This is a genomic window from Pseudomonas fluorescens, assembly GCF_002022275.1.
Classification (GTDB): domain Bacteria; phylum Pseudomonadota; class Gammaproteobacteria; order Pseudomonadales; family Pseudomonadaceae; genus Aquipseudomonas; species Aquipseudomonas fluorescens_AJ.
In genome coordinates, this window is record NZ_MSDF01000021.1 from 177201 (window position 1) to 234101 (window position 56901).

The window sequence follows — 56901 nt, forward strand, 5'->3', positions numbered from 1 at the left end:
AGAAAAGGGCGTGCCGGTGCGTTTTGTCGGCCATACGCTGGCTGACACCATTCCTCTGCAAGCGGACCGCGCCGCCGCCCGAGCCGAGCTGGGCTTGCCCGACGGCCCGCTGGTGGCGTTGATGCCGGGCAGTCGAGGCGGTGAAGTGGGCCGTCTGGGTGCTCTGTTCTTTGATGCTGCCAAGCGCCTGCAAGCCTTGAAGCCGGGAGTGCGCTTCGTACTGCCGTGCGCCAGCCCACAGCGCCGTGCGCAAATTGAAACGTTGCTGGAAGGGCGTGATCTGCCGCTGACCTTGCTCGACGGTCAGTCGCACCTGGCTTTGGCCGCCTGTGATGCGGTGTTGATCGCGTCTGGCACCGCGACTCTGGAAGCCCTGTTGTACAAGCGCCCAATGGTCGTGGCCTATCGCCTGGCGCCGCTGACCTTCTGGATTCTCAAGCGCATGGTCAAAAGTCCCTACATCTCCTTGCCCAACCTACTGGCCCAGCGCCTGTTGGTGCCGGAATTGTTGCAGGACGATGCAACGCCCGAAGCACTGGCGCAAACCCTCCTCCCTCTGATCGACGGCGGCGAAGAGCAGACCCGTGGTTTTGACGACATTCATCGCACCTTGCGTCGTGATGCGTCGAACCAAGCGGCGGATGCCGTGCTGACCTTGATCGGTCAAAAACAGGACACGCTATGACGACGCAAATGGGCCTGGATTTCAGCCTGGTTGCCGAAGCCCACGAACTGGTGGCCGGCGTTGACGAAGTCGGGCGTGGCCCGTTGTGTGGCGCGGTGGTCACGGCAGCGGTGATTCTCGACCCGAGCCGCCCGATTCTCGGCCTCAACGACTCGAAAAAACTCACCGAAGCACGCCGTGAAAAGCTGTATGACGAGATCTGCGAAAAAGCCCTGAGCTGGCATATTGCGCGGGCTGAAGTTGAAGAAATCGATGAGCTGAACATCCTGCACGCCACCATGCTCGCCATGCAGCGCGCGGTAGAAGGCCTGCACATTACGCCGAAAATGGCGATGATCGACGGCAACCGTTGCCCCAAACTGGCGATGCCGTCCGAGGCGGTGGTCAAGGGTGACAGCAAGGTTCCGGCCATCGCTGCCGCCTCGATTCTGGCCAAAGTCAGCCGCGACCGTGAAATGGCTGCATTCGAATTGATTTACCCCGGTTACGGCATCGGCGGCCATAAGGGCTACCCGACGCCCGTTCATCTGGAAGCTCTGGCACGCTTGGGCCCAACGCCGATCCACCGTCGCTCGTTCGCCCCGGTTCGTCAGGCTTACGAGGCGCGGGAGAGTCTCAGCGAGGTTTAGTTGCGAGGCTGATGTTTTTGCCAAGGCCCGGTACAATCCGGGCCTTGTTGTCTCCACGTATTAGAACAGGATCACTATGCCGGCTTCATTCGTTCACCTGCGCCTGCACACTGAATACTCCCTGGTCGACGGCCTGGTACGGATCAAACCGCTGGTCAAAACCCTGGTGGGCATGAACATGCCTGCAGTGGCGGTGACCGATCAGAACAACATGTGTTCTTTGGTCAAGTTCTACAAGAACGCCATGGGCGCCGGTATCAAGCCGATCTGCGGCGCCGACCTGTGGCTGTCGAATAAAGACCCGGATAACCCCCTGAGCCGTATCAGCCTGCTGGCGATGAATGGCGTGGGTTATCGCAACCTCACCGAACTGATTTCTCGCGGTTTTATCGACGGCCAGCGCAACGGCTCGATCATCATCGAGCGTGAGTGGGTGGCCGAAGCCAGCGAGGGCGTGATCATGCTCTCGGCGGCCAAAGAGGGCGAAATCGGCATCGCGCTGCTGGGAGGCAACCCCCAGGAAGCCGAAGTGCTGGCCCGCGAATGGATGGACGTCTTCCCTGACCGCTTCTACGTGGAAGTTCAGCGCACCAACCGTCCCAATGATGAAGAGCACCTGCACGCGGCCGTGGCCCTGGCCGACAAGCTGGGCGCGCCGTTGGTGGCAACCAACGATGTGCGCTTCATCAAGAAGGAAGACTTCGAGGCCCACGAAACCCGTGTATGCATCGGTGAAGGCCGGGCACTCGATGACCCGCGTCGGTCGAAGAACTACAGCGAAGAGCAATACCTTAAAAGCGCCGACGAGATGGCCGAGCTGTTCAGCGACCTGCCTGAGGCCCTGGAAAACTCCGTCGAGATTGCCAAGCGTTGCAATATTGAAGTGAAGCTGGGCAAGCACTTTTTGCCCAACTTCCCGATCCCCGATGGTATGACCATCGATGAGTATTTCCGCAAGGTGTCGTTTGATGGCCTGGAAGATCGCCTGAGCGTTCTGCTGCCCAAAGACACGACCGAAGACTATGACGCCAAGCGTCAGGTGTATGTCGACCGGCTGAATTTCGAGCTGGATATCATTATCCAGATGGGGTTCCCCGGTTACTTCCTGATCGTGATGGACTTTATCCAGTGGGCCAAAAGCAACGGCGTGCCGGTAGGGCCGGGCCGGGGGTCGGGTGCCGGGTCGCTGGTGGCTTATGTGCAGAAGATTACCGACCTCGACCCGCTGGAATATGACCTGCTGTTCGAACGGTTCCTGAACCCGGAACGGGTGTCCATGCCCGACTTCGACGTCGACTTCTGCATGGACGGCCGTGACCGCGTGATCGAATACGTGGCCGAGAAATATGGCCGCAACGCGGTCAGCCAGATCATCACCTTCGGTTCCATGGCGGCCAAGGCTGTAATCCGCGACGTGGCGCGGGTGCAGGGCAAGTCCTACGGCCTGGCGGATCGCCTGTCGAAGATGATCCCGTTTGAAGTCGGCATGACCCTGGAAAAGGCCTACGAGCAGGAAGAAATCCTGCGCGACTTCATCAAGATCGATGAAGAAGCCGCCGAAATCTGGGACATGGCGCGCAAGCTCGAAGGCGTTGTGCGTAACGTCGGTAAACACGCCGGTGGTGTGGTGATCGCCCCGACCAAGCTCACCGACTTCTCGCCGATCTATTGCGATGAAGAAGGCGATGGCCTGGTCACCCAGTTCGACAAGGATGACGTGGAGGCGGCCGGCCTGGTGAAGTTCGACTTCCTCGGCCTGCGAACCCTGACAATCATCGACTGGGCGCTCAAAACCATTAACCGCGAGCGCGCCAAGGTCGATGAGGCGCCGCTGGATATTGCGTTTATCCCGCTGGACGACAAACCGACTTACCAGTTGCTGCAAAAAGCCGAAACCACGGCGGTGTTCCAGCTTGAGTCGCGCGGCATGAAAGAGCTGATCAAAAAGCTCAAGCCCGACTGCCTGGAAGACTTGATCGCACTGGTGGCCCTGTTCCGTCCGGGCCCGCTGCAATCGGGCATGGTTGACGACTTTATCAACCGTAAGCACGGCCGTGCCGAGCTGGCGTATCCGCATTCCGACTACCAGTACGAAGGCCTCAAGCCCGTATTGGCGCCGACTTACGGCATTATCCTGTATCAGGAACAGGTGATGCAGATCGCCCAGGTCATGGCCGGTTACACCCTGGGTGGTGCGGACATGCTGCGGCGCGCCATGGGTAAGAAAAAACCCGAGGAAATGGCCAAGCAACGGGGCGGTTTCATTGAGGGTTGCGCAACCAACAATATCGACGCGGACCTTGCCGGTAACATTTTCGACCTGGTGGAAAAATTCGCCGGTTATGGCTTCAACAAATCCCACTCCGCCGCCTACGGGCTGGTGTCGTACCAGACCGCCTGGCTGAAAGCCCACTACCCGGCACCGTTCATGGCCGCGGTACTCTCGGCGGACATGCACAACACCGACAAGGTCGTGACCTTGATCGAGGAAGTGCGCACCATGAAGCTGCGCCTCGACGCGCCGGACGTGAACGCCTCGGAGTTCAAGTTCACGGTGAACGACGAAGGCCGCATCATTTATGGTTTGGGCGCGATCAAGGGCGTGGGTGAAAGCCCGGTGGAAGCTATCGTCGAAGCGCGTCAGGACGGGCCGTTCGCCGACCTGTTCGACTTCTGCGCACGGGTTGACCTCAAGCGCATCAACAAGCGCACCCTCGATGGCCTGATTCGCAGCGGCGCACTTGATCGTCTCGGCCCGTATTTCCATGACGAGCCGAAGGCTTATCAGGCCAATATCGACCGCAACCGTGCAGTATTGCTGACCGCCATGGAAGAAGCGATCAAGGCCGCCGAGCAGACCGCCCGCACCCACGACAGCGGCCACGCTGACTTGTTTGGCGGTTTGTTCGTCGAAGAAGACGCCGATGTGTACGCTAACCACCGCAAGGCCAAGGAGCTGACCCTCAAGGAACGTCTCAAGGGTGAAAAAGACACCTTGGGTCTGTACCTCACCGGTCACCCGATTGACGAATACGAAGGTGAAATCCGTCGTTTCGCCCGTCAGCGCATTATCGACCTGAAACCGGCGCGCGACACCCAGACCGTCGCCGGCATGATCATCGCCCTGCGGGTGATGAAAAATAAAAAGGGCGACAAGATGGGCTTTATCACCCTCGACGATCGTTCGGGCCGCATCGAAGCGTCGCTGTTTGCCGACGCATTCCACTCCGCCCAGTCGCTGTTGCAGACCGACGCCATGGTGGTGGTGGAAGGCGAGGTCAGCAACGATGACTTCTCCGGCGGCCTGCGCCTGCGGATCAAACGGGTGATGAGCATGGAGGATGCGCGCACCAATTTGGCCGAAAGCCTGCGTTTGAAGGTCAAGACCGAGGCGCTCAAGGGTGATCAGCTACGCTGGTTGGGGGATTTGCTCAAACGCCACCGTGGCGCGTGCCCGGTGACCATGGAGTACACCGGCAATGACGCCAAGGCGATGCTGCAGTTTGGTGAGACGTGGCGAATTGATCCGGCGGATGGCTTGATTCAAGCTTTGCGTGACCAGTTCGGGCGAGACAACGTCTTCCTCCAATACCGCTGACGGCCAGATAAGTCTGACCTCGGCTGAACATTTAATCTCGACCTAAACGCGCCTCTCCCTTAAGGTAGGGCGCGAATAGACAACCGGCTGGCCAGGCATGCCCTGGCCGTCGACCCAAGACGGACGCTTATGAACCCGAATTTTCTTGATTTCGAACAGCCGATCGCTGACCTGCAAGCCAAGATTGAAGAACTGCGCCTGGTCGGCAATGACAATTCGCTGAATATCGGCGATGAGATCGCTCGCCTGCAAGACAAGAGCAGCACGCTCACCGAAGACATTTTCGGCAAGCTGACCAGCTGGCAGATCGCGCGCCTGGCTCGCCACCCGCGCCGTCCGTACACCCTGGACTACATTCAACACATCTTCACCGAGTTCGACGAGCTGCATGGCGACCGCCACTTCTCCGACGACGCGGCCATCGTGGGCGGTATCGCTCGCCTGGACGACCAGCCGGTGATGGTGATCGGTCACCAGAAAGGCCGTGAAGTGCGCGAGAAAGTTCGCCGCAACTTCGGCATGCCGCGCCCTGAGGGCTACCGCAAGGCGTGCCGCCTGATGGAAATGGCCGAACGCTTCAAGATGCCAATCCTGACCTTCATCGACACGCCGGGTGCTTACCCGGGTATCGACGCCGAAGAACGCAACCAGAGCGAAGCGATTGCCTGGAACTTGCGCGTCATGGCTCGCCTGAAAACCCCGATCATTGCCACAGTGATTGGCGAAGGCGGTTCCGGCGGTGCACTGGCCATTGGCGTGTGCGATCAACTGAACATGCTGCAATATTCGACCTACGCGGTGATTTCGCCGGAAGGTTGTGCGTCGATTCTGTGGAAAACCGCCGAAAAGGCCCCGGATGCTGCTGAAGCCATGGGCATCACTGCCGATCGTCTCAAGGGCCTGGGCATTGTCGACAAAGTCATCGCCGAGCCCCTGGGCGGCGCGCACCGTGACCCGGCTGCCGCTGCTGCGAGCATCCGCGCTGAACTGGGCTCGCAACTGGCGATGCTCAAGAAGTTTGATAACGAAGCGCTGCTGGCCCGTCGTTATGAGCGCCTGATGAGCTACGGTCTCTAAGCACGACGCAATAACCCAATGTGGGAGCTGGCTTGTGTGGGAGCTGGCTTGCCTGCGATAGCATCACCTCGGTGCAACTGATAGACCGAGTTGACTGCATCGCTGGCAAGCCAAGCTCCCACACAAGCCCGCTCCCACATTTGCTTTGTGTATGCTGGGTTATCGCATTCCAGATTGATGGCGGTACTTTGTTATGAAGCCGGCTCTATCCGCCAAACTCCTGCAAACCCTGGCCCCCTGGCGCAATGCCCCGGCCTGGCATATCGCGTTCTCCGGCGGGCTTGATTCCACCGTCCTGCTGCATCTCCTGGCCAGTCTGGCCAAAACCAACATTCTGCCGCCGCTCAGCGCTGTCCATGTTCATCATGGCCTGCAAGCTGTTGCTGATGCGTGGCCACAGCATTGTCAGTCGGTATGCGACAGCCTGAACGTGCCCCTGCGCGTCATGCGCGTGCAGGTCCAGCCGGGCGCGAGTCTTGAGCGTGCCGCGCGTGACGCGCGCTATCACGCGTTCACCGAGGTGACCGGGGCAGGGGAGGTGTTGCTCACGGGCCAGCATCGCGACGATCAGGCTGAAACCCTGTTGTTTCGCCTGCTGCGCGGGGCGGGGGTGCGAGGCTTGGCGGCAATGCCGGCACAGCGTCCAATGGCGGGCGGTTATCTGGTGCGCCCGTTACTGGATGTATCGAGGGCCGAGTTGGAGGCCTATGCCCACGAATATCAGCTCAAGTGGATCGAAGACCCCTCCAACGCCGATCCACGGTTCTCGCGTAATTACCTTCGCCACCGCGTTTTCCCAACACTGACTGAGCGCTGGCCTCAGACTGTCTCAAGTCTGGCGCGTACCGCCGAGCACCTGAGTGAAGCGCAAGCGTTGCTGGATGAACTGGCGCAAATGGACCTGCAAGCCGCCCATCAGCCTTCGCCGTTTCCGTGGTTACCCTTGCCGTCCTTGGCGCTGACTTCACTGCGCGAACTCTCTGACGCCCGCCAGCGCAACGCCCTGCGTCACTGGCTGATGCCTCTTACCCGGTTACCCGACAGCGACCACTGGGCCAGTTGGCATTCCCTGCGCGATGCGAAAGGCGACGCACAGCCCCTCTGGCGCCTTGCTGACGGTGATTTGCACCGTTGTGGCGAGCGCATCTGGTGGTTACCCACCTTGTGGTCGGAATTTTCCGACGTGTCAGTGAGCTGGCAGCACCCGCAAAACCCACTAGAGTTACCCGGCAATGGCCAGCTGAACTTTATTGGCACGGCCCCTGAAGGCCCCCTGCAGATCTGTTATCGCCAGGGCGGCGAAACCATCGAAGTGCCAGGTCGTGGCCGGCGTGACTTGAAGCGCCTGCTTAACGAAAGTGCGCTGCCGAGGTTCATCCGTGGCAGATTGCCGCTGCTGTATCGGGGCGAGCAATTGCTGGCTGTGCCAACCCTTGCGGGGCTATGGGCCGGTTCGTCGGATGGCTGGCAATTACATTGGATGCCACAGACGTGCGATCAAGGTTTGAGCTGATAGAGCCTTTCCGGTAGACTACGCTCCCTTCTTGATACAACTTCTGTGGATTCGCCTGAATCGCAGTCGTTGCCGATTACCAAGCAGTCTTTGCTGGGCGATTCCAAAAAATGTGTAGCGATCAACGTACCGGTGTTTCATTGCTGGTCTGTCACCACGCGGCGGTTTTTTTGAAAGGTGCACTGTGATTAATGCAGGTGATCGGGGGCTTCGGCCTTCCTTCGCTTTCCCCGGCGGCTCGGACCGCTTTAACGCAGACTTCTAGGGTTTTTCATGACGCGCTACATATTCGTCACGGGCGGTGTTGTTTCTTCATTGGGGAAAGGCATTGCCTCCGCTTCATTGGCGGCCATCCTGGAGGCGCGGGGACTTAAGGTCACCATGCTCAAGCTGGACCCGTACATCAACGTTGACCCGGGCACCATGAGCCCGTTCCAGCACGGTGAAGTGTTCGTCACACACGACGGCGCCGAGACCGACCTGGACCTGGGCCACTACGAGCGGTTCATCCGCACGACCATGACCCAGAACAACAACTTCACCACCGGCCGTGTCTACGAGCACGTGCTGCGCAAAGAGCGCCGTGGTGACTACCTGGGTGCAACCATCCAGGTGATTCCGCACATCACCGACGAAATCAAGCGCCGCATCATCAAGGGTGCAGGCGATGCCGACGTGGCGATGGTCGAGATTGGTGGCACCGTGGGTGACATCGAGTCCCAACCGTTCCTCGAAGCCATCCGCCAGCTGCGTTTCGAAGTCGGCGCCAAGCGCGCGATGCTGATGCACCTCACTTTGGTGCCGTACATCGCCACTGCCGGCGAAACCAAAACCAAGCCTACCCAGCACTCGGTCAAGGAACTGCGTTCCATCGGCCTGCAGCCGGACGTGCTGGTGTGCCGCTCCGATCATCCAATCGACATTTCCTCGCGTCGCAAGATCGCGCAATTCACCAACGTTGAAGAACGTGCGGTGATCGCGCTCGAAGACGCCGACACCATCTACAAAATCCCGGGCATCCTGCACTCGCAAGGCCTGGACGATTTTGTGGTCGAGCGTTTCGGCCTGCAATGCAACGGCGCGGACCTGTCCGAGTGGGAAGCGGTGGTTGACGCCAAGCTCAACCCTGAGCACGAAGTCACCATCGCCATGGTCGGCAAGTACATGGAGCTGCTGGACGCGTACAAGTCGCTGATCGAAGCGATGAGCCACGCCGGTATCAGCAACCGCACCAAGGTCAACCTGCGCTACATCGATTCCGAAGACATCGAGAACCAGGGCACAGCCTTGCTCGAAGGCGTTGATGCGATCCTCGTCCCAGGCGGTTTCGGCCTGCGCGGCGTGGAAGGCAAGATCACTGCTGTGCAATACGCCCGTGAAAACAAGGTGCCGTACCTGGGTATCTGCCTGGGCATGCAGGTGGCCGTTATCGAGTTCGCCCGTAACGTGCTGGGCTGGAAAGACGCCAACTCCACCGAGTTCGATCACACCAGCGGCCACCCGGTCGTGGGCCTGATCACCGAGTGGGAAGATGCCACCGGCGCCGTCGAAACCCGTACCGAAACCTCCGACCTGGGCGGCACCATGCGCCTTGGTGCGCAAGACTGCCTGCTGGAGCCGGGTTCGCTGGTTCACGATTGCTACGGCAAGGACGTGATCGTCGAGCGTCACCGTCACCGCTATGAAGTGAACAACAACCTGCTGCCGCAGATCAAAGAAGCCGGCCTGAAAATCTCCGGTCGCTCCGGTGACGGCAAGCTGGTTGAAGTGGTCGAGGCGCCGGATCATCCGTGGTTCGTGGCCTGCCAGTTCCACCCTGAGTTCACCTCGACCCCGCGCGACGGTCACCCGTTGTTCAGCGGTTTCGTTAAAGCTGCACTGACGCAACATCAGAAGAAGGCGTAAACCTGATGGCCCAGAAGATCATTCGCGTAGGCGACATCGAGATTGCCAACGACAAGCCCATGGTGCTGTTTGGCGGCATGAACGTGCTGGAAAGCCGCGACATGGCGATGCAGGTCTGTGAAGAGTACGTCAAGGTCACCGAGAAACTCGGTATTCCTTACGTATTCAAGGCCAGCTTCGACAAGGCCAACCGTTCGTCCGTGACCTCCTATCGCGGCCCGGGCCTTGAAGAAGGCATGCGGATCTTCCAGGACATCAAGCAAGCCTTCGGCGTGCCAATCATCACCGACGTCCACGAGCCTGAGCAGGCTGCCGTGGTCGCCGAGGTGTGCGACATCATCCAGTTGCCGGCCTTCCTGTCGCGCCAGACCGACCTCGTCGTCGCCATGGCCAAGACCGGCGCGGTGATCAATATCAAGAAAGCCCAGTTCCTCGCGCCCCAGGAAATGAAACACATCCTGAACAAATGCGTGGAAGCGGGTAACGACCAGTTGATCCTCTGCGAGCGCGGCTCGAGCTTCGGCTACAACAACCTCGTGGTGGACATGCTCGGTTTCGGCATCATGAAACAGTTCGAATACCCGGTGTTCTTCGACGTGACCCACGCGCTGCAAATGCCCGGTGGTCGCGCCGATTCGGCGGGCGGGCGGCGTGCCCAGGTACTGGACCTGGCCAAGGCCGGCCTCAGCCAGTCGCTGGCGGGCCTGTTCCTGGAAGCCCACCCGGACCCGGACAACGCCAAATGCGACGGCCCATGCGCCCTGCGCCTGGACAAGCTGGAGCCATTCCTGGCCCAGTTGAAGCAGTTGGACGAACTGGTCAAGAGTTTTCCGACGGTAGAGACCGCGTAAGCCGCGTTTCTCCGGTAGACTTTCCCTCGTTTTACGCTCAGGCCTGCGGGCCTGAGCCTTGTCGCCTGCAAGCCTGCCCCGTTGTTCCACCCTTGCGGTCGGTCAAAAGATTTCCTTCAGCTGCGTCGTTTTCGTCAACTTTGGAGTGTTTACAACAATGGCAAAAATCGTCGACATCAAAGGTCGTGAAGTTCTCGACTCCCGTGGCAACCCCACCGTCGAAGCCGACGTGCTTCTCGATAACGGCATCATCGGCAGCGCCTGCGCGCCGTCCGGTGCTTCTACCGGTTCGCGCGAAGCGCTGGAACTGCGTGATGGCGACAAGAGCCGTTACCTGGGCAAAGGTGTACTCAAGGCCGTAGCCAACATCAACGGCCCGATCCGTGACCTGTTGCTGGGCAAGGACCCGCTGGACCAGAAAGCCCTGGACCACGCGATGATCAAGCTCGACAACACCGAAAACAAAGGCAGCCTGGGCGCCAACGCCATCCTCGCCGTGTCCCTGGCCGCTGCCAAGGCTGCTGCACAGGACCAGGACCTGCCGCTGTACGCCCACATCGCCAACCTGAACGGCACCCCGGGTGTGTACTCGATGCCGGTTCCGATGATGAACATCATCAACGGTGGCGAGCACGCTGATAACAACGTCGACATCCAGGAATTCATGGTGCAGCCGGTTGGCGCCAAGACCTTCTCCGAAGGCCTGCGCATGGGCACCGAGATTTTCCATCACCTCAAAGCTGTGCTGAAGGCTCGTGGCCTGAGCACTGCAGTCGGTGACGAAGGTGGTTTTGCACCGAACCTGGCGTCCAACGAAGACGCACTGAAAGTGATCTCGGAAGCGGTGGCCAACGCTGGCTACAAGCTGGGCACCGACGTGACCCTGGCCCTGGATTGCGCGGCCAGCGAGTTCTACGATGACGGTAAATACAACCTGGCCGGTGAAGGCCACGTGTTCACCTCTGAAGGTTTCGCTGATTACCTGAAAGGCCTGACCGAGCGTTACCCGATCATCTCCATCGAAGATGGCCTGGATGAGTCCGACTGGGCAGGCTGGAAAGTCTTGACCGACAAGATCGGCGAGAAAATCCAGTTGGTCGGCGACGATTTGTTCGTGACCAACACCAAGATCCTGAAAGAAGGCATCGACAAAAAGATCGCCAACTCGATCCTGATCAAGTTCAACCAGATCGGCACCCTGACCGAAACCCTGGAAGCCATCCAGATGGCCAAGGCCGCGGGCTACACCGCCGTGATCTCCCACCGCTCCGGCGAAACCGAAGACTCGACCATTGCCGACTTGGCCGTAGGCACCTCGGCGGGCCAGATCAAGACCGGTTCCCTGTGCCGTTCCGACCGCGTTTCCAAGTACAACCAATTGCTGCGTATCGAAGAGCAACTGGCAGGTAAAGCCAAGTACAACGGCCGCAGCGAGTTTCGCGGCTGATCGCTACTGGATGGAAAGGCATGGTAAAAAGTCTGCGGATTGCGTCGGAAAAAACACAACGGTGTGTATTTCGACGCTAATCTGATGGCTATCAAGCACAAGCCTGGTTCTTCCAGGCTTCGTGCTATCAGTTGCTGCAAAAGTTTTGCATGGCTGTCTTTTTTTACTGGATACCCGGATTTCGATGCGCAGTCCCAATTGGTTGTTCCTCGTCTTGCTCTTGTTGCTGGCTGGCCTGCAGTACCGCCTATGGGTCGGTAATGGCAGCTTTGCGCAGGTCAAAGAGCTGACCCAGCAAATTGCCGACCAGCACGCCGAAAACGAGATTCTGCTGGAGCGTAATCGCGTCCTCGACGCCGAAGTGCTTGAGCTGAAAAAAGGTACGGAGACCGTTGAAGAGCGGGCTCGCCATGAGTTGGGCATGGTCAAGGACGGCGAAACCCTTTACCAGTTGGCCCAATGATCGATTCTCTGCCGGCCTTCTGGGCCGTGATTCCTGCCGCGGGCGTTGGTGCCCGTATGGCCGCGGACCGTCCCAAGCAGTATTTGCAACTGGGCGGGCGCACCATTCTCGAACACAGCCTCGGCTGTTTTCTCGGCCACCCCTCGCTTAAGGGCTTGGTGGTCAGTCTTGCTATCGATGATCCCTATTGGCCGAACCTGGCGTGCGCCAACGACCCGCGTATTGTGCGTGCAGACGGCGGCGACGAGCGCTCGGGTTCGGTGCTAAACGCGCTGCTGCAACTCAACGCTCTGGGCGCCGGCGACGATGACTGGGTGCTGGTGCACGACGCGGCGCGGCCCAACCTGAGCCGCGATGACCTCGACAAACTGCTGGCAGAGCTGGCGGATGATCCGGTCGGAGGCCTGCTGGCCGTTCCTGCTCGCGACACCCTCAAGCGCGTCGATAAGCACGGCCGTGTGGTAGAAACCGTGGATCGCAGTGTGATCTGGCAGGCCTACACGCCGCAGATGTTCCGCCTCGGTGCCTTGCACCGCGCGTTGGCCGACAGCCTGGTGGCGGATGCGGTGATTACCGATGAGGCTTCGGCGATGGAATGGTCCGGCCAGGCGCCGCGATTGATTGAAGGGCGTTCGGACAATATCAAAGTGACCCGGCCGGAAGATCTGGAGTGGTTGCGGTTGCGGTGGGCTAACCGGCAGTAGTCGGTTAAACCGCGTTGGCTTCATCGCAGGCAAGCCAGCTCCCACATTTGACTGAGTTGTTTGAGGAAAAGGTGATCAACTGTGGGAGCTGGCTTGCCTGCGATGAGGCCCGCCCGGGCATCCCATCATCAACGGCTGTACTCCGGCCGCTCCGCCAACCCCACCTTCAAAAAATCCACCAGCTTGCGCACCTTCGGCGACAAATGCCGCTGCTGCGGATACAACGCCCACACCGCCGTGTTCGGCGGCTGATGCGCCTCCAGCAACGACACCAATGCGCCACTGTGCAAGTGTTCCAGCACGTAATAATCCGGCAACTGGCACAACCCAGCCCCCTGCAGCGCGGCATCCAGCACCGCCTGCCCGCTGTTGCACCGCCAGTTTCCCTGCACCCGCTGGGAAAACTCGCGCCCGTCCTGGGCCAGTTGCCAGATATCCGAGCTGCCGATCAGGCAGTTATGCCGACTCAATTCCGACAAGCTATGTGGCCGCCCGTACCGCTCAAGGTAGGACGGCGACGCGCACAGATACATGCGCCTGGGCGCGAGGCGACTGGCAACCATGCGTGAGTCTTGCAGGCGTCCGAGGCGAATCGCCAGGTCGAGGCCCTCGTGTACAAGGTCCAGCTGGCGATTACTCAGCTCGATATCCACACGCAATTGCGGGTAGAGCCCCATGAATCGCGTCACCAGCGGCACGATAAACCGCTCGCCGTAAGCCACGGCGCAGGTCATGCGCAACATGCCCTTGGGTTCGCTGGTGAGGTCGCCGACTGCGCGTAGCGCTTCTTCGCGGCCGTCCTGCAGGCGCTGGCAATGCTGCAGGAAGGTTTGGCCGGCTTCGGTCAGGGTCACCTTGCGGGTACTGCGATACAGCAGTCGCGTTTGCAAGCGTTCTTCGAGGCGCGCCACCTGCCGGCTGATGTGCGACGAAGACACCCCCAGCCGCTCGGCCGCTGCCGTGAACTGGCTGCATTCGGCAACCGCCACGAACTCATCGATGCCTTCCCAGCGGTTCTCCAGCATGGTGATTATCCCTGTACAGCAATAAAGTTTTGCTTTCGTCTGGATTATTCATCAGTCAGCCATGTTTTACACTCACCGCCTCAGTTTTTAACTCCCTGGAGAAACCCGGATGATCAAGTCCCGCGCCGCCGTAGCCTTCGAAGCCAAGAAGCCCCTCGAGATTGTTGAAGTGGACGTGGCCATGCCCAAGGCAGGCGAAGTGCTGTTGCGGGTGGTCGCGTCCGGCGTGTGCCATACCGACGCCTACACCCTGTCGGGCGCAGACCCGGAAGGCATCTTCCCGTCGATCCTTGGCCATGAAGGCGGGGCGGTGGTTGAAGCGATCGGCGAGGGCGTCACCTCGGTGGCCGTCGGTGACCACGTAATCCCGCTCTATACCCCGGAATGCGGCAAGTGCAAATTCTGCCTGTCGGGCAAGACCAACCTGTGCCAGGCCATCCGTTCGACCCAAGGCAAAGGCTTGATGCCCGATGGCACCACGCGTTTCTCCTACAAGGGGCAGCCGATTTTCCATTACATGGGCACCTCGACGTTCTCCGAGTACACCGTGTTGCCGGAAATTTCCGTGGCCAAAATTCCTAAAGATGCACCGCTGGAAAAAGTCTGCCTGCTGGGTTGCGGCGTCACCACCGGCATTGGCGCCGTGATCAACACCGCCAAGGTCAAGCCGGGCGACACCGTGGCCATCTTCGGTTTGGGCGGCATCGGCCTGTCGGCGGTGATCGGCGCGGTCAAGGCCAAGGCCGGTCGCATTATTGCCATCGACATCAACCCGGCCAAGTTCGAGATTGCCAAGCAACTGGGCGCTACCGACTGCATCAACCCGAAAGACTACGATCGCCCAATCCAGGACGTGATCGTCGACCTCACCGACGGCGGTGTCGACTTCTCCTTCGAATGCATCGGCAACGTGCAACTGATGCGCGCCGCTCTTGAGTGCTGCCACAAAGGCTGGGGCGAGTCGGTGATCATCGGTGTTGCCGGTGCAGGCCAGGAAATCGCCACCCGTCCGTTCCAGTTGGTCACCGGTCGCGTCTGGCGCGGTTCGGCGTTTGGTGGCGTGCGCGGGCGTACCGAATTGCCAAGCTATGTGGAAATGGCCCAGACCGGCGAGATCCCGCTGGACACGTTCATCACCCACACCATGGGCCTGGAAGACATCAACAAAGCGTTTGATCTGATGCATGAAGGCAAGAGCATTCGTACCGTCATCCACTTCTGAGGTCGGCCATGAGTCTGGAAAACCTGTCGTGCCAGAAGAGCTTCGGTGGCTGGCATAAACGCTACAAACATCATTCCGATGTGCTGGGTTGCGACATGACCTTCGCCGTGTACCTGCCGCCGCAAGCGGAGCAGGGCGGTAAGCTCCCGGTGCTGTACTGGCTGTCCGGTTTGACCTGCACCGATGAAAACTTCATGCAGAAGGCTGGCGCCCATCGCATGGCTGCCGAATTGGGCTTGATCATCGTCGCGCCGGACACCAGCCCGCGTGGGCCGGGTGTGCCGGATGATCCGGAAAGCGCTTATGACTTCGGCCTGGGCGCGGGTTTTTACCTGAATGCCACCCAGGAACCTTGGGCCAAGCACTATCGGATGCATGACTACGTGGTGCAGGAATTGCCTGCTTTGGTTGAAGCGCATTTCCCTGCTTCAGACAAACGTGGCATCAGCGGCCACTCCATGGGCGGGCATGGCGCGCTGGTGTGCGCCTTGCGCAACCCTGGGCGTTACCAGTCGGTGTCGGCGTTTTCGCCGATCAACAACCCGATGGATTGCCCGTGGGGCCAGAAAGCTTTTTCCCGCTACTTGGGTGAGGAGCGCTCGAAATGGCGCGAGTGGGATGCCTGTGTGCTGATAGGCGAGGCCTCGGAAAAGCTGCCATTGCTGGTGGACCAGGGTGATCGTGATGATTTCCTTGCCGTGCAACTCAAGCCCGAAGCCCTGCAACAAGCGGCCAAGGCGGCGGGCCATCCGCTGGAACTGCGCCTGCAGCCGGGCTATGACCACAGCTACTTCTTTATCGCCAGCTTCATCGAAGACCATTTGCGACACCATGGCCGTGCTTTGCTCGGTTAATGTGAGGCAAAAGTAGGTAGAATCACGCCCTGAATTAAATCGGGGCGTTTTTTTATGCGTATTGGCCACGGCTACGATGTGCACCGTTTCGCCGAAGGCGACTTCATTACCCTTGGCGGCGTGCGCATCTCGCACCACCACGGGTTGCTGGCTCATTCCGATGGCGACGTCGTGTTGCATGCCTTGAGCGATGCCTTGCTCGGCGCGGCCGCGTTGGGTGACATCGGCAAGCACTTCCCGGACACCGACCCCACCTTCAAGGGCGCGGACAGCCGTGTCCTGCTGCGTCATGTGGTCGGTCTGATTCACGCCAAGGGCTGGAAAGTCGGCAACGTCGACAACACCATCGTCGCCCAGGCACCAAAAATGGCCCCGCATATCGAATCGATGCGCGCACTGATTGCCGCCGACCTGCAAATTGAATTGGATCAAGTCAACGTGAAAGCCACCACCACCGAAAAGCTCGGGTTTACCGGTCGTGAAGAGGGCATCGCGGTGCACTCCGTCGCGTTGTTGCTGCGCGCATGAATGATTTGGAATTGTTGGGCCCGCGTGCCTATGGCGACGCTTTGGGCAGCGCGGTACTGAAGGCGACGGCTGAAGATTTTCAGGTCGATGAAGTGCTGGATATTCCGCTGACTGGCGACGGTGAGCACTTGTGGCTGTGGGTGGAGAAGCGCGGTCTGAACACCGAAGAGGCGGCGCGGCGCATCGCCAAGGCCGCCGGCGTACCGTTGCGGACCGTCAGCTATGCCGGGCTCAAGGACCGCCAGGCGCTGACCCGCCAGTGGTTCAGCGTGCAGCTGCCTGGCAAGGCCGACCCGGACATGAGCGGCGCGGAAAACGACACCCTCAAGATTCTCAAAATGGCTCGCCACAAGCGCAAGCTGCAGCGTGGCGCACATTCGGCCAACGGTTTCACGTTGCGCCTGACCCAGTTCGCCGGTGATGCCTCGGCCATCGATGCGCGCTTGGCGCTGATTGCCAAACACGGCATTCCCAACTATTTCGGTGCCCAGCGCTTCGGGCACAACGGCGGCAATGTCGTGGACGCCCGCGAATGGGCCGCCCGCAAGGCGTTGCCGGAGCAGCGCAATGTGCGTTCGCGGCTGCTGTCCACCGCGCGCAGTTTCCTGTTCAACAAAGTCCTGGCGGCACGGGTTGCCGACGGGTCCTGGCAGCGGGCGCAAGTGGGCGACCTGCTGGCCTTTACCGACAGCCGCAGTTTTTTCCCGGCGGGCGAGGCTGAGTGCAGCGACCCGCGTCTGGCGATTCTGGACCTGCACCCCACCGGGCCGCAGTGGGGCGAGGGTGACTCGCCGGCGTCCGGGGCGACCCATGCGCTTGAGCAGGCAGTGGCTGCCAGTGAAGCCGACCTGCGCGATTGGCTGGTGAATGCCGGCATGAGCCAGGAGCGTCGCATTCTGCGACTGCCCATTGGCGGGTTGACGTGGCATTATCCCGGGCCTGACATTCTGCAATTGGAATTCGTCCTGCCGGCCGGATGCTTCGCCACTGTCTTGGTGCGCGAGCTTGTTGATCTGGTGCCGGTGGGGCAGACGGACAGCCCATGCGTATTCTGATATCAAATGATGATGGGGTGACCGCCCCCGGCCTTGCTGCGCTTCATGCTGCGCTGCAGGATTATGCCGAGTGCGTGGTGGTCGCCCCCGACCAGGACAAAAGCGGCGCCAGCAGTTCGCTGACGCTCGACCGTCCGCTGCACCCGCAGGTTCTGGCCAACGGCTTTATCAGCGTGAACGGTACGCCCACCGACTGTGTTCATCTGGCCATTAATAGCTTGTTGGAGCAGGAACCGGACATCGTGGTGTCGGGTATCAACCTCGGCGCCAACCTGGGCGATGACGTGTTGTATTCCGGCACGGTAGCGGCGGCGCTGGAAGGGCGCTTCCTCGGCCGTACTGCGTTCGCCTTTTCCTTTGCTTCGCGGCAACTGGATAACCTGGCGACGGCGGCGTATTTCGCGCGCAAGCTGGTGGAGGCTCACGGCTCCCTGAACTTGCCGCCGCGCACGGTGCTTAACGTCAATGTTCCCAATTTGCCCCTTGACCATATTCGCGGCATCCAGCTGACGCGCCTGGGGCATCGTGCCCGTGCGGCTGCGCCGTTGAAGGTGGTCGATCCGCGTGGCAAGGAAGGTTACTGGATCGCCGCAGCGGGCGATGCCGAAGACGGCGGCCCCGGCACGGACTTTCATGCGGTGATGCAAGGTTATGTTTCGATTACCCCGTTGCAGCTTGATCGCACCTTCAGTGATGCCTTCAGTAGCCTCGATGGCTGGCTTGAGGGGCTGCGTTGATGGGGCGTGAACAAGACGAGATGCTGCGCCGTGGCATCGGCATGACCTCCCAGCGTACCCGCGAGCGTTTGATTCAGCGTCTGTACGAGGAAGGCTTGTCCAACGCTCAGGTGCTGGAAGTCATCCGGCGCACGCCTCGCCACCTGTTTGTCGATGAAGCCCTTGCGCACCGTGCTTACGAAGACACCGCGTTGCCCATCGGCCACAACCAGACCATCTCCCAGCCTTATATGGTGGCGCGCATGAGCGAGCTGCTGTTGGCGGCGGGGCCGTTGGACAAGGTGCTGGAGATCGGCACAGGTTCCGGCTACCAGACCGCCGTGCTGTCGCAACTGGTGGAGCGGGTGTTCTCGGTGGAGCGCATCAAGGTCCTGCAGGACCGCGCCAAGGAGCGCCTGGTGGAGTTGAACCTGCGCAATGTGGTGTTCCGCTGGGGGGATGGCTGGGAAGGCTGGCCGGCGCTGGCGCCTTATAACGGCATTATCGTCACCGCTGTGGCCACCGATGTACCCCAGGCGTTGCTGGACCAACTGGCTCCTGGCGGCCGGCTGGTCATCCCGGTGGGCTCCGGCGAAGTGCAACAATTGATGCTCATTATCCGTGAGGAAGAAGGCTTTTCACGGCACGTACTGGGCGCCGTGCGATTCGTACCGTTGCTCAACGGCCCGCTGGCCTGATCATTTGTTCGCGGGCAGTGAATTCTGCTGGCGGGGATGTGTCTTACGGCGGGGTCAGTTGAGTCAACATGATCGGCGATGAGTTTTAAACACGATGAATTTTTCGTTTCAGTCGTGTGCCGGTAAAAAGCCAATGCCCAGTTATACTTGCGACATATTTCAAGCCTGGTACAGGCGTTCATGTTCAGCCACCACAAAGGGAGCGGCGGGTGAGTCTCACAGGTCTTGCGCAGCGTATGAGTAAAACAAGTTTTCAGCGACTGGTGCTTGGCCTTGTCTTGAGTTCCGTATTGGTGGGTTGCTCCAGTTCGCCATCCAGTGGCGCCAGGGTTGTCGATCGCAGTAACAGCAGCGCCGTGCCTCAGAAACCCACCGTGACCACCGGGCAATATGTGGTCCGCAAAGGCGACACGATGTTCTCCATCGCCTTCCGTTATGGCTGGGATTACAAGGCACTCGCAACTCGTAACAATATTCCTGTGCCGTATACGATACATCCTGGCCAAACCATTCGGTTCGACGGGCGCACCGGTTCTGCGCCTGTGGCAGTTGTGACAAATACCGGATCTTCGCCCTCGTCTTCGAGCAAAACCACGATCATCACCCGGCCTGCAGGCACCGCCGCGCCTACGGTTGCGAGCAAGCCGGCACCCGCGCCGTTGCCACCTGCAGGGCCTGCGCCGACCGGTTGGGGATGGCCTTCGAACGGTGTATTAATTGGAAAATTCTCTTCAAACGGTAGTTTGAATAAAGGCATTGATATCGCCGGGGATTTGGGACAGCCTGTTTTAGCTGCGTCTGATGGGACAGTGGTGTACGCCGGGAGTGGTTTACGGGGCTACGGCGAGCTGGTCATCATCAAACACAGCGATACCTACGTCAGTGCTTACGGCCACAACCGTAGGCTGTTGGTTCGGGAGGGGCAGCAGGTCAAAGTCGGACAGACAATTGCCGAAATGGGGTCAACGGGTACAGACCGGGTGAAACTGCACTTTGAGATTCGCCGCCAAGGGAAACCTGTAGATCCGCTGCAATTCCTGCCCCGTCGTTGATGTGTTGCACAGCCTGTTCCCTCACGTAGAAGGAACAGGCTCCAGCGTTGCCAAGGATAAAGGCGCCGCTTGAGCTTGAGGTCGAACTCACCAAAGGACTATAACAATGGCTCTCAGTAAAGAAGCGCCGGAGTTTGACATCGACGATGAGGTTCTCCTTGAAATGGAGATTCTCACCGAAAAGGAATCGATGTCGAATGATGAAGGGTCTGCTGCACCTTCAGTTCGCACCAAATCCAAGAACTCCACCGCATTAAAGCAACACAAGTACATTGACTACACGCGGGCGCTAGACGCGACCCAGCTGTACCTCAATGAAATCGGCTTTTCCCCTCTGCTGACCCCCGAAGAAGAAGTCCATTTTGCGCGCTTGTCGCAAAAGGGCGATCCGGCTGGGCGCAAGCGCATGATTGAGAGCAACCTGCGTCTGGTGGTGAAAATCGCCCGCCGCTATGTCAATCGTGGCCTGTCTCTGTTGGACCTGATCGAGGAAGGCAACCTGGGCTTGATCCGGGCGGTGGAGAAGTTCGACCCTGAGCGGGGCTTCCGCTTCTCCACGTATGCCACCTGGTGGATTCGCCAGACCATCGAACGGGCGATCATGAATCAGACCCGCACGATCCGGTTGCCGATCCACGTGGTCAAAGAGCTTAACGTCTACCTGCGGGCAGCGCGTGAGCTTACTCAAAAACTCGATCATGAACCTTCGCCTGAAGAAATCGCCAACCTGCTGGAAAAACCGGTAGGGGAGGTCAAGCGTATGCTCGGCCTGAACGAGCGTGTGTCTTCGGTCGATGTCTCGCTGGGTCCGGATTCGGATAAAACCTTGCTGGACACCCTGACGGATGATCGTCCAACAGACCCTTGTGAGCTGTTGCAGGACGATGATCTTTCCCAAAGCATTGACCAGTGGCTGTCGGAGCTCACGGACAAGCAGCGTGAGGTGGTGATTCGCCGCTTCGGCCTGCGTGGCCATGAGAGCAGCACCCTGGAGGATGTAGGCCTGGAGATTGGCCTGACCCGTGAACGGGTGCGGCAGATTCAGGTGGAGGGCCTCAAGCGCTTGCGTGAGATCCTTGAGAAGAATGGCTTGTCGAGTGAGTCGTTGTTCCAGTAACGACGCGTAAGCAGGCATGAAAACGCCCGGTGCATGAAGATGCACCGGGCGTTTTGCTGTTCGCTGATCGTTCCCACGCTCTGCGTCAGGCCTTGGGACGCAGAGCGTCCCTGGCTGCATTCCCACGCAGAGCATGGGAACGATCGGCATAAAAAAACCCCGCTTTTAAGGGCGGGGTTTTTTCGACTAAGTCAGTACAAGTTAGATAACTTGAACTTCTTCAGCTTGCATGCCTTTCTGACCGCGGGTAGCGATGAAAGAAACCTGTTGGCCTTCTTTCAGGCTTTTGAAGCCGTCGGATTGGATAGCTTTGAAGTGAACGAACAGGTCGTCACCGGATTGTGGAGTGATGAAGCCGAAGCCTTTTTCATCGTTGAACCACTTAACGGTACCAGTTTGGCGATTAGACATGGTGTATCTCCTTGGACAAAGTTAACTGCGACTCAGGAAAAGCCCTGGCCGAGACTGAGTGCAAAGAGCAGGAAAAATTCTTGGAGATGGTTGGATCGAAATTCAACATATCGTGTAGAGATTCTCAGTGACACAAGCAGCACAGTGGCGCCACCTTAACCCTTTTTCCGGAACGTGCCAATGGTATTTCCGAAGGTTTCTCTATTTTCGTGACTGGCGGTGGTATTTACGGTCACTGCGAGCGGTAAGCCGGGTCCCGGCCCCACTGGCTGTGGCTTATAGAGGGCCGCGCATTCATCAAGAAATCCCCCGCGCCCTTTGAACCCCAACGCCGGCCCCGGTAAGATGCCAGACAGAATTTTTCCACCTCGCTATTCAGGACACCCGCCATGAGCATCAAATCGGACAAGTGGATTCGCCGCATGGCGCAAGAACACGGCATGATCGAACCCTTCGTAGAGCGCCAAATTCGTGGCGAAGGCGCTGCCCCGGTGATTTCCTACGGTGTGTCCAGTTATGGCTACGACGTGCGTTGTGCCGATGAATTCAAGGTGTTCACCAACATCAATTCGGCCATTGTCGACCCGAAGAACTTCGACGAAAAGAGCTTCGTCGACGTCAAAAGCGACGTGTGCATCATCCCGCCAAACTCCTTCGCCCTGGCGCGCACCGTTGAATTCTTTCGTATTCCCCGCGACGTGCTGACCATCTGCCTGGGTAAGAGCACCTACGCGCGCTGCGGCATCATCGTCAACGTGACGCCGCTTGAACCTGAGTGGGAAGGGCACGTAACCCTGGAATTCTCCAACACCACCACGTTGCCGGCCAAGATCTACGCCAACGAAGGCGTGGCGCAGATGCTGTTCCTGCAGTCCGACGAGGCCTGTGAAGTGTCCTACAAAGACCGTGCAGGCAAGTACCAGGGCCAGCGCGGCGTCACCCTCCCACGCGCTTGATCGAAAGGTCTTACACGTTAAGGGAATTTGTCTGCGGGAAGTGACTCTATTGGGTGTACTGCCTCGGCGCGTGCAAAACGCGTCGAGCCACGCTTGAGGAGTACTTATGAAGATCAACCCGCGAATCAGCGCCGAACTCGCCCGGCTTGAACCCAACCAGATTGGTGTTCTGGCCTGGTCCCTGATGGCCGATCCTGCTTATGCCGGCGGCATCCCTGGCCAACCTGACGAAGATTACCCGCAGCCCACCGAACCCGGAGTGCCGACCATTCCGGATGAGCCGCCACCTGCACCTGTCGCCTGACGCGGCTGGGCCGGTCACTGGGTCAGTCCGTCAGCGGACTGACCACACTTCCTGATCGCCGATCACATAGATCTGCCGATCGTCGCGCTGTTCTACCTGATACCCCCCGGTAAACGCACCGAACGCCGGCAGCAAGCTGACGCGTGCGCCAATCTGGAAGCACGCCAGGCGCAAGCTTTGGCGCCCTTTGCCGCGCAAGCGGTACACCGGGTGCACATGCCCGGCCAGCACATGATGGCTGGCGTGGGGATCAGGTTCATGCTGCAGCGCGAAAGGGCCCATCAGCAAGGGCTCACCGACGACCTCAATCCTCAAGTCGGCGGGTGGATCGCCTGCACGCTTATCGTGATTGCCGCGAATCAGCGTCATGGCGACATCAGGATGGCGTTCACGCCAGGCTCTGAGCGCGTTCAGCGTGCCACTGGCGTGTGAGCCCGGGCCGTGCAGGAAATCACCGAGAAAGACTACTTCCTCGCATTCAAACGCTGCCAGAAGCCGGTCCAGCTTCGACAGGTTTTCAGTGGTGGTGCCTTGCGGTACTGGCTGCCCCAGGCTGCGATAGGCCGACGCCTTGCCAAAATGCGCATCGGCAATCAACAGGCATTTGCGCGCCGGCCAGTAAACGGCCTTGTCCGCCAGCAACAGCAGCGCTTCCCCTTCAAGGGTCAGTGGGTAATGCATCAACGCTTCCCGTTATCCGCGACTTTTTCCAGATCCTTGACCATCCGCGCAATGCGCTCCGAGAGTTTTTCCGAACTCATGCTTTCACGCATCCGCTCCACCAACAGCGGGAAGGCTAGAGGCGTCGGCCGGTCGATTACATGCAGGTCCAGTTTCAGCGCCGACAAGTGGCGCAATGTCTCTTCCAGCCTGCGAATATCCAACTCCTCGCGCAGGACCTCTTCCCCCGCCTGTGTCAGCAACAGGTTCTGCGGGTCGTACTGCTTGAACACTTCAAAGAACAGCCCGCTCGAAGCCTGTACCTGCCGAGTGCTTTTCGGCGCGCCAGGGTAGCCTGCGAACACCAGGCCGGCGATGCGGGCGATTTCCCGGAAGCGACGCAGGGCCAGCTCCCCGGCGTTCAGGCTGGCGGCAACGTCCTCCAGCAGGTTGTCCGCGCTCAGCAATGCCTCGTCGAGCAAGGCCGGCCAGTCCACCAGAGTGGCACTTAACAGCTCCAGACCGTAATCATTCACGGCAATCGAAAAGGTCACCGGCTGGCGTTGACTGACCCGCCACGCCAGCAAACTCGCCAACCCCAGGTGCACCTGGCGTCCGGCGAAGGGATAGAGAAACAAGTGCCAGCCCTCCCGCGATTTCAGCGCTTCGGCCAGCAAGTGTTCGCGTGTCGGCAGGCCGGACCAGCGCAATTGCGTCTGCAACAACGGCTGCACCGCCTGCATCTCCGGGCCTTCGAAACGCCCGTGCGCTGCCGCATCGAAGCGCTCGACCACCGCCTGGGCGAGCTCATTGGAGAGCGGCATGCGCCCGCCATTCCAGCGCGGCACGGCGGCCTTCTTCGCGGTACTGCGGCGCACATAGGCGGTCATGTTTTCCACTCGCACCAGCTCCAGCAACCGCCCGGCGAATAGAAAGCCATCGCCGGGTTTGAGCCGTGCGATAAAACCTTCCTCGACACTGCCCAAATTCTTGCCGCCGCCGCCCTTGCTCCAGAATTTCAGCTGAATGCTCGCATCGCTGACGATCGTGCCGACGCTCATGCGATGGCGCCGCGCCAACCGCGCATCCGGCACGCGCCAGATGCCGTGCTCGTCGGGCTCGACCCGGCGGTAATCCGGATAGGCCGTAAGCGACAGCCCGCCATGGCGCACAAACCCCAGCGCCCAGGCCCACTCTTCATCGTTAAGGTCTTGATAGGCCCAGGCACCGCGCACTTCCGACAGCAACGCGTCAGGCGTAAACCCGCCGCCCAAGGCCATGCTCACCAAATGCTGTACGAGTACATCCAACGGCTTGTAGGGCGATTCCCGCGCTTCGATGCGTCGCTGGGCAATGGCGTCCTGGGCGGCGGCCGCTTCGATCAATTCCAGGCTGTGGGTCGGCACCAGCGTCACCCGCGACGGTCGCCCTGGTGCATGCCCTGAGCGCCCGGCGCGCTGCATCAGGCGCGCCACACCTTTGGCCGAGCCGATCTGCAATACTCGCTCCACGGGCAAAAAATCCACTCCGAGATCCAGGCTGGACGTGCACACCACGGCCTTGAGCTGACCCTCTTTCAGCGCCCGCTCCACCCAGTCGCGGGTCTCGCGCGACAGTGAACCGTGATGCAAGGCAATCAGCCCCGCCCAATCCGGGCGCGCGTCCAGTATTGCCTGATACCAGATCTCCGACTGCGCCCGCGTATTGGTAAACACCAGGCAACTGCTGCTGGAATCCACCTCGGCGACCACCTGCGGCAGCATCTTCAAACCAATATGCCCGGCCCATGGAAAGCGCTCAGTGACCGGTGGCAACAGGGTGTCGACCAGCAACTGCTTGGCGGTCTGCCCTTGCACATTGATCCCGTCACCTTGTGGGACCAATACCTCCAACGCGTGGGCCTGATTACCCAGGGTCGCGGAAATCCCCCACACCATTAATTCAGGATGCCAGCGCCGCAGCCGCGCCAGCGCCAATTGCAGTTGCACGCCGCGTTTATTGCCGATCAGTTCGTGCCACTCATCAACGATCACCATGCGCAGGTGGCCCAGGCTCACTTCGCTGTCGGCACGTGCGAGCATCAGCGTCAGGCTCTCCGGGGTAGTGACCAGCGCGGTCGGCTGGCGCCGGGTCTGGCGTGCGCGTTCGCTGCTGCTGGTGTCGCCGGTGCGCAGGCCGACACTCCAGGGAATCTGCAGCGCCTCCAATGGCGCCTCAAGGGCGCGTGCGGTGTCCGCCGCCAAGGCGCGCATTGGGGTGATCCACAGCACCGTCAACGGTTCGGCGGGTAGTTTGCGTTTGGAAGCGACAGGCGGGCGAGTGATGGCAAAACGATTGAGGGCAGCAAACCACAGAGCGTAGGTTTTACCGGCGCCAGTGCTGGCATGCAGCAAGCCGGACTGGCCGTCCTTGACCGCTGCCCACACGGCTTTCTGGAAGGCGAACGGCTTCCAGCCTTTGGCGGCAAACCATTTTTTGGCGAAGTCGACGGGTTTTGCCATTCGGCAGCTGACGCTCTGGAGGCTCTCTTTCAGAGACCCTCCAGGCGCCGCAAAGGTTTACTTCAAATTGCCACTGAGGAACTGCTGCAAACGCTCACTCTTCGGATTTCCCAGCACATCCTCAGGCGCGCCTTGTTCCTCCACCAGGCCTTTATGCAGGAACAACACCTGGCTCGACACCTTGCGCGCAAAGCTCATCTCGTGGGTCACCATGATCATGGTGCGGCCTTCCTCGGCCAGCCCCTGAATCACCTTCAGCACTTCGCCGACCAGTTCCGGGTCGAGTGCCGAGGTGGGTTCATCGAACAGCATCACCTCCGGCTCCATGGCCAAAGCACGGGCGATGGCCACCCGTTGCTGCTGGCCGCCGGACAGAAACGCCGGGTATTGATCAGCTACGCGCGCCGGTAAACCTACCTTGTCGAGGTAGCGGCGCGCGCGGTCTTCGGCGTCTTTTTTGCTGCAACCCAACACCCGGCGCGGGGCCATGGTGATGTTTTCCAGCACGCTCATGTGGCTCCACAGGTTGAAATGCTGGAACACCATCGCCAGCCGTGTGCGCAGGCGTTGCAGCTCGGCGTCGTCGGCTACGCGCATGCCGTGGCGGTCGCTGACCATGCGGATCGGCTGGCCGTCGAGGGTCATCGCGCCGTCGTTGGGGGTTTCCAGAAAGTTGATGCAGCGCAAAAAGGTACTTTTGCCCGAGCCGCTGGCGCCGATCAGGCTGATCACGTCACCGGTCTTGGCCTTGAGCGAAACACCTTTGAGCACTTCATTGTCGCCATAGCTTTTATGCAGGCCTTCAACGGTCAATTTGTACATGGGGCGTGCATCCTCAAGGCGAAAGTAGGTAGCCGCTGCGGTAGGCCTCTAAGCCTGCGACATGGCTGATGACCATCCCGGCAGTGGCCATGCGGCGCAGCGAACGGGCGTACAGCAGGCCGGCATTCTGGCAATGCACGGGCGTGACGCGGTCAGTAATGGGGTCAATGATTTCGGCGATCAGTTGCCCGGCTTGCAGGTATTCACCCGGCAGGGCGCTGAACACCAGCAGCCCGCCGACCGGCGTGGTCACAGGCTCGACGCCCGCCAGGGGCGTGGCCGGGTAGGGCAGTTCGGGCAGTGGCGCTACGTCGCCTTCTATCGCGCCGAAATGGATCAGATAATCGATGATCGCCTGGCAGTCGAGCGCCGCCAGACCGTGGTTGACGTCGCCCTGGCCGCGCAGTTCGACGGTTACCGAAAAGCTGCCCATGGGGATCGGGAAACGCTCGGCGAAACGTTGCTGCAATTGCCACCACACCAGCGTGAAACACTCATCAAAGGACTGCCCGCCGGAGTCGGTGGCGAGCAGATTGGCCTCCGAACCGATATAGCGCGCGAGCGGTTCCACCTGCGGCCAGGCCTCGGGCGTGGTGTACAGGTGTGCCACGGCTTCGAAATCGCAATGCAGGTCGAGCACCATGTCGGCATCACAGGCCAGGCGTTGCAGCACCAGGCGCTGGGATTGCAGTTGGGTGTCGGCGGTGTGCGCGGCGAGGGCGCTGACCAGTGCGGTGCGGATCAGCTCGACGTTGTGCTGCGGGTCATCCCCGAGCAAATCCTCGACCTGATTGCCCACTTCATCACTGAGGTCGACAAACAGGCGGTTGAAGTTTTGCCCACTTTCCAGCTCGTAGCGGCCCAAAGGAATGTCCATCAGCACCTGTTCCAGCCCCACCGGGTTGGCGATGGGCACCAGCACTACCTCGCTGCGCAGGCGGCCGGCTGCTTCCAGCTCCGCCAGGCGCACCTTCAAATGCCAGGCCACCAGCATGCCCGGCAATTCATCGGCATGCAGCGACGACTGGATGTAGATTTTGCCTTCAGCCAGCTCCGGGCCGAAGTGGAAACTGTGAACCTGCCGCGCCGTTCCTGGCACAGGCGCGATCAGTTCATGTACCTGATGACGCATACAAACTCCTTAATGGCTCGGCCCGAGAAAGGCCAGCCAGCGGCGCTCCGCCAAGCGAAACAAACCGACCAGAGCAAAGGTCACGGTCAGGTAGATCAGCGCGGCGATACCGAATGATTGAAAGGTCATGTAGGTGGCCGAGTTGGCATCCCGGGCGACTTTGAGAATGTCCGGCACCGTTGCGGTAAAGGCTACGGTGGTCGAGTGCAGCATCAGGATCACTTCATTGCTGTAGTAGGGCAACGAGCGGCGTAGGGCCGAGGGCATGATTACGTAGGCATACAGCTTCCAGCCAGTCAGGCCATAGGCCTTGGCTGCTTCGACTTCACCGTGAGCCATGCTGCGAATCGCGCCGGCGAAAATCTCGGTGGTGTACGCGCAGGTGTTGAGGGCAAACGCCAGAATCGTGCAGTTCATCGCGTCGCGAAAGAACGCATCCAGCACCGGCTGCGCGCGCACTGCCGCGATGCTGTAGATGCCGGTGTAGCAGATCAGCAACTGGATATAGAGCGGCGTGCCACGAAACAGGTAGGTGTAAAACTGCACCGGCCAGCGCACCCAGAATTTGCGCGAAACGCGGGCGATGGACAGCGGAATCGACACCAGAAAGCCGAACACCAGCGAGGCTGTGAGCAGCCACATCGTCATGGCCAGCCCGGTGATGTGTTGGCCGTCGCTATAAAGGAAGGGCCGCCAGTATTGCTGCAGAAGTTCGATCATCGCACGGCCTCCCGGGACCCAGCGGAGTAGCGGCGTTCAAGCCAGCGCAGGACGACGTTGGACGCGCTGGTTATCACCAGGTAGATCAACGCGGCGAGCACCAGGAAGAAAAACAGTTGATAGGTGCTCTTGCCGGCATCCTGGGCCGCTTTGACCAGGTCGGCCAGGCCGATGATCGACACCAGCGCAGTGGCCTTGAGCATCACGCACCAGTTGTTGTTAATGCCCGGCAGCGCAAAACGCATCATCTGCGGAAAGGTCACGTAGCGAAACCGCTGCCCGCGTTTGAGGCCATAGGCGGTCGCGGCTTCCAGTTGGCCACGGGGCACGGCGAGGATCGCGCCGCGGAAAGTCTCGGTGAAGTAGGCACCGTAGATGAAGCCCAGGGTGATGACCCCGGCGCTGAATGGGTCGATCTCGATGTAGTCCCATTCCATATAGTCGGTAAGGCCAGTCAGCCAGATTTGCAGGCTGTAGAAAATCAGCAGCATCAGCACCAAGTCAGGTACGCCGCGAATAAGCGTGGTGTAAATCTGCGCCGGGATGCGGATCAGGGCCACGCTGGAGAGTTTGGCACTGGCACCGAGCAGGCCGAGCAGGACGCTGACGGCCAGAGAGGCAACCGCCAGCTTCACGGTCATCCACGTACCTTGCAGCAATAGCGGACCGAACCCCTTCAGACTGAAGGCACCCAGCCCCAGGGTTTGCAAAAGATCTTCAAACATGAATTCAGGACCTGATAGCGATAAAAAAGCGCCCACCGCAAACCGGTGGGCGCCAAGGTTTTATTTACCGCTGTAAAGGTTCAGATCGCCGAAGTGTTTCTTCTGGATGGTGGCGTAGGTGCCATCATCGTGTAACGCTTTGATACCTTTATCGAGCAAGGCTTTGAGGTCTTTGTTACCTTGTTTGATACCGACCGCAGTTTTGGCTGGCAGCAGTGGGTCATCAATGGCTTTGCCGACTTCGTAGTCAGCACCGGCCGGCGACTTCAAAAAGCCCAGTTCGGCTTGCAGCATGTCTTGCACCGAAGCGTCCAGACGGCCGGAAGTCAGGTCAGCATAAACCTGGTCCTGGTTGGCGTAGGCCTTGGTGGTCACACCGGCTTTATCCAGCACGGCCTTGGCGTAGGCTTCCTGAATGGTGCCTTGCTCGTAGCCTACCGATTTGCCCTTCAGGGACTCAGGCGTGGAGTAGTTCGCGCCTTTTTTGAACACCAGAGAAGTCGGGCCGGAGAAAAGCTCGTTGGAGAAGTCGATCGCCTTTTCACGGGCTTCGGTCACGGTCATCGAGGAAATCACGCCGTCAAACTTGTTGGCGTTGAGGCCTGGAATCATGCCGTCGAAGTCACTTTCAACCCATTTGCACTTCACTTTCAGCTCGGCGCAGATCGCATTGCCCAGGTCGATATCGAAGCCTACGAGGCTGCCATCAGCGGCCTTGGATTCGAACGGCGCGTAGGAAGGATCGACACCAAAACGCAATTCCTTGTATTCCTTGGCTGTAGCGACACCAGCAGCCATGCACAGAGCCAGTGCAGAAAGGGTCAGCAATGCTTTTTTCATTATGTAATCCCTGGAAACCAAGATAAGCGCTTGTGGCGCGTTTAGGACTGTTACTGAACGGTGTCAGACGGATCACAAGTAGCAATTTCTGCACCATAGTTCCGAATGAGCGTTTTAAAAGGTGGGACAAGGGCGTTCTGAGTGTAGGAGATGCCCGAAAATGGGCATTGATTTTTCAGTGCACCATTTTGGATCCAGGTCCGGATTAAAAATGTGGGAGCTGGCTTGCCTGCGATGGCGGTGTGGCAGCCAAATCTCTCGGTCTGATCCACCGCCATCGCAGGCAAGCCAGCTCCCACATTGATTTGCAGTGTTTGGGAGGGATAGGTCAGGTTAGCAAGTCTTGCAGGGTGGCCAGATTGTCAGCTTCTTCAACATGCTTATCCTGCCGCCACCGCAACATCCGCGGAAACCGCACCGCAATCCCGCTCTTGTGGCGCTTGGACAAGGCAATCCCCTCAAACCCCAGCTCAAACACCATGCTCGGCGTCACGCTGCTGACCGGGCCGAATTTCTCCACCGTGGTTTTGCGCACAATCGCGTCGACCTTGCGCATCTCTTCGTCGGTCAGCCCTGAATACGCCTTGGCGAACGGCACCAGCGTTCGCTCGCTACCGGGCGGGCCGTCCCACACTGCAAAGGTGTAGTCGCTATACAGGCTGGCGCGCCGACCGTGGCCGCGCTGGGCGTAGATCAATACCGCATCGACGCTGAACGGGTCGACTTTCCACTTCCACCACACGCCCATGTCCTTGGTGCGACCCACGCCGTAAAGCCCGTCGCGGGCCTTGAGCATCATGCCTTCCACGCCAAGGCTGCGAGAGGCTTCGCGTTGTTGGGCCAGGTCTGCCCAACTGTTACCGGACACCAGGGGCGATGGCAGTAACACCGGCCGGTTGCACTGCGCAATCACTTGCTCAAGTCTGGCGCGACGCTCGGCCTGGGTGTGGTTGCGCCAATCGTCGCCCTGGTACTCCAGCAGGTCATAGGCGAGGACGGCGACCGGCGCATCGTCGAGGACTTTTTTGCTCAGGGTTTTACGGCCGATGCGCTGTTGCAGCAGAGCGAAGGGTTGTACCGAGTCTTTCCAGACGACGATTTCGCCGTCGATGACTGTACCGTCCGGCAAGCCCGTGACCAGACTATGCAATTCCGGAAAGCGCTCGGTGACCAGCTCCTCACCGCGTGACCAGATCCACAGCCGCCCCTCGCGCTTGACCAGTTGCGCGCGAATGCCATCCCACTTCCATTCCACCTGCCAGTCGGTGGGGGATCCGATCAGTGCATCGAACTGCTCCACGGGTTGTGACAGTCCATGAGCCAGAAAAAACGGATACGGCTGCCCGCCGCGTTGTGCATGTTCGTCGGACGATTCGGGTGCAATCAGCTTGAGATAGCCCTCAGGCGTAGGACGGTTGGACAAGTCGGTGTAGCCCACCAGTCGCTGCGCCACACGTTTGCTGTCCAGGTCCGCCATGGCGGCGAGGGCGCGGGTGACCAGCAATTTCGACACGCCCACGCGAAAGCTGCCGGTGATCAGCTTGATACACACCATCAGGCTGGGTTGATCCAGTTGCGCCCACAACGCGGGCAGGCGGTCGGCCAGTTCCAGAGGCGGCAAGCCACGCAAGGGCAGGAGTTTTTCCTCCAGCCACACGGCCAAGCCATCTTCTGAGGTGTAGGTGGATTCCGGTAAGAGCAGGGAAATGGTCTCGGCCAAATCGCCGACTGATTGATAGCTCTCTTCGAACAGCCACGGTTCGATGCCCGAAGCTTCTGTGGCCATGTCCCTGAGCAAGCGAGTCGGCACCAGTTGCCGGGGCCGCCCGCCGGATAAAAAGTACACCGCCCATGCGGCATCTTCTGGGGGCGCTTGCAGAAAGTAGGCTTGCAGCGCCGCGAGCTTCGCATTGCTGGACGTCGTGGCGTCGAGGTTGGCGTATAGCTCGGCGAACGCCTTCATGCCGTCGCCTCTTCTTCGTCATCGCCGTATTCGGTGGTGAAGCCTTGGGCGTCCAGGCCTTTTTCCCGCAGATGGCGTACCAGAACGCCTACAGAACCGTGGGTGACCATCACCCGTTCGGCGCCGGTTTGCTCAATGGCCCACAACAGGCCGGGCCAATCCGCGTGGTCCGACAGCACGAAACCGCGGTCCACCCCGCGGCGTCGGCGGGTGCCGCGCAGGCGCATCCAGCCGCTGGCGAATGCGTCGCTGTAGTCGCCAAAGCGTTTTATCCAGCTGCTGCCACCCGCCGAAGGTGGGGCGATGATCAGGGCTTGGCGCAGCAAGGGGTCGGTCTTTTTGAAGTCCCCGGCGTAAAGGGTTTCGGGAATGTAGATGCCGGCTTCGCGGTACACGCGGTTTAAGGGTTCGACGGCGCCGTGGCTGAGGATCGGGCCGATGTTGGCGTCGATGCCATGCAGGATGCGCTGGGCCTTGCCAAAGGAGTAACAGAACAACACGCTGGCTTTGCCCGCGGCGATATTTCCCTGCCACCAGTCATTGATCCCGGCAAAAATCTGCGCCTGGGGCTGCCAGCGGTAAATCGGCAGGCCAAAGGTGGATTCGGTGATAAAGGTGTGGCAACGCACCGGCTCGAAGGGCGCGCAGGTGCCATCGGGTTCGACCTTGTAATCGCCGGACGCGACCCAGACTTCGCCCTTGTATTCCAGGCGCACCTGAGCCGAACCGAGCACGTGCCCGGCGGGGTGAAAACTCAAGGTCACGCCGTGGTGCACCAGGGGTTCACCGTAGGCCAGGGTTTGCAGGTTGATGTCCTGGCCCAGGCGCGAACGCAGGATGCCTTCGCCGGGGGCAGCGGCGAGGTAATGTTGGTTGCCGGTGCGGGCGTGGTCGCCGTGGGCGTGGGTGATGACGGAGCGCTCCACCGGGCGCCAGGGGTCGATATAGAAATCACCAGCGGGGCAGTAGAGGCCTTCGGGCCGGGCGATGACAAGGTCCATGGGCGTGCCGGGGCAGTGGGCTTATCAGGTATGAGGGGAGTGAGACTTGAGAAGTTCTATCTAAATGCATGCGATCAAATGTGGGAGCTGGCTTGCCTGCGATGGCGGTGCATCAGCCACTTGATCAGTGACTGACACGGCCTCATCGCAGGCAAGCCAGCTCCCACATTTTTATCCGGTTTCTTCAGGGAGAAACCGGGTTACTTGCCGGGGGTGAGGGTCAACCTCGTTTTCCCATACGCCTTGTCGAAGTTCTGCGGCTGCATCGGGAAGCTCAGGTATTGCGCCTTGAGCGAGGGGTCGATGCCATTCGCGTAATTCGGGCTGGCCGGGTTGCCGGACTGGCCGATGCCACCCTGGCCCATCATCGGTTCGGTCTGGCCGAAATCGACGATCATGCGCAGCGCCGGCACTTGGGTTGTGTCGAAGCTTTGCCCCCAGCTGTACGGCGCCGGGTTCAGGGTGTTGTGGTCGCCACCGCTGGCAAACGGGCCGCGAATCACTTGGCCATTGCTGTTTTTCCAGGTGGTGGTGTGCAGCTTGCCCCACTGCCAGGCTTTGTGATCGCCGCCCAACTGGCTGTCGCCGGCGGTGATTGCGGCGGCGAGGCTGCGGGCGAGAATGGCCGGTTTGTCTTCTTTTTGCGGCGTGCGCGAGTCATCCCAGAACGGGCTGTCTTCGCGGCCCAGCAAGTGGTCGGCGGTGGCGGAGTAGGACAGGCCGCCATTGCTGACAAAGGCTTTCCAACTGGCACTGTTTTCCGGGCCGAGCTTGTCGAGGAAGATCTGTTTGGCGCTTTCCTGCAGGAACAGTTCGTAGATCGCTGCGTCGGCAGAGGTCGGTGCGAGGCGACCATCAAACGCCATCAGGCGATTCAGCGTCTCGCGTGCCTTGCCCGCATCGGCCGCCGGCAACGCATCAATCGCCTGTTTCAGCGGCTGGGCCATGCCCGGTGCCTGGAACATGGTTTTGAGCTTGGCGGCGAACGTGGTGGTCTGGTCGTACTGCATGGCGATCATGCTGCGGCTGTCGTGCTTGCCCGCATTAGCCAGTTGCGCGAGGCGCTCGCTGCGCTCCGGCGCGTCCCACGAGTTGGACAGCTGCATGCCATAACCGCGCGGTGCGGTGCGCTGGTTGGCAGTGCCGATCCAGCCCTGGGCCGGGTCCTGGTCGTAGGGGTGCAGCATCGCGTCGGCGTAACCGTCCCAGTCAAAGCGCGCATCCCCGCCCGGCGAGGGCAGCAGGCCTTCACCTTCACGGCGGTTGGGGAAGCGGCCGGTGACTTGCCAGCCAATGTTGGTGGCGTCGGCAAAGATCATGTTCAACGCGATGGCGCGGATTTCACGGGTGGCGTCCGAGGCCTTGCCAGCGTTTTGCGCGCGCGACAGGTCGAAGAACGCATCCAGGCTCTTGTCGTCCTTGAAGTCGGCCGTTTGCAAGGCCAGGCCGAACCCGGTGGTCAGGGCCTGGCTGCTGTTGAGCAGGGCGCCGTGGCGGGTTTCGTACACCACTTCGCGAAGCGGCCGCTGGCCCTTGGCGAAGAAGGTTTCGTTACGCACACCGGCCGGTAGCCATTTTCCATTGTTCTCGTAGTACAGCGCGCTGCCCTGGCGTTTGACCTTTTCCAGGAACAGGTCCTGGGTGTCGCCCTTGACCGAACTCATGCTCCACGCCACTTTGCCGTTGAAGCCGGACAACAGCGTCGGCAAACCGGCAATCGAGGCGCCGACGGCCTGGTATTTCGGGGCGCGAATCTGCACGTAGTTCCACGGCGACGGCGCTTGTGGCGCGGCTGCAAGGTCGCTGGCCAACAGGCTTTTGCCGCTGCGGGCGCGTTGCGGGCCGATCGCCCAGTTGCTCGAGGTGGTGACGGCCAGCGCGTTGAGGCTGTTCAGTTGCTGGCCGACGGCTTCCAGCCCGGCGAGCCCGGTGATCTGGTCCAGGTTCACGCCCTTGAGTTTTTCGGTTTCTTCCAGCGGAATCGGCTCATCTGGCGCGCTTGGAGTCAGCCAGGCGAGTTTGTCGACGCCAACTTTCTGCGCCAGCACCAGCGACGACAGTTCTTCCTGCAAGTTGCTCGACTCGCTGAAATTCAGCAGGCAGAACAGCAGCGCCGAATCTTCCGGCTTCCAGTACTCGGGCTTGTAGCCGGTCTGGGTCAGGTCCGGCGGCAGCTTGTCGCGGTAGCGGAACAGGTAGGCGTTGACGCCCCGCGCATAGACTTCGAAGAAGCGCTTGAGGTGTGGGCTGGAGGCGTTATACAGCTCGCCGGCGCTTTTTTTCAGGTTGACCGCGCGCATGAAACGGTCGACGTCGAGCACTTCAGGGCCGGACATTTCCGCCAGACGGCCCTGAGCCAGCAGGCGCAGGGTGACCATCTGCGTAATGCGGTCGCTGGCGTGCACATAACCGAGGCTGAACAGCGCGTCGTGGAAGGTGTTGCTCTCGATCAGCGGCATGCCTTGGGCATTGCGGCGCACCGACACATTCTGTGCAAGGCCTTTGATCGGCTGCACGCCGGCAACCGGCGGCAGGGTGTCCTGGGTGCTCTGGAGCTGGCAACCGGCCAGGCTTAACGCACTGGCCACTGCCGCGGCAACGCCGAACCGGGGAAGAAAATGTGAGAGGGCTGGCGAGGCCATGGCAAAGCTCCTGCGGGGGGTAGCGTCATTAAAGGCGCTACGTTAGTGAGCGCGGCGAAACGACGCAAGCAGGAGTTTGGGTAATTTTGAGCCGGGCGGCGATCAATGTGGGAGCTGGCTTGTGTGGGAGCTGGCTTGCCTGCGATGCAGGCACCTCGGTATGTCAGTTGTACTGAGGTGATGCTATCGCAGGCAAGCCAGCTCCCACAAAAGGCAGATCCCACACAAGCCTGTTCACACGTGGATCAGGCTTTCGGCGGGTTTACTTTCTGCACCAACTCATAGGCCCGAACAGTCGCCGGCCGTTCCTTGATGCTGTTGAACCAGCGCTGCACGTGTGGGAAATCTTCCAGGCGCTGGCTCTGGCGCTCGTGGGAAGCAATCCACGGGTAGATGGCCATGTCGGCAATGCTGTAATCCTCGCCCGCGACGAACGGTCGATCTGCCAGGCGGCGGTCCAGTACGCCATACAAGCGCGCGGTTTCATCCACATAGCGCTTGATCGCGTAGGGGATTTTCTCGGGTGCGAACTGGCTGAAATGGTGATTCTGCCCCGCCATCGGCCCCAGCCCGCCCATTTGCCAGAACAGCCATTGCAGGGTTTCCTGGCGACCGCGCAGGTCTTTGGGGATGAACTGGCCGATTTTTTTCGCGAGGTACAGCAAGATGGCGCCGGATTCGAACAGTGAAATCGGCGCGCCGCCGTCGCTCGGGTTGTGATCGACGATGGCCGGAATACGGTTGTTGGGAGCGATCTTCAGGAAGTCCGGTTTGAACTGGTCGCCCTGGCCGATGTTGATCGGGTGCACCTCGTAGGGCAGGCCGGCTTCTTCCAGGAACAGCGAAACTTTGTGACCGTTGGGGGTAGTCCAGTAATACAGGTCGATCATGAAGCTCTCCAAAAGTGGTGATGCTTGAGCGAATGCCTGTAGGTATAGGTAATGTTCCACTGACGAAAATTCAATGAAACATTTGCGCATACCCTTAGAAGCAACTTACACAGGACCGTCCACCAGCACTTGCAACGACTGCTGCGAGCAGCGCTCGATGCGCGCCCGCACGCGGTACACCTCGGCGAACATCAGGGGTTCGAGCACCGCATCCGCTTCTCCGCTGGCATACAGCCGGCCTTCGCGCAGCACGGCGATACGGTCGGCAAAACGCGCGGCGAGGTTGATGTCGTGCAGCACTACCACGGCGATCAGGTTGTGTTCACGCACCAGAGTGCGCACGCAGTCCATGACTTTCAGCTGGTAGTTGAGGTCGAGGGCGCTGGTGGGTTCGTCGAGCAGCATCACCTGTGGGCGGCGCGCGATCAGTTGAGCGAGGCTGACCAACTGGCGCTGGCCGCCGGACAAGGTGCTTAACAGTTGATCGGCCAAATGCGCGATGCCGATGCGCTGCAACGCCTCGAACGCCTCGCGCAGGCAGGCGTCGCCGGACAGCGGGATGCCATCAACCTCTGCCACGCGCAACGCGGCGATCACACTTTCCATCACGCTGAGGCTCAACCCCGGCGGCAAGTTTTGCGGCATGTAAGTGACGCGTCGCGCACGCTCGCCGACGGACATGGCCGACAGGTCGAGGTCACCCAGTCGCACAACGCCTGTCATCTTTTCCAGCCCGGCCACGGCGCGCAGCAAGGTGGATTTGCCTGCGCCGTTAGGGCCGATCAAGGCGGTCAGGCTGCCGTGGGGCAGGGTGGGCAGGCTCAGGTCATGCAGAATCTGGCGCCGTCCGTAACTGACGTTCGCGGTGTGTACCGATAATCCCGCACTCATAACTGCCTCCCGCGCTTGAACACCAGCACCACGAAAATCGGCACGCCCACCAACGCGGTGACGATGCCCACCGGCACGATCACGCCGGGCATGATCAGCTTGCTGGCAATCGACGACAACGACAGCAGCAAGGCGCCGGTCAAGGCGCTGGCCGGCAGCAGGAAACGTTGGTCTTCGCCCACCAGAATCCGCGCAATATGCGGACCGACCAGGCCGATAAAACCGATGGTGCCTACAAACGCCACGGCGGTGGCCGACAACAGGCTGATGCGCAACAACGAGAAAAACCGCAGGCGCTTCACGTCCACGCCGAAGCTTTGCGCACGGTCTTCCCCCATGCGCAGCAAAGTCAGACGCGAGGCGGCGGCGAAGGAAAAGGGCATCACCACCGCGACCACGAAGGCGAGAATACCGAGTTTGTCCCAATTGGCGCGGGTCACGCTGCCCAAGGTCCAGAACACCAGCTGTTGCAGCACGTCTTCGGTGGCGACCAACTGCAACAAGGCCACTACGGCGTTGCAACTGAACACCAGCGCAATGCCGAACAGCACCAGGCTTTCTACCCCGGCGCCGCGCAGGCGGGACATGGCTTGCAGCAAAAAAACCGACGCGGCGGCGAAGACAAAGGCCGAGATGGAGATGGCCGTATTCGCCGACACCCAGAGCGTAGTCACCGGAAACACAATGACCAGCGATGCACCCAACGCCGCCGCCGACGACACGCCGAGGGTAAACGGGCTGGCCAGCGGGTTATTCAAAATCGCCTGCATCTCGGCCCCGGCCAGCGACAGCGCGCAACCGACCAGCACGGCCATCAGGGCGTAGGGCAGGCGCACGTTCCAGATGATCACCTGGTCGGTGGCGCTCAGGTGGGAGGGGTGCAGAATGCCGTCGAGCAATGCCAGCAGGCCCATGCCGGAAGGGCCGCTGGCGAGGTCTACCAGAATGGCGCAGACCAGCGCAGTGCCGAGCAACGCCAGCAGCCAGGCACGCCGCGCGAGCAAACGGCGGTAGCCTTGCGTGGCGCTGGCGAGGTCGAGGGTTTGAGTGGTCATGGGATTCGCATTCTTGAGAACAATGAAATCCCTGAGGGAACACGGTCAATGTGGGAGCTGGCTTGCCTGCGATAGCGGTGTGTCAGTCACTGAATGGGTGACTGAAATTCCGTCATCGCAGGCAAGCCAGCTCCCACACTGACTGCATTCCTGCAGGGAGATAGGGTTACTTGGTTTTACTGTCAATCCAGTAAGCACCCTGCAACGGCATCCCCAGGAACTGACTATTGATCTGCTCCATGGTCGCCTGCGGATCCAGCTTGGCGAACAACTCCGGGTGCACCCACTTGGCCAGCACTTCAATCGCCAGCAGGTTGTACGGGGAGTTATAGAAGTCATGCCACAGGCCGTGGGCATTGCCTTCGCGGATCGCACGAAGGTTGGCGAATTCCGGGCGCGCCAACACGCGGTCGAACGCCTCCCGTGCTTCATCCGTGCTGACACCCGCTCCGAGGATCAGCCCCGGTTTGTGGTTGCCGGTGGCCACGTACACATCCGGATCAGCTTTCAGTGCGTACTCGACACTGATATCGCCCAGCGCCCCCGGCACCACGTCGGCGGCGATATTGCGCCCGCCGACCAGCTTGATCACTTCGCCCATGCCGCTTTTGCCAGTGGTGTGCCCCGGCGCCTGCCAGGCACCGGCCAGCAGTTCCAGGAACACGCTCGGTCGCGGGCTGGCTGGCAGCGTGGCGACGGCGTCGGTGATGGCCTTGATGTGCTGGTCATAGAAACTCAGGAACGCTTTGGCCTGGGTTTCACGGCCCAATGCCTCACCCAGCGCCTGCATGCTGGTGTGGGTGCCTTGCACCGGGTTGATGCGGAAGTCGACGAACAGCACCGGGATGCCGGCTTTGGCCAGCACATCGGCCACCGGGCTGTGTTCGGTCGGGCCATGGCCGGAAATACTGAACACCGCGAGGTCAGGTTTGAGCGAAAGAATTTCCTCGGCGCTGACGCTTTGTTCCGACGCTTGCCCGATCAACGGGATGTCTTTCACCGTGGGAAATTTCGCCACGTAGGCGTTGTAGGTGTGCTGGTCCAGCAGCTTCAAATCGTTCTGCCAGCCGACGATGCGCTGGAATGGCGCGTCTTTGTCGAGCAGGGCAAACGCCGAAATCAACCGGCCTTCGCCGAGCACCACGCGTTTGACGTCGTCTTTCACCTCGACCTTGCGGCCCAGTACGTCGGTGACTTCATGGGCGGCGGCGGTTTCGGCGTGGCCGAGGACCAGCGCGGCGAACAGCACGCCGAACTTGAGCAAGTGACGGGGTTTGAGCATGGAAAGGACTCCGGTTGAGGGGAAATCAGAATTCATAATCGACACTGGCCGTGAGGGTGCGCCCGGCGCCTGGAATGCCGTAGAGCTGGAAGCCGTCGAGGGAAGCGCCGATCTGGCTGTAATAAAACGTGTTGAACACGTTGTTCAGGTTGAGGTTGACCGTGGTGGCCTTGTTCACCTTGTATTGCGCGGCCACGTTGCTCAGCCAGTAACCCGGGGCTTTTTCGTTGTCGCGCACGTAGATGGCGTTGACCCCGGACGGGCCGTTGGCGTAGCTGCTGTTGTTGTTCAACCCACCGACATACTTGTTGTCGCTGTAGCGGCGACGGCCGACGTATTGCTCGCCGTAGCTCAGGCTCAGCGCATCGGTGACGGCGTAGGTGGTCCACAGGTTGGCGGTCAGGTCGGGCACGTTCTTGGCTTCGCTGCCTTTGTTGATGCCTTTGGTCTGGGTGCTCTTGAGCGCCGAGAAGCCGGCGTAGGCGGTCCAGCGCGGCGTGATATTGCCTTGCAGGCCAAGCTCGACGCCGTCTACACGCTTGGCGGGCAAGGCACGCACCGGCGCGGATTCGCCGTCCTGGTATTCCCAGGCGTTGTCCAGTTCAGTGCGAAAAATCGCCGCCGTGACGTTGAGCAGGTCGCGGGCAATGTCCCACTTGGTGCCTATTTCATAGGTTTTCGACTTGGCCGGGCTGTAGTTGCTGGTGGTGGCGGCGCCGTAAATCTGGTTGTTGGTTGACGCACCGAGCGCCGACGGTTGCGCCGCCTCGCTGTAGGACACGTAGATGCTGCCATTGGGCAACGGCTTGTACACCGCGCCGACGCGGCCGCTGACGGCGCCGTCGGTGCTGCTGATATCGGCCTGGCCACGCTGGGTGGTCTGGGCGCGCCAGTTGTCGTAGCGCAGCGAGCCGAGCACCTGCCATTGCTCGTTGAGGGTGACGGTGTCGCCGGCATAAATACCGGCATTGTCGATCACCGAGCGCGGGTCGCCTTCGCCCTTGGTTACATAGGTGCTGGCGAAGCTGTGGCTCGGGTCGTTCATGTCGAAGAACAGGTCGCCGGCGGGCACTTCGGCGTTGCGTTTCAGGCCGCCGTAGGTCTCGTGATAGAACTCAAGGCCCGAGACGACCGCATGTTGCAGGCTGCCGGTGTTGAATTTGAAACTGAAGTCGGTCTGGTTATCGAGGATGGTGTAGCGCTTGGACAAACCGAAATCGCTGCCGCGCAGGATGCCGTAGCCGGTGTTGCTGTTATTCACGTAGTCGGTGTAGGCATTTACCGTGCTGCCGGGCACTTGGCTGATTGGGCCTACACCCGTGTAGCCCAAGGTCGCACAGCGGGCGCCGCTGCAGGTCTTCTTGCCGTTGGCGTCTGCAGTGAAGAAACGCGCCGGGGACAGCACGGCGAAGTTGTCGCTGCGTTCCCAACGGGTCTGGTTGCGCAGGTTGGCTTCATTCCAGTCGAAATCATGTTCGAAACGCGCGGTCAGCGAGGTGGTTTCGTTCTGTTGGGTGTAGAGGCTGGAGTCGCCGTACCAGTTCGAACGCTTCACGCCGGGCATGCGGTCACCATCGGTGCCACGCTGGATCGGCACGCCACCGTCGGGGGTGTTGGTGTCTTTCTGGTAGAAAGTGTCGACGAAAAACCGCGTGTCGGTGCCCAGGCCGAAGCCGAACGAGGTGGCGATGCCCCAGCGGTCGTAGTCCACGTCGTCGCGCTCGGCCACCTGGTTGTAGTGCTTCATCAGGTTGATGCGTACGGCGGTGGTGTCGTTGATCTGTTTATTCAGGTCGGCCGTGAGGCGACGATAGCTGTCGGTGCCGATGCCGGCGGCGACTTTGTTGGCGTCGCCCAGGTGCGCTTCTTTACTCACCAGATTGACGCTGCCGCCCACGGCAGACACACCGGATTCGATGGAGCCGGTGCCCTTGAACACTTCGGCCTGTTGCAGGTTGAAGGTGTCGGTGCGGGTCGACATGCCGGCATCGCGCACGCCGTCGACGGTCAGGCTTTGCTCCGAAGAAAAACCGCGAATCGAAAACAGATCACCCCAGCCCAAATTGCCCTCGCCGGACATGAAAGTGATGCCCGGCACGTTGCGCAACACTTCCTGCAGGGTCTGCGCGTTCTGTTCCTTGAGCACTTGCTGCGGCACGATGGTCACGCTTTGCGGCGCGTCGAGCAGCGGCTGGCTGATTTTCGCGGAGGTCACGCGGTCGACTTTGAAGGTGGAAGTGGCTTCACCGTCGACCTTGATTTCGGGCAGGCTTACCACCGAATCATTCGAGGTGGCCGCAGGCGCATCGGCCCAGGCATTTGGCGCAACGCTGCCGGCGGCCAGCAGGCCGAACATCGGAGCGAGGGTGGTTTGCAGTGTGTGGCGGTGGGGCGTGGGCGATGACATGGGCAGTGATCCGAGTCTAAATTACAATTACTCTCATTTAGGTTCGGTAGTCTAAAGAGCGATTTCCCCCGTCATACCCCGGGTTTGTATCGCGGATGCGTGATTATCGTTTCCTACAACATTCCATTACATTTGCACCCACTGCTGGCTGAACTTTCGGCTAGATCCTGCGTTTTGAGTTTTCGGATTGATTGCCCATGGCCAAACAAGACCACTTGCTGATCGTCGATGACGACCCGCAAATCCGCCAACTGCTCTGCGACTACCTCAGTGACGCCGGTTTTCAGGTGTCCACCGCGGCTGACGGCAAGGAAATGCGCCGCCGCCTGGCGTTGAATGTCATCGATCTGATCGTGCTCGACCTGATGTTGCCCGGTGAGGACGGCCTGAGCCTGTGCCGCGAACTGCGCGTGAGTTCGAATACGCCGGTGGTGATGCTCACGGCCAAGGGCTCGTTGATCGACCGCATCGTCGGCCTGGAAATCGGCGCCGACGACTACCTGCCCAAACCCTTCGACCCGCGTGAGCTGCTGGTGCGGATCAAGGTGGTGTTGCGCCGGGTGCAGAGCTTCCCCGACCGCGCGCGGCTGGATGACGCGCCGAGCATTGGTTTTGCCGGCTGGCAACTCGACACCCGTGCGCGGCAATTACTGACGCCCGAAGGCGTGGTGGTCAGCCTGGGCAATTCGGATTACCGCGTGCTGCGCCTGTTGTTGCAGCACCCCAACCGCCCGTTGAGCCGCGACTTTTTGCTCAACCACGTGTTCGACAAAGACAGCACGCCGTTCGACCGTTCCATCGACGTGTGCGTCAGCCGCCTGCGCTCGCAGCTGCCGGCCGGGCTGATCAAGACCGTGCGCAACGAGGGCTATATGCTCACCGCCGATGACGTGGTGCCCGGCTCGTGAGACTGCTGCCCAAGTCGCTGTTCGGGCGGCTGGTGCTGATTCTGGTCAGCGGCATGCTCGCGGCCCAGGCGCTGACCAGCAGCATCTGGTACGACCGGCGCCATGGTCAGGTGCTGGAAATCCCCGCGCGGCTCATCGCCACCCGGCTGGCCGACGTGGTGCGCCTGATGCACAGCGACCCGCAGCAGGCTGACCAGTTGATCAAACTGCTCAATACGCCGCATTTCCAGTTGACCTTGAGCGACCAGGCCAGCAGCACGCCCAGCACCCTCACCGACAGCGACCGGCCCACCGAGCGCTTGATCAAGAAGGTGCTGTCGGAGAAAACCGGTTACGCACAGACCCTGATTTTATTGCGCCTGTCGCTGGTGGACGGCGAGGGGCAAACCGCCGGGCTCTCGACTTTGCTCGGTTCCAAGCCGGTGGTGGGGCAGTTTCTGATCGACCTGCGTTTGCCTGACGGGCGCTGGTTGCAGGTGGATGCCAGCGAGGAACAGGGCTGGACCAGCACGTCGCCGCTGGACCTGTTGTTTGATTACGTGATGCGCATCTATTTGCTGCGGGTACTGGTGCTGGTGGTGATCGCTTTGGTGGCGGTGCGCCTGGCGATCCGTCCATTGAATGCTTTGGCCAAAGCCGCCGAAGCGCTGGGCCGGGACATCCAGCGCCCGCCCTTGTCGGTAGACGGCCCCACCGAAGTACGCCGCGCCGCCCAGGCGTTTAACGCGATGCAGCAACGGTTGATTGCCAACATCGCCGAGCGCACGCGGTTTCTCGCGGCGATTTCCCACGACCTGCGCTCACCGATCACACGCTTGCGCCTGCGTACCGAGATGCTCGAAGACAACCGCACCAAGGAGCGTTTTCGCAGCGACCTGGAAGAAATGGAGCACATGGTTTCCAGCACCCTGGATTTTGTCAGCAGCGGCGAAATCAACGAGACGCGGCAAAACATCGACATCAATGCCTTGCTGCAAAGCTTGCAGGCGGACCTGGAGGATGTGGGTGAGCGCGTCACTATCGTCGGCCGCGCCCGGCAGCCGTTGCCGGGGTATGCGCGCAGCCTTAAGCGTTGTGTGCAGAACCTGCTGGAAAACGCGGTGCGGTATGGGTGTGAGGTGGTGGTGCGGGTTGAGGATCAGGCTGACAGCTTGACGATTGTGATCAGCGACCGTGGGCCGGGCATTCCCCAGGAGCAGCTGGAGCAGGTGATAGAGCCGTTTTACCGGGTGGAGGGCTCACGCAATGTGGAAACCGGCGGGTATGGGTTGGGATTGAGCATTGCGCACACTATTGCGCGGGCGCACGAAGGGCGGTTGAGCTTGAAGAATCGCGAGGGTGGGGGGCTTGAGGTGGAGCTGGTGTTTCAACGCAAGATTTAATTTGAAATGCGATCAACTGTGGGAGCTGGCTTGCCTGCGATGCAGACACCTCGGTCCATCAGGCACTCCGAGTTGATGCTATCGCAGGCAAGCCAGCTCCCACACTGACTGCATCAGGGCATCAAGCCCCGTGGCACTTCTTGAATTTCTTCTCGCTGCCGCACGGGCAAGGATCGTTGCGGCCAACGTCCTTCAACGCGTTGCGCACCGGCTCCTGGTGAGCGTGGCCGCAGTTCGGGCCGTGGACATGCCCGTGGTCGTGATCATGGTGATCGTGGTCGTGATCGTGGTTGCAGTCAGGACCATGGACATGGGGTTGCTGAGTCATCGATGTCGCTCCGGAATAAAATCGCCGGGGATTATCTCGCCATTGTGCGCCACCTGCACGTCATTACCGATGAATAATCCGGTTTTCAGCTCGCCTTCCAGGCGATACGGCACAGGCTTGTCGGGATTTTTCAGCATCTGCACCACATCACGAATCTGCGGCCACAGGTTGGTGCGCACGGACACACGGAAAAAAGCGTGGCTGCGTGGCGGCACAGTCAGCCATTCGTTGGACTCGCCTTCGGTCAATACAAAACCGCTCAGGGTGACCTTGTAGATCAGGCCGCGAACGGTCAGGTCTTCGTCGTCACGGTTGTCCACGCGAAACCACAGTTTGAACTTCTGCTCGAGCAACTTGGCGCGGACCACTTCCACTTTCACCAGGGAAATGTGCGGCGCGGGGGCGTCGTCTTCAAACCAGGAGGCGCAGCCGGTCAGGCCAAGGGTCAACGCCAGCATCAAGCAGTACATCCGAAGCATGGCGGTATCCCTTTCTTGTCATTAGAGGTAGCTGGAACAGCACTTCTTGAACTTCTGCCCGCTGCCGCACAAACATACATCATTGCGCCCGGCCTTCACCTCAACCGTCGGGTCGATGAAGTACCAGCGCCCTTCGTTCTGTACGAAAGAAGACTGTTCGCGGTGGCTGTGTTCGCCGGTGCTGTCGTGCCAGCGCGCGGTAAAGGTCACGAAAGCGTGTTCCGGCTGGCCGCCAAATACCTCGGAGCTTTCCACATCAAGCCCCAGCCAGGTGCTCTGGGCGCTCCAGGCGCCGATGGCGGCGCGGTCCAGGCCGGCCTGTTGCGCAGGCAGCGTGGTTGCCACCAGATAATCCACCAGGCCCAGCACATAGGCGCTGTAGCGCGAGCGCATCAACGCACTCGCGCAGGGCGCCGGGTGGCCGGCGTGGTAATGGCCGCAGCAGGCGTCCAGCAGGTTGCCGCTGCCGCAGGGGCAAATGGATGTACTCATCGGGTTACCACCAATACTTTCCGAAATTTTCCGGGTTGGCCCAGAAGCGGGCGTTGAGCCAGTCGGGCACCTGTTTATAGTCAAGCAGATCATAGGTAAACAGCGTCAGCACCTGCTCGTCGCGCTGAAAACGCTCGCCGGCTTGCAAGGCCAGGGAGAAAAAGTCGGTGTCCTTCCAGCCACAGACGTGCAGGTCGGCCAGCACTGCAATGCGGCTGGCATTCAGGTTGCGGATGCCGCCGAGCAACGTCAGGCCTTGTGGTTTTGACAGGTGCTCCAGGCAATCGACCACCAGCGCCAGGTCAAAACGCTGTGCCGCCAATGCTTCAGGCAGCGGCCCGGGCGCGGCGATGGCGACAACGGTGTCAGGGTGTTCGGCTTGAAACGCTTCCAGCGCCGGAAACTGGCTGGCGCCCAATAGCAGCAGGCGTTTTGGCTGGTGCAAATCGAGCAAGGCAGCCAAGGCTTGCTGGGGTGTACGAGAAGAAATACCGGCGGTCATCACAGATCCTCACATCGGGACCGTAGAGACTAGCGCGGCTGAGCGTGCGGGCCTAGAGCGGGCGGCGGCGAAAAGTCCGGCAGGTGCGACGATCCTCAATGAATACGGGGGCGCGGCGAAGTGGCGCAGATGAAAAGAGCCGTCTTTACTCCACTCGTCGGCCCCCGCCGATCCCCTCAGGAGAAATCAGATGAGCATCATGCGGACAGCTCTACCCTTGGTTCTGCTAACCGGAGTATTGACAGGTTGCGCAGGCTTGCAAAAAACCGATTGGCCCACTTGCGCCGCGGTTGGCGGTGTCACCGGTGCGGCGATTGGCGCGACTGAAAGCTCGGCTTACGCAGGCTATGGCGCATTGCTGATCGGCGGCATGGCCGGTGCCTATTGCTGGGTGCATGGCGACGGTGATGAGGACGGTGATGGCGTGCCGGACAGCCGCGACAAGTGCCCGGGGACGCCAAAAGGCGTGCAGGTGGATGCCAACGGTTGCCCACCGGCTCCGCCAGCGGTTGCGGTGGTTGAGGAAGTGGTGGTGGTCAAGGAAGAAACCATCGTGATTCGCGATGTGCACTTCCAGTTTGACTCGGCCAAGTTGACGGCGGCGGACAAAACCAAACTCGACCTCATCGCCACCCGTCTGAAAAAAGAAGCCCCGAGCGCGCAGTTGCGGGTCAGCGGGCACACCGACAGCGTCGGCAAAGACGCCTACAACCAGAAACTCTCGGAAAAACGTGCCCGTTCGGTCACTGACTACCTGGTCAGTTCCGGGGTGCCTCGCAGCAACTTTGTGTCGGTGACCGGCGCGGGCGAAAGCCACCCGGTAGCCGATAACAAAACCGCTGAAGGGCGTGCCTTGAACCGCCGCGTGGAAATCCAGATCAACCGCTGACGGTACGTGCCCCCGTGGGAGACACGGGGGCATTGCTGGCGATCCTCGCCGAAACCGCAGGCAAACCTGCCCTTTATCAATTTTTTGCATCCTTCACTGGCAAATCGCCTGCAGAAGTCGGTACTGTGCGCCCAAAGAATAATAGGCAGGGGCATGCGGCATGAAGGTGTTTTGGGGGCTGGGGAAGTTTCTGACGTTATTGTTCTGGGTTGTGGTGGTGGTCAATCTGTTCCAGCCACTGGTTAACCCGTTTCACCTGTTGGTCAGCCTGGCCGGCAGTCTGTTGTTTCTCACCCATCTTCTGGAGTTGCTGTTGTTCAACAGCAGCGTGAAGCACCGTGCCCATCCCTGGCGTGACCGCTTGCAGATCCTGCTGGTGGGGATGTTCCATGTGCGGGGCCTGTCGGCGCCTGCAGCGGTTAATGAAATGAACAAGGAGGCCAATCATGCGTAAGGTTTTTCTGTTGGCCCTGTTGGTCAGCCCCATTGCTCTGGCGCAGAACGTCAGCGTTGAAAGCAACTCGCTGATGCGCCTGCCCAGCAGCACAAGCGTGTTGCAACTGGAGCGCCTGGATGTGGCGGATTACGGCACGTTGTTGATTCCGGCGACCATCAGTCAGGTCACCGTGGAGCAACTGCACTTGGGTCGTGAAGCGCGTATCGCCATCGCCCCCGGCAATACCGGGCTGCAATTGCAGGTGCGTCAGGCGCAACTGGAACACGGCAGCCAGATCACCTCGCGTGGCGCCCCGGGCACTCATGAACGGCCGGCCAAGGCTGGGCGTGACCTGACCTTGCGCATCAACGACCTGACGGCTGAAGAGCTGTCGGTGGACGCCCGTGGTGGCGCCGGAGCACAAGGCTACTCGGGCCTGGACGGCGCCAACGGTGTTGACCCGGGTTGCACCTGGGGTTCGGCGGGGCGCGGGGCGAATGGCGATAACGGCGGCGATGGCCTGCCGGGTGCGGCGGGCGCGCAAGTGCGTGTCGAGCTGCCGCAGAGCTTCCCGGCCGAACAGATCAAGGTCTGGGTCGATGGCGGCGCCGGTGGGTTGGCCGGTACGGCGGGCAAACCGGGTAAAGGCGGGCAGTCCAAGGGCTGCGTGGTGTACCGCGCGGATGGCGGCGAGAAAGGCCGCGCTGGCCTGGAAGGGCAGCCTGGGCCAGCGGGGCCTGCGGGTGCTGTGACTATTCAGCGCCTTTGAGGTGTTTGACCTGACGCTATCGCGGGCAAGCCCGCTCCCACATTTGGAATGCATTCCAATGTGGGAGCCGGGCTTGCCCGCGATGAGGCCCTGACAGACGCCTTCAGAACATCGGCCGAGCCGAAGCAATCGCCACCACCACCAAGCCGATAATCAAATTAATCCCCACCAACTTGCGAATCTGCCCCAGCACCGCCGCACCCGCCGGCCAGTCCTCAGCGGCCACCGCCGTGCGCAACTCCGGGAACTTCAAGGCCTGGATGCGGATAAACAGCGCCGTCATCACCAGATACAAACCCATCATCACCTGCACGTAACGCGGCGCGGTCTCAAACCCGCTGAAACGCAACTGCAGCAGGCCGACACCGCTGATCGGCAAAACCACCACGGCCACCCACACCCACACGAAAAAACGTTGAAACACATTCGCCCAGAGTTTGAGCCGGGCAGGGCCCTCAAGTGCCGCCACAGCGGCGGGGCGCAGGATCATCCAGGCGAAAAACATGCCGCCGACCCAGATCAGGGCGGCCAATACATGCAGGGTGTAAACGAGGCTAAACACGGTCATTGCGGTACTCCGTTCTGCGCGGGATTCATTAGCGGGGTATGATAGCCGCCGATCCGAACCACTGAAAATTTATCCAGCGTTTTTAGCGCCCGACTATCCATGATCAGCACTGAACTCAAAACCACGATCCAGGGCGCCTATTCGCGTTTTCTCGAAGCCAAGAGCTTGAAACCGCGCTACGGCCAACGCCTGATGATCGCCGAAGTGGCCAAGGTCCTCGGGGATATCGACACCGACGACGAAGGCCGCCGCGAGGGTGAACCCGCGATCGTGGCCGTTGAAGCCGGCACCGGTACCGGTAAAACCGTGGCTTACAGCATCGCCGCGATCCCGACTGCCAAGGCGGCCGGCAAGCGCCTGGTGATCGCCACCGCTACCGTCGCCCTGCAAGAGCAGATCGTCTACAAAGACTTGCCGGACCTGATGCGCAACAGCGGCCTGAACTTCACGTTCGCCCTGGCCAAGGGCCGTGGCCGTTATATGTGCCTGTCCAAGCTCGACGTGTTGCTGCAGGAAGGCCACGCGCAAACCGCCACGGCTTCGCTGTTCGAAGAAGAAGGCTTCAAGATCGAAGTCGATGAGGTCAGTCAGAAGCTGTTTACCAGCATGATCGAGAAACTCGCCGGCAACAAATGGGACGGCGACCGCGACAGCTGGCCCACCGCCCTGGAAGACGCCGACTGGGCGCGTCTGACCACCGACCACAGCCAGTGCACCAACCGCCATTGCCCGAACTTCGGCCAGTGCGCCTTCTACAAGGCCCGCGAAGGCATGGGCAAAGTCGACGTGATCGTCACCAACCACGACATGGTGCTGGCCGACCTGGCCCTGGGCGGCGGCGCTGTGCTGCCGGACCCGCGCGACACCCTTTACGTGTTCGACGAAGGCCACCACCTGCCCGACAAGGCCATCGGCCACTTCGCCCACTACACGCGCCTGCGCTCCACCGCCGACTGGCTGGAAACCACCGCGAAGAACCTCACCAAGCTGCTGGCCCAGCACCCGCTACCGGGTGACCTGGGCAAGTTGATCGAGCAGGTGCCGGAGCTGGCGCGGGAGATCAAGACCCAGCAGCAGTTCATGTTCAGCGCCTGCGAGCAGGTCGCCGACTTCAAGCCGGGCGAAGACGTGGAAGGCCGTGAGCGCCCGCGCCACCGTTTCGTCGGCGGGTTGATCCCCGAGCACATGCGCGAAATGGGCATCGAGCTGAAGAAGGGCTTTTCACGCCTGACAGATTTGTTCACCCGCCTGACCGACCTGCTGAAAGAGGGGATGGACGGCGAGGTCAACATCGGCATCGCCAGCAACCAGGCCGAAGAATGGTACCCGCTGTTCGGCAGCCTGTTGTCGCGCTCCCAGGGCAACTGGGAGTTGTGGACGGCGTTTACCGTTGAAGACCCGGAAGACAACCCGCCGATGGCGCGTTGGCTGACCCTGTCGGAAAGCGGTGCGCTGTTTGATATCGAGGTCAACGCCAGCCCGATCCTTGCGGCGGAAATGCTCCGTCGCAACCTGTGGAACGTGGCCTACGGCTGCCTGGTGACCTCGGCCACGCTGACGGCCCTTGGCACCTTTGACCGTTTCCGTATGCGTGCCGGCCTGCCGAAAAAAGCCGTCACCGCCGTGGTGCCGAGCCCGTTTCATCACGCCGATGCGGGTGTGCTGCGGGTGCCGGACCTTAAGGCCGACCCACGGGACGCGCCTGCGCACACGGCGGCGATCATCCGAGACCTGCCGTCATTGGTCGAGGGTTCGCGCGGCACGCTGGTGCTGTTCTCCTCGCGTAAACAAATGCAGGACGTGTTCGACGGTCTCGACCGCGACTGGCGCAAGCAAGTGTTTATCCAGGGCAACCTGTCCAAACAGGAAACCCTGAACAAGCACAAGGCGCGGGTTGATGGTGGGGATTCCAGCGTGCTGTTCGGCCTGGCGAGTTTTGCCGAGGGCGTGGACTTGCCCGGCGCTTACTGCGAGCACGTGGTGATCGCCAAGATTCCGTTTTCGGTGCCGGATGATCCGGTCGAGGCCGCCCTGGCCGAGTGGATCGAGGCACGGGGCGGGAACCCGTTCATGGAAATCTCGGTGCCGGACGCTTCCCTGAAGCTGGTCCAGGCCTGTGGGCGCTTGCTGCGTACCGAAGAAGACCGGGGCACCATCACCTTGCTCGACCGCCGTTTGGTCACCCAGCGCTACGGCAAAGCTATCCTCAATGCCTTGCCGCCCTTCAGGCGCGAAATTTCTTAAGCCACCGTGGGCGAATTCGCCCACTTCGTGGTCTATCTCACTGCCAACGCTTTATGTCATCAGGCCATTTATCGGCCGTTTGGGAGAACCTTGCTCGTATGATTCGCACGCTGCCCGCCCTTTTTGCCCTGTTGTTTGCCGCGCCTTTGATGGCCGCGCCGGCGGGGCAACAAACGCTGTTCAATTTCGTCCGGCCTGCCGATGTGGTCAAGGTGGCGACTCAGGACGCCAGCCTGCCGCAGTACAACGCCGAACAAACCGCCGAGGGCGAGGTGCTGCGCCGCATCACTTTCAACCCGGCCGCCGAACCGAGCCTGGTGCTCAGCCCGCAGGCCGGTACCTGGGACTGGTCGCAGTCGGGCGCCATGAGCCTGCGCATTCAGAGTGCCATGGACTGGGCGCTGACCCTGTACGTCAAGGTGCAGAGTACGGACGGCAAGACGCTGGTCAGCCGCATCGACCTGCCGGCTGGCCCGGCGCAAACCCTGTTGATTCCGCTGCAAGCCCAGTCGCCGCTGAGCCAGGGCATGAAGGCTGGCCCGCCGATGCCCATTACCGTGGACGGTCAGCGTGTGTTGCTGGGCAGCAGTGCCGGGGAAATCGATCGCAGCCAGGTGGCGTCGGTGACCCTGTCGATGATCAAGCCCAATGCAGCGCAAAGCATCCTGCTGGAGCGCTTCGGTGTGCAGGACATTGAGCCGGTGGTGAAGGCAGCCTACAGCGAATTGGTGGATGCGTATGGCCAGTCCACTCGTGCGCGCTGGCCGGAAAAAGTCAGCAGCGACGAACAACTCAAGGCCGCCGCCACCAAGGAGCAACAACAGCTCAAGGGCTGGCTGGCTGAGCGTGACAAATCATCCCTGGACCAATACGGCGGCTGGAACAAAGGCCCTGCGTTCGAGGCCAGTGGTTTTTTCCGCACCGAGAAGCGCGATGGCCGCTGGTACCTCGTGACGCCGGAAGGTCATCCGTTTTACTCCCTGGGCGTCAACACCGTCGCTCCCGACAACAACCAGACCTATGTGGCCGGGCGCGAGTGGATGTTTGCCGCGTTGCCCAAATCGGGCGAGCCGTTCGACAAATACTACGGCCGAGGTGACAACCGTGGCGGCAACGGTGCCGACCAGGGCCGCAGTTTCAACGTGGGCCGTTGGTACGATTTCTACGGCGCCAACCTGCAGCGCACCTACGGTGGCGAAGGGTTCGACCAGAAGCGCTGGGTGACCCACACCCTTGACCGTCTGCAAGCCTGGGGCTTCAACACCGTGGGTAACTGGAGCGACGAAGGGTTGGCCACCGCCGACCGCGTGCCCTACACCTTGCCGCTGTCGATCGTCGGCGATTACGCGAGCATCAGCACCGGCACCGATTGGTGGGGCGGCATGCCTGACCCGTTCGACCCGCGCTTTGCCATGGCCACCGAGCGTGCCGTGGCCATTGCGGCCCGCGACCACCGTGATGACCCGTGGCTGATCGGCTACTTCGCCGACAACGAACTGGCTTGGGCCGGGCCGGGTGACGATCCGAAATCCCGTTACGCCTTGGCCTACGGCACCCTGCGCATGACCACCGACGTACCGGCCAAGCGCGCGTTCCTCAAGCAACTGCGTGACAAATACCGCAACGAAGAGGGCCTGTCGAAAGCCTGGGGCATTCACTTGGCGGGTTGGGAATTGATGGAAGACCCGGGTTTCGAGCCGCCGATGCCGAGCCCTGAGCACCCGGAAATCGAAGCCGACTTCAAATACTTCCAGAAGACTTTCGCCGATGCTTACTTCAAGACCATCTCCGACTCGCTGAAATGGCATGCGCCGAATCAGTTGCTGCTGGGTGGACGTTACGCCGTGAGCACCCCGGAAGCTGTGGCGTCCTGCGCGCAATATTGCGATGTGCTGAGCTTCAACATGTACACCCTCAAGCCGCAGGACGGTTATGACTTCGCCGCGTTGCGCGCGTTGGACAAACCGGTGCTGATCACCGAATTCAACTTCGGCTCGGCGGATCGCGGCCCGTTCTGGGGCGGCGTGACGCAATTGGCGCGTGAAGAAGATCGCGGCGCGGCGTACAGCAACTTCCTCAAGCAGGCCATGGCTGAGCCGTCGATTGTCGGCGTGCATTGGTTCCAGTACCTGGACCAGCCGGTGACCGGGCGTCTGTTGGATGGAGAAAACGGCCACTTCGGCCTGGTCGGCATTACCGATGTGCCTTTCCAGGGTTTTGTCGACAGTGTGCGTAAAAGCAACTTGGCGGCAGTCGACCAATTGGGCAAAGAGGCAGAAAAAGCCAAGGCGGCCAGCACCGTGCGTGAAAGTGAAGGCAGTAAAGCCGGGCATGACGGCAAAGGCGCGGGGCAGGGCGCCGGGCATGCCGGCGGGCACTCTGGAAATGGCCATTGATTCATGTTTGACGGGTTCACAAAACCTGCAATGGCTGGAACAATGGCCGCCATTTCTTACAGCGTTTTCCGAGGCGGCTTAGGTGCAGATTCAGGGTCATTACGAGCTCCAGTTCGAAGCGGTACGCGAGGCGTTCGCCGCGTTGTTCGATGACCCGCAGGAGCGTGGGGCCGGGCTCTGCATCCAGATCGGCGGCGAAACGGTCGTCGACCTGTGGGCCGGTACTGCCGACAAGGACGGCGCCGAAGCCTGGCACAGCGATACCATCGTCAACCTGTTTTCCTGCACCAAGACCTTCACCGCCGTCACGGCCCTGCAATTGGTGGCCGAGGGCAAGTTGAAACTCGACGCGCCGGTCGCCGATTACTGGCCTGAATTTACAGCGGCGGGCAAAGAAGCCATCACCCTGCGCCAGTTGCTCTGCCATCAGGCCGGGTTGCCGGCGATCCGCGTGATGTTGCCCACCGAAGCCCTCTACGACTGGCAATTGATGGTTGACACCCTGGCGGCCGAAGCCCCGTGGTGGACACCGGGCGAAGGGCATGGCTACGAAGCCATCACCTATGGCTGGCTGGTCGGTGAATTGCTGCGCCGCGCCGACGGGCGTGGGCCGGGGGAATCCATTGTGGCGCGGGTCGCGCGGCCATTGGGCCTGGACTTCCATGTAGGCCTGGCGGACGAAGAGTTTCACCGTGTTGCCCATATAGCGCGCAGCAAAGGCAATATGGGCGATGAAGCCGCACAGCGTTTATTGCAAGTAATGATGCGTGAACCGGCGGCAATGACTACCCGTGCATTTGCCAACCCGCCGTCTATTCTGACCAGCACTAATAAGCCTGAATGGCGGCGCATGCAGCAGCCAGCGGCAAATGGTCACGGAAATGCGCGCAGCCTGGCGGGTTTTTATAGCGGATTGTTGGACGGTAGTTTGCTGGAAAGCGACATGCTCGAACAATTGACACGTGAACACAGTATCGGGCCGGATAAAACATTATTGACCCAGACCCGTTTTGGTCTGGGCTGCATGTTGGATCAACCGCAATTGCCCAACGCCACGTTCGGCCTTGGCCCGCGTGCGTTTGGGCACCCTGGGGCTGGTGGTTCTGTGGGGTTTGCCGATCCGGAACATGATGTAGCATTTGGTTTCGTGACTAATACACTGGGGCCTTACGTACTTATGGACCCGCGTGCACAGAAGTTGGTCGGAATATTGGCCGGTTGTCTGTAAAGCGCTTGCTGTTTCACGTTTTTTTGTTACAAAGGCAACTATAAGAAGACGCTGAACGAAATTTTGTAACTTTAATGTTCTGTAAGCGTCTGTTTAACGGGTCACCCAGACCCCCTGGTTTTTTCTCATTTTGTGGATATCTCATGTTATCGAACAAGTCCTTGGCACTGGCGCTGTGCCTTACTATTACTGGCTGCGCACAAACTCCACAAAATGATGCCGAAGGCGGGCATTGGTGGTCATTTGGATCTGACAAGGCTGCTACCAAGGACGCAGTGACCCAAACCGACGCCAAGCCGGATGCCCAACCCGCCGCTGGCGCCAAGCCTGCCGCGCCGGTCTCCGCCGCTGCCGCTGCCGCCAAGCCCGCTGCCCCAGTGGCCGCTGCTGCCGCTCCAGCGCCTGCCGCCGCCGCCGCTGCACCTGCACCGGTAGCCAAGGCTGACACCGGCTCCAGCTGGTGGCCGTTCTCCTCCAAAAGCGCCGACGAAAAGGCCGCCGATGCCAAGGCTGACCTGAAAGCCGACCTCAAGGCCGCAACCCCTGCCGCCCCTGCGGAGGCTGCGCCTGCTGTCGCCAAGACCGACACCGATACCAAATGGTGGTGGCCGTTCGAAAACAAGCCAAAACCATTGGCCAAGGTCGACGTGACCAATGTGCCGATGCCTGACCCGAAAATCACCCAAGCCTGGCTGGACGACTATGAGCCGCGCCTGCGCGCCGCCATCAAGGACAGCAACCTGCAACTGGAACGTCGCGAAAACGTTCTGGTAGTGATTGCGCCGGTAGACGGCTCCTACAACCCGAAACGCCCGGCGATGTTGCTGCCGGTCACATTGGGCCCTTTCACTCGCGTCGCCAAAGCTGTTGAAGGCGACCCGAAGACTGCCGTGCTTGTACTGGGTCACGTCGACACCACGGGTGCAGAACCGGTAAGCCAGGCCCTGACCCGCGAACGCGCGCAGTCCATTGCATCGATTTTCAGCCTCAGCGGCCTGAAGCAGGATCGCCTGATGCTGCGCGGCATGGGTGACCTGATGCCACGCGCCGCCAACGACAGCAACCAGGGCCGCGCCCTGAACCGTCGCATGGAAATCATGTTCACCCAGCGCACCACCATGCTGGCGTTGCTGAACAAATACAATTCCGGCAAACCGCCGGTTGCTGAAATGGTCGCCGTACAAACTGCGCCAGCGCCTGTGCCGGCACCGGCAGCGAAGAAAGCTGCGCCTGCGAAGAAAGCGCCGGTCAAAAAAGCCGCCGCCAAACCTGCAGCCAAAAAAGCCGCCGCCAAGCCTGCCGCGAAAAAACCTGCACCGAAGGCTGACGCCCCCGCTGCAAATGACCAGGCAAAAAACTGATTTGTTGAACCAGAAGGATAAAGCCGCATGACCGAGGCACTCGCCGATATGCGCCGTGACTATACACGGGACGGTTTGAGCGAGGCGCAAGCCCCGGGCGAGCCGTTTGCTTTGTTCCACCAGTGGTTTGGCGATGCGGTGAAAACCGAGCAGCCGCCGGTGGAGGCCAATGCCATGACGCTGGCCACGGTCGACGCTGACGGTCGCCCGCATTGCCGCATCCTGCTGCTCAAGGGCCTGGATGCGCAGGGCTTTACCTTCTTCACCAACTATCAGAGTGCCAAGGGCGAACAGCTTGCCGCGCAGCCGTTCGCGGCCATGACGTTCTTCTGGCCAACCCTTGAGCGCCAGGTGCGCATCGAAGGGCGGGTCGTGAAGGTCACGCCTGAAGAGTCGGACGCTTACTATCAGGTGCGGCCGTTGGGCAGCCGCCTGGGGGCCTGGGCGTCGCCGCAGAGCAAAGTCATCCGTGACCGCGAAGAACTGCACGAACTGCTCAAGGCCACCGAACAACGCTTCAGCGATACCCAACCCGATTGCCCCGAGCATTGGGGTGGCTACCGTCTGCTACCTGAGCG

52 protein-coding genes (2 of these 52 running past the window's edge) are annotated in these 56901 nt (G+C 60.7%); 30 read left to right on the forward strand and 22 right to left on the reverse strand.

Annotated elements, in window-relative coordinates; genetic code table 11:
• From lpxB to ispD, 10 genes are all read left to right on the forward strand, one after another.
• Positions 1 to 685: the 3' portion of a lipid-A-disaccharide synthase gene (lpxB, locus tag BFW87_RS18050; protein WP_078741100.1), read on the forward strand. The gene continues 455 nt to the left of window position 1, outside the view; the window shows 685 of its 1140 coding nt (coding positions 456–1140); its start codon lies off the left edge, out of view; it ends in the stop codon at positions 683 to 685.
• The gene (gene rnhB / locus BFW87_RS18055) at positions 682 to 1314 is read left to right on the forward strand and encodes a ribonuclease HII (protein WP_078741101.1); all 633 of its coding nucleotides are present in this window, start codon (positions 682 to 684) and stop codon (positions 1312 to 1314) included. Before lpxB ends, rnhB begins: the two co-directional genes overlap by 4 nt.
• Before the next feature lie 76 nt (positions 1315 to 1390).
• Positions 1391 to 4912: a DNA polymerase III subunit alpha gene (dnaE, locus tag BFW87_RS18060; protein ID WP_078741102.1), complete on the forward strand. Its 3522-nt coding sequence runs from the start codon at positions 1391 to 1393 to the stop codon at positions 4910 to 4912.
• 129 nt (positions 4913 to 5041) lie between these two features.
• A complete protein-coding gene (locus tag BFW87_RS18065; protein ID WP_078741103.1) occupies positions 5042 to 5989 on the forward strand; it encodes an acetyl-CoA carboxylase carboxyltransferase subunit alpha in 948 nt (315 codons plus the stop codon).
• A 193-nt stretch (positions 5990 to 6182) separates the two neighbouring features.
• The gene (tilS, locus tag BFW87_RS18070; RefSeq protein ID WP_078741104.1) at positions 6183 to 7502 is read left to right on the forward strand and encodes a tRNA lysidine(34) synthetase TilS; all 1320 of its coding nucleotides are present in this window, start codon (positions 6183 to 6185) and stop codon (positions 7500 to 7502) included.
• 273 nt (positions 7503 to 7775) lie between these two features.
• A complete protein-coding gene (locus tag BFW87_RS18075) occupies positions 7776 to 9407 on the forward strand; it encodes a CTP synthase (RefSeq protein WP_078741105.1) in 1632 nt (543 codons plus the stop codon).
• A 5-nt stretch (positions 9408 to 9412) separates the two neighbouring features.
• Complete coding sequence (kdsA, locus tag BFW87_RS18080) at positions 9413 to 10258, forward strand: 3-deoxy-8-phosphooctulonate synthase (protein WP_065877156.1); 846 nt, start codon at positions 9413 to 9415, stop codon at positions 10256 to 10258.
• Positions 10259 to 10415: 157 nt separating this feature from the next.
• Positions 10416 to 11705: a phosphopyruvate hydratase gene (eno, locus tag BFW87_RS18085; protein WP_078741106.1), complete on the forward strand. Its 1290-nt coding sequence runs from the start codon at positions 10416 to 10418 to the stop codon at positions 11703 to 11705.
• 184 nt (positions 11706 to 11889) lie between these two features.
• Positions 11890 to 12168 (forward strand): cell division protein FtsB, encoded by a 279-nt coding sequence (ftsB, locus tag BFW87_RS18090; protein WP_078741107.1) that lies wholly within the window; start codon positions 11890 to 11892, stop codon positions 12166 to 12168.
• A complete protein-coding gene (ispD, locus tag BFW87_RS18095) occupies positions 12165 to 12872 on the forward strand; it encodes a 2-C-methyl-D-erythritol 4-phosphate cytidylyltransferase (RefSeq protein WP_078741108.1) in 708 nt (235 codons plus the stop codon). Before ftsB ends, ispD begins: the two co-directional genes overlap by 4 nt.
• Before the next feature lie 128 nt (positions 12873 to 13000).
• Here the strand turns inward: ispD and BFW87_RS18100 are convergent, their stop codons facing one another.
• Positions 13001 to 13897, reverse strand: a complete 897-nt coding sequence (locus tag BFW87_RS18100) for a LysR substrate-binding domain-containing protein (protein ID WP_078741109.1) — start codon at positions 13895 to 13897, stop codon at positions 13001 to 13003.
• A 109-nt stretch (positions 13898 to 14006) separates the two neighbouring features.
• Between BFW87_RS18100 and BFW87_RS18105 the strand changes: the two genes are divergently transcribed.
• The 8 genes from BFW87_RS18105 to rpoS all read left to right on the forward strand — a co-directional run bounded on the left by BFW87_RS18105 (position 14007) and on the right by rpoS (position 21139).
• The gene (locus BFW87_RS18105; protein WP_078741110.1) at positions 14007 to 15119 is read left to right on the forward strand and encodes an S-(hydroxymethyl)glutathione dehydrogenase/class III alcohol dehydrogenase; all 1113 of its coding nucleotides are present in this window, start codon (positions 14007 to 14009) and stop codon (positions 15117 to 15119) included.
• A gap of 8 nt (positions 15120 to 15127) precedes the next feature.
• The gene (fghA, locus tag BFW87_RS18110) at positions 15128 to 15973 is read left to right on the forward strand and encodes an S-formylglutathione hydrolase (protein WP_078741111.1); all 846 of its coding nucleotides are present in this window, start codon (positions 15128 to 15130) and stop codon (positions 15971 to 15973) included.
• Positions 15974 to 16027: 54 nt separating this feature from the next.
• Positions 16028 to 16501 carry a 2-C-methyl-D-erythritol 2,4-cyclodiphosphate synthase gene (gene ispF, locus BFW87_RS18115; RefSeq protein ID WP_078741112.1) on the forward strand — a complete coding sequence of 158 codons (474 nt, stop codon included), beginning with the start codon at positions 16028 to 16030 and terminating at the stop codon, positions 16499 to 16501.
• Positions 16498 to 17556 (forward strand): tRNA pseudouridine(13) synthase TruD, encoded by a 1059-nt coding sequence (gene truD / locus BFW87_RS18120; protein ID WP_078741113.1) that lies wholly within the window; start codon positions 16498 to 16500, stop codon positions 17554 to 17556. Before ispF ends, truD begins: the two co-directional genes overlap by 4 nt.
• Positions 17544 to 18293, forward strand: coding sequence for a 5'/3'-nucleotidase SurE (gene surE, locus BFW87_RS18125; protein WP_078741114.1), 750 nt, complete (start codon positions 17544 to 17546; stop codon positions 18291 to 18293). Before truD ends, surE begins: the two co-directional genes overlap by 13 nt.
• Positions 18294 to 18334: 41 nt before the next feature.
• Positions 18335 to 18970 (forward strand): protein-L-isoaspartate(D-aspartate) O-methyltransferase, encoded by a 636-nt coding sequence (locus BFW87_RS18130; protein ID WP_010176736.1) that lies wholly within the window; start codon positions 18335 to 18337, stop codon positions 18968 to 18970.
• 209 nt (positions 18971 to 19179) lie between these two features.
• Positions 19180 to 20022: a peptidoglycan DD-metalloendopeptidase family protein gene (locus BFW87_RS18135; protein WP_078741116.1), complete on the forward strand. Its 843-nt coding sequence runs from the start codon at positions 19180 to 19182 to the stop codon at positions 20020 to 20022.
• Between the two features lie 106 nt (positions 20023 to 20128).
• Positions 20129 to 21139 (forward strand): RNA polymerase sigma factor RpoS, encoded by a 1011-nt coding sequence (gene rpoS / locus BFW87_RS18140; protein WP_078741117.1) that lies wholly within the window; start codon positions 20129 to 20131, stop codon positions 21137 to 21139.
• 201 nt (positions 21140 to 21340) lie between these two features.
• Here the strand turns inward: rpoS and BFW87_RS18145 are convergent, their stop codons facing one another.
• The gene (locus BFW87_RS18145) at positions 21341 to 21550 is read right to left on the reverse strand and encodes a cold-shock protein (protein ID WP_002554837.1); all 210 of its coding nucleotides are present in this window, start codon (positions 21548 to 21550) and stop codon (positions 21341 to 21343) included.
• A 389-nt stretch (positions 21551 to 21939) separates the two neighbouring features.
• Between BFW87_RS18145 and dcd the strand changes: the two genes are divergently transcribed.
• Both dcd and BFW87_RS18155 read left to right on the forward strand, forming a co-directional pair.
• Positions 21940 to 22506, forward strand: coding sequence for a dCTP deaminase (dcd, locus tag BFW87_RS18150; RefSeq protein WP_017137166.1), 567 nt, complete (start codon positions 21940 to 21942; stop codon positions 22504 to 22506).
• A gap of 106 nt (positions 22507 to 22612) precedes the next feature.
• The gene (locus BFW87_RS18155) at positions 22613 to 22810 is read left to right on the forward strand and encodes a hypothetical protein (RefSeq protein WP_078741118.1); all 198 of its coding nucleotides are present in this window, start codon (positions 22613 to 22615) and stop codon (positions 22808 to 22810) included.
• A gap of 30 nt (positions 22811 to 22840) precedes the next feature.
• On the opposite strand, the gene pdeM is transcribed toward BFW87_RS18155, so the two are convergent.
• From pdeM to BFW87_RS18235, 15 genes are all read right to left on the reverse strand, one after another.
• The gene (gene pdeM, locus BFW87_RS18160; protein ID WP_078741119.1) at positions 22841 to 23491 is read right to left on the reverse strand and encodes a ligase-associated DNA damage response endonuclease PdeM; all 651 of its coding nucleotides are present in this window, start codon (positions 23489 to 23491) and stop codon (positions 22841 to 22843) included.
• Positions 23491 to 25971 carry a ligase-associated DNA damage response DEXH box helicase gene (locus BFW87_RS18165; RefSeq protein WP_078741120.1) on the reverse strand — a complete coding sequence of 827 codons (2481 nt, stop codon included), beginning with the start codon at positions 25969 to 25971 and terminating at the stop codon, positions 23491 to 23493. Before BFW87_RS18165 ends, pdeM begins: the two co-directional genes overlap by 1 nt.
• Before the next feature lie 57 nt (positions 25972 to 26028).
• Positions 26029 to 26793 carry an ABC transporter ATP-binding protein gene (locus tag BFW87_RS18170; RefSeq protein WP_012722621.1) on the reverse strand — a complete coding sequence of 255 codons (765 nt, stop codon included), beginning with the start codon at positions 26791 to 26793 and terminating at the stop codon, positions 26029 to 26031.
• A 13-nt stretch (positions 26794 to 26806) separates the two neighbouring features.
• On the reverse strand, positions 26807 to 27925 hold the full coding sequence (locus BFW87_RS18175) for a succinylglutamate desuccinylase/aspartoacylase family protein (protein ID WP_078741121.1): 1119 nt from the start codon (positions 27923 to 27925) through the stop codon (positions 26807 to 26809).
• A 9-nt stretch (positions 27926 to 27934) separates the two neighbouring features.
• On the reverse strand, positions 27935 to 28645 hold the full coding sequence (locus BFW87_RS18180; RefSeq protein WP_078741122.1) for an ABC transporter permease: 711 nt from the start codon (positions 28643 to 28645) through the stop codon (positions 27935 to 27937).
• Positions 28642 to 29370, reverse strand: coding sequence for an ABC transporter permease (locus BFW87_RS18185; RefSeq protein ID WP_078741123.1), 729 nt, complete (start codon positions 29368 to 29370; stop codon positions 28642 to 28644). Before BFW87_RS18185 ends, BFW87_RS18180 begins: the two co-directional genes overlap by 4 nt.
• Positions 29371 to 29430: 60 nt before the next feature.
• Entirely contained in the window at positions 29431 to 30210 is a 780-nt protein-coding gene (locus BFW87_RS18190; protein WP_078741124.1) for a transporter substrate-binding domain-containing protein, read from the reverse strand.
• Positions 30211 to 30538: 328 nt separating this feature from the next.
• Positions 30539 to 32173: an ATP-dependent DNA ligase gene (locus BFW87_RS18195; protein ID WP_078741125.1), complete on the reverse strand. Its 1635-nt coding sequence runs from the start codon at positions 32171 to 32173 to the stop codon at positions 30539 to 30541.
• Complete coding sequence (locus tag BFW87_RS18200; protein WP_078741126.1) at positions 32170 to 33174, reverse strand: ligase-associated DNA damage response exonuclease; 1005 nt, start codon at positions 33172 to 33174, stop codon at positions 32170 to 32172. The genes BFW87_RS18195 and BFW87_RS18200 overlap by 4 nt, the downstream gene beginning before the upstream one ends.
• A gap of 200 nt (positions 33175 to 33374) precedes the next feature.
• On the reverse strand, positions 33375 to 35816 hold the full coding sequence (locus BFW87_RS18205) for a penicillin acylase family protein (RefSeq protein ID WP_078741127.1): 2442 nt from the start codon (positions 35814 to 35816) through the stop codon (positions 33375 to 33377).
• Between the two features lie 245 nt (positions 35817 to 36061).
• On the reverse strand, positions 36062 to 36706 hold the full coding sequence (locus BFW87_RS18215; RefSeq protein WP_078741129.1) for a glutathione binding-like protein: 645 nt from the start codon (positions 36704 to 36706) through the stop codon (positions 36062 to 36064).
• Positions 36707 to 36811: 105 nt separating this feature from the next.
• A complete protein-coding gene (locus tag BFW87_RS18220) occupies positions 36812 to 37597 on the reverse strand; it encodes an ABC transporter ATP-binding protein (protein ID WP_078741130.1) in 786 nt (261 codons plus the stop codon).
• Entirely contained in the window at positions 37594 to 38652 is a 1059-nt protein-coding gene (locus BFW87_RS18225; RefSeq protein ID WP_078741131.1) for a FecCD family ABC transporter permease, read from the reverse strand. The genes BFW87_RS18220 and BFW87_RS18225 overlap by 4 nt, the downstream gene beginning before the upstream one ends.
• Positions 38653 to 38818: 166 nt before the next feature.
• On the reverse strand, positions 38819 to 39934 hold the full coding sequence (locus tag BFW87_RS18230; protein ID WP_078741132.1) for an ABC transporter substrate-binding protein: 1116 nt from the start codon (positions 39932 to 39934) through the stop codon (positions 38819 to 38821).
• Between the two features lie 25 nt (positions 39935 to 39959).
• A complete protein-coding gene (locus BFW87_RS18235; RefSeq protein WP_078741133.1) occupies positions 39960 to 42341 on the reverse strand; it encodes a TonB-dependent receptor in 2382 nt (793 codons plus the stop codon).
• A 197-nt stretch (positions 42342 to 42538) separates the two neighbouring features.
• Between BFW87_RS18235 and BFW87_RS18240 the strand changes: the two genes are divergently transcribed.
• Positions 42539 to 43249 (forward strand): response regulator, encoded by a 711-nt coding sequence (locus BFW87_RS18240; protein ID WP_078741134.1) that lies wholly within the window; start codon positions 42539 to 42541, stop codon positions 43247 to 43249.
• Positions 43246 to 44631, forward strand: coding sequence for an ATP-binding protein (locus tag BFW87_RS18245; RefSeq protein ID WP_078741135.1), 1386 nt, complete (start codon positions 43246 to 43248; stop codon positions 44629 to 44631). The genes BFW87_RS18240 and BFW87_RS18245 overlap by 4 nt, the downstream gene beginning before the upstream one ends.
• A 121-nt stretch (positions 44632 to 44752) precedes the next feature.
• On the opposite strand, the gene BFW87_RS18250 is transcribed toward BFW87_RS18245, so the two are convergent.
• From BFW87_RS18250 to BFW87_RS18265, 4 genes are read right to left on the reverse strand one after another with little or no spacing between them, the layout of a single operon-like run.
• Positions 44753 to 44959: an SEC-C metal-binding domain-containing protein gene (locus BFW87_RS18250; RefSeq protein ID WP_034137262.1), complete on the reverse strand. Its 207-nt coding sequence runs from the start codon at positions 44957 to 44959 to the stop codon at positions 44753 to 44755.
• Entirely contained in the window at positions 44956 to 45438 is a 483-nt protein-coding gene (locus BFW87_RS18255; RefSeq protein ID WP_078741136.1) for an LEA type 2 family protein, read from the reverse strand. The genes BFW87_RS18250 and BFW87_RS18255 overlap by 4 nt, the downstream gene beginning before the upstream one ends.
• Before the next feature lie 21 nt (positions 45439 to 45459).
• Positions 45460 to 45930 carry a YchJ family protein gene (locus tag BFW87_RS18260; protein ID WP_078741137.1) on the reverse strand — a complete coding sequence of 157 codons (471 nt, stop codon included), beginning with the start codon at positions 45928 to 45930 and terminating at the stop codon, positions 45460 to 45462.
• Positions 45931 to 45934: 4 nt separating this feature from the next.
• The gene (locus BFW87_RS18265; protein ID WP_078741138.1) at positions 45935 to 46432 is read right to left on the reverse strand and encodes a DUF6231 family protein; all 498 of its coding nucleotides are present in this window, start codon (positions 46430 to 46432) and stop codon (positions 45935 to 45937) included.
• 190 nt (positions 46433 to 46622) lie between these two features.
• Between BFW87_RS18265 and BFW87_RS18270 the strand changes: the two genes are divergently transcribed.
• From BFW87_RS18270 to BFW87_RS18280, 3 genes are all read left to right on the forward strand, one after another.
• Positions 46623 to 47321, forward strand: coding sequence for an OmpA family protein (locus tag BFW87_RS18270; protein ID WP_078741139.1), 699 nt, complete (start codon positions 46623 to 46625; stop codon positions 47319 to 47321).
• A 160-nt stretch (positions 47322 to 47481) separates the two neighbouring features.
• Positions 47482 to 47775: a DUF1145 domain-containing protein gene (locus tag BFW87_RS18275; RefSeq protein ID WP_078741140.1), complete on the forward strand. Its 294-nt coding sequence runs from the start codon at positions 47482 to 47484 to the stop codon at positions 47773 to 47775.
• Positions 47768 to 48526, forward strand: a complete 759-nt coding sequence (locus BFW87_RS18280; RefSeq protein ID WP_078741141.1) for a collagen-like triple helix repeat-containing protein — start codon at positions 47768 to 47770, stop codon at positions 48524 to 48526. Before BFW87_RS18275 ends, BFW87_RS18280 begins: the two co-directional genes overlap by 8 nt.
• Before the next feature lie 103 nt (positions 48527 to 48629).
• Here BFW87_RS18280 and BFW87_RS18285 read toward each other — a convergent pair whose 3' ends face one another.
• On the reverse strand, positions 48630 to 49094 hold the full coding sequence (locus BFW87_RS18285; protein WP_078741142.1) for a CopD family protein: 465 nt from the start codon (positions 49092 to 49094) through the stop codon (positions 48630 to 48632).
• 99 nt (positions 49095 to 49193) lie between these two features.
• Here BFW87_RS18285 and dinG point away from each other — a divergent pair, with 99 nt between their 5' ends.
• The 5 genes from dinG to pdxH form a co-directional block, all read left to right on the forward strand.
• Entirely contained in the window at positions 49194 to 51338 is a 2145-nt protein-coding gene (gene dinG, locus BFW87_RS18290) for an ATP-dependent DNA helicase DinG (protein WP_078741143.1), read from the forward strand.
• A 98-nt stretch (positions 51339 to 51436) separates the two neighbouring features.
• Complete coding sequence (locus BFW87_RS18295) at positions 51437 to 53734, forward strand: beta-galactosidase (RefSeq protein WP_078741144.1); 2298 nt, start codon at positions 51437 to 51439, stop codon at positions 53732 to 53734.
• An 82-nt stretch (positions 53735 to 53816) separates the two neighbouring features.
• Positions 53817 to 54962: a serine hydrolase domain-containing protein gene (locus tag BFW87_RS18300; protein WP_078741145.1), complete on the forward strand. Its 1146-nt coding sequence runs from the start codon at positions 53817 to 53819 to the stop codon at positions 54960 to 54962.
• 143 nt (positions 54963 to 55105) lie between these two features.
• Positions 55106 to 56323 carry an OmpA family protein gene (locus BFW87_RS18305; RefSeq protein WP_078741146.1) on the forward strand — a complete coding sequence of 406 codons (1218 nt, stop codon included), beginning with the start codon at positions 55106 to 55108 and terminating at the stop codon, positions 56321 to 56323.
• 27 nt (positions 56324 to 56350) lie between these two features.
• Positions 56351 to 56901 carry the 5' portion of a pyridoxamine 5'-phosphate oxidase gene (pdxH, locus tag BFW87_RS18310; protein WP_078741147.1) on the forward strand. It continues 97 nt past the right edge of the window, so 551 of the gene's 648 nt are visible here — the first part of the coding sequence; the start codon lies at positions 56351 to 56353; its stop codon lies beyond the right edge, outside the window.

Bases quoted from the DNA above. Each gene is read 5' to 3' on its own strand.
- rnhB (WP_078741101.1), top strand. From the start codon at position 682: ATGACGACGCAAATGGGCCTGGATTTCAGCCTGGTTGCCGAAGCCCAC.
- dnaE (WP_078741102.1), top strand. From the start codon at position 1,391: ATGCCGGCTTCATTCGTTCACCTGCGCCTGCACACTGAATACTCCCTG.
- BFW87_RS18065 (WP_078741103.1), top strand. From the start codon at position 5,042: ATGAACCCGAATTTTCTTGATTTCGAACAGCCGATCGCTGACCTGCAA.
- tilS (WP_078741104.1), top strand. From the start codon at position 6,183: ATGAAGCCGGCTCTATCCGCCAAACTCCTGCAAACCCTGGCCCCCTGG.
- BFW87_RS18075 (WP_078741105.1), top strand. From the start codon at position 7,776: ATGACGCGCTACATATTCGTCACGGGCGGTGTTGTTTCTTCATTGGGG.
- kdsA (WP_065877156.1), top strand. From the start codon at position 9,413: ATGGCCCAGAAGATCATTCGCGTAGGCGACATCGAGATTGCCAACGAC.
- eno (WP_078741106.1), top strand. From the start codon at position 10,416: ATGGCAAAAATCGTCGACATCAAAGGTCGTGAAGTTCTCGACTCCCGT.
- ftsB (WP_078741107.1), top strand. From the start codon at position 11,890: ATGCGCAGTCCCAATTGGTTGTTCCTCGTCTTGCTCTTGTTGCTGGCT.
- ispD (WP_078741108.1), top strand. From the start codon at position 12,165: ATGATCGATTCTCTGCCGGCCTTCTGGGCCGTGATTCCTGCCGCGGGC.
- BFW87_RS18100 (WP_078741109.1), bottom strand. From the start codon at position 13,897: ATGCTGGAGAACCGCTGGGAAGGCATCGATGAGTTCGTGGCGGTTGCC.
- BFW87_RS18105 (WP_078741110.1), top strand. From the start codon at position 14,007: ATGATCAAGTCCCGCGCCGCCGTAGCCTTCGAAGCCAAGAAGCCCCTC.
- fghA (WP_078741111.1), top strand. From the start codon at position 15,128: ATGAGTCTGGAAAACCTGTCGTGCCAGAAGAGCTTCGGTGGCTGGCAT.
- ispF (WP_078741112.1), top strand. From the start codon at position 16,028: ATGCGTATTGGCCACGGCTACGATGTGCACCGTTTCGCCGAAGGCGAC.
- truD (WP_078741113.1), top strand. From the start codon at position 16,498: ATGAATGATTTGGAATTGTTGGGCCCGCGTGCCTATGGCGACGCTTTG.
- surE (WP_078741114.1), top strand. From the start codon at position 17,544: ATGCGTATTCTGATATCAAATGATGATGGGGTGACCGCCCCCGGCCTT.
- BFW87_RS18130 (WP_010176736.1), top strand. From the start codon at position 18,335: ATGACCTCCCAGCGTACCCGCGAGCGTTTGATTCAGCGTCTGTACGAG.
- rpoS (WP_078741117.1), top strand. From the start codon at position 20,129: ATGGCTCTCAGTAAAGAAGCGCCGGAGTTTGACATCGACGATGAGGTT.
- BFW87_RS18145 (WP_002554837.1), bottom strand. From the start codon at position 21,550: ATGTCTAATCGCCAAACTGGTACCGTTAAGTGGTTCAACGATGAAAAA.
- dcd (WP_017137166.1), top strand. From the start codon at position 21,940: ATGAGCATCAAATCGGACAAGTGGATTCGCCGCATGGCGCAAGAACAC.
- BFW87_RS18155 (WP_078741118.1), top strand. From the start codon at position 22,613: ATGAAGATCAACCCGCGAATCAGCGCCGAACTCGCCCGGCTTGAACCC.
- pdeM (WP_078741119.1), bottom strand. From the start codon at position 23,491: ATGCATTACCCACTGACCCTTGAAGGGGAAGCGCTGCTGTTGCTGGCG.
- BFW87_RS18165 (WP_078741120.1), bottom strand. From the start codon at position 25,971: ATGGCAAAACCCGTCGACTTCGCCAAAAAATGGTTTGCCGCCAAAGGC.
- BFW87_RS18170 (WP_012722621.1), bottom strand. From the start codon at position 26,793: ATGTACAAATTGACCGTTGAAGGCCTGCATAAAAGCTATGGCGACAAT.
- BFW87_RS18175 (WP_078741121.1), bottom strand. From the start codon at position 27,925: ATGCGTCATCAGGTACATGAACTGATCGCGCCTGTGCCAGGAACGGCG.
- BFW87_RS18180 (WP_078741122.1), bottom strand. From the start codon at position 28,645: ATGATCGAACTTCTGCAGCAATACTGGCGGCCCTTCCTTTATAGCGAC.
- BFW87_RS18185 (WP_078741123.1), bottom strand. From the start codon at position 29,370: ATGTTTGAAGATCTTTTGCAAACCCTGGGGCTGGGTGCCTTCAGTCTG.
- BFW87_RS18190 (WP_078741124.1), bottom strand. From the start codon at position 30,210: ATGAAAAAAGCATTGCTGACCCTTTCTGCACTGGCTCTGTGCATGGCT.
- BFW87_RS18195 (WP_078741125.1), bottom strand. From the start codon at position 32,173: ATGAAGGCGTTCGCCGAGCTATACGCCAACCTCGACGCCACGACGTCC.
- BFW87_RS18200 (WP_078741126.1), bottom strand. From the start codon at position 33,174: ATGGACCTTGTCATCGCCCGGCCCGAAGGCCTCTACTGCCCCGCTGGT.
- BFW87_RS18205 (WP_078741127.1), bottom strand. From the start codon at position 35,816: ATGGCCTCGCCAGCCCTCTCACATTTTCTTCCCCGGTTCGGCGTTGCC.
- BFW87_RS18215 (WP_078741129.1), bottom strand. From the start codon at position 36,706: ATGATCGACCTGTATTACTGGACTACCCCCAACGGTCACAAAGTTTCG.
- BFW87_RS18220 (WP_078741130.1), bottom strand. From the start codon at position 37,597: ATGAGTGCGGGATTATCGGTACACACCGCGAACGTCAGTTACGGACGG.
- BFW87_RS18225 (WP_078741131.1), bottom strand. From the start codon at position 38,652: ATGACCACTCAAACCCTCGACCTCGCCAGCGCCACGCAAGGCTACCGC.
- BFW87_RS18230 (WP_078741132.1), bottom strand. From the start codon at position 39,934: ATGCTCAAACCCCGTCACTTGCTCAAGTTCGGCGTGCTGTTCGCCGCG.
- BFW87_RS18235 (WP_078741133.1), bottom strand. From the start codon at position 42,341: ATGTCATCGCCCACGCCCCACCGCCACACACTGCAAACCACCCTCGCT.
- BFW87_RS18240 (WP_078741134.1), top strand. From the start codon at position 42,539: ATGGCCAAACAAGACCACTTGCTGATCGTCGATGACGACCCGCAAATC.
- BFW87_RS18250 (WP_034137262.1), bottom strand. From the start codon at position 44,959: ATGACTCAGCAACCCCATGTCCATGGTCCTGACTGCAACCACGATCAC.
- BFW87_RS18255 (WP_078741136.1), bottom strand. From the start codon at position 45,438: ATGCTTCGGATGTACTGCTTGATGCTGGCGTTGACCCTTGGCCTGACC.
- BFW87_RS18260 (WP_078741137.1), bottom strand. From the start codon at position 45,930: ATGAGTACATCCATTTGCCCCTGCGGCAGCGGCAACCTGCTGGACGCC.
- BFW87_RS18265 (WP_078741138.1), bottom strand. From the start codon at position 46,432: ATGACCGCCGGTATTTCTTCTCGTACACCCCAGCAAGCCTTGGCTGCC.
- BFW87_RS18270 (WP_078741139.1), top strand. From the start codon at position 46,623: ATGAGCATCATGCGGACAGCTCTACCCTTGGTTCTGCTAACCGGAGTA.
- BFW87_RS18275 (WP_078741140.1), top strand. From the start codon at position 47,482: ATGAAGGTGTTTTGGGGGCTGGGGAAGTTTCTGACGTTATTGTTCTGG.
- BFW87_RS18280 (WP_078741141.1), top strand. From the start codon at position 47,768: ATGCGTAAGGTTTTTCTGTTGGCCCTGTTGGTCAGCCCCATTGCTCTG.
- BFW87_RS18285 (WP_078741142.1), bottom strand. From the start codon at position 49,094: ATGACCGTGTTTAGCCTCGTTTACACCCTGCATGTATTGGCCGCCCTG.
- dinG (WP_078741143.1), top strand. From the start codon at position 49,194: ATGATCAGCACTGAACTCAAAACCACGATCCAGGGCGCCTATTCGCGT.
- BFW87_RS18295 (WP_078741144.1), top strand. From the start codon at position 51,437: ATGATTCGCACGCTGCCCGCCCTTTTTGCCCTGTTGTTTGCCGCGCCT.
- BFW87_RS18305 (WP_078741146.1), top strand. From the start codon at position 55,106: ATGTTATCGAACAAGTCCTTGGCACTGGCGCTGTGCCTTACTATTACT.